Origin of the sequence: Methylobacterium sp. Leaf99 (assembly GCF_001422375.1) — a bacterium.
Lineage (GTDB): Bacteria > Pseudomonadota > Alphaproteobacteria > Rhizobiales > Beijerinckiaceae > Methylobacterium.
Genome location: NZ_LMMU01000007.1, coordinates 283,126 through 340,796 on the forward strand (window position 1 = coordinate 283,126; position 57,671 = coordinate 340,796).

Below are 57,671 nucleotides of genomic sequence, written 5' to 3' on the forward strand. Positions count from 1 at the left end.
GACCTTAAGACGGGACGCCGATAGGCCGCGCTACCGCTCGCCCCGCGCCAGCCGTACCGCGGCAATGATCGAGCGAGCCGCGAGCACGCCGCGAAACGCTTCAACCGACATACCCGAGCGAATCGCTTCGTCTCGATCAGCTTCCGCCCCGGCAGGCGTGAGGGCTGAAATTCCGCGCGCTCGAGTCCGTTCGGCGACGACGGCCGCGGACGGCGGCGGGGCGAGCGGCTTCACGGGAGCCAACCGCACCGGCACACTCGAAGCAATCGGACGCGCGACCGGAGGGGGGCGAGAAATTACTTTGCCCGCCGCGAGCGCGGCGAGGGTTCCTTCGAAGGTGCCGATCGTGTCGGCCATTCCGGCATCGACGGCGGCTCTTCCGATCAGCACGTCGCCTTGACCGAAGGCCGCGAGCACGCGGTCGACGGTCACTCCCCGGTTCTCGGCGACGGTTTCGATGAAGACCTGAGCGAGGGTGTCGACGCGCGCCTGAACGCGGGCGCGGCCGTCGTCGCTCTGAAGGTCCGTGACCTTGTAGGGGGACTGCGACGAGACGAAATCATAACGGCGCACGCCCGACCGCTCGTCGCGGGCGCTCGTGTCGGCGTAGCTCGCGCGCACGCCGATCGAGCCGAGGGCGGCCGAGGTTCCGACGACGATCGAGTCGGCCGCCGAGGCAAGCCAATAGGCCGCCGAGGCGCCAAGGTCGCCGACATAGGCGACGATCGGCTTGCCCTGACCGCGAAGGCTCTTCACGGCCGCCGCAAGCTCGCCGATGCCGGCCGCCTCGCCGCCGGGGGAGTCGATGTTGAGCAGGATCGCCCGCACGCCGCCGTTGTCGACGGCCGCCTGAAGGTCCCGGCGCAGCACGTCATAGCTCGTGGCGCCGAAAAACTCGGTCATGAAGTTCGCGCGCTTAAAGAGCGGGCCTTCGGCCGAGATGATCGCCACGCCGTCGCGCACGCTCGCGCGCTCGGCACGCGCCAGAGCTTGCGAGCGGTACGCTTCGAGGGCGACCGGCGACGGCTCGCGCGAAACGATCTCGAAGAGCTTCGCAAGAGCGTCTTTCTCCATCGCCCACGCCGATGCGAGGCTTACAGTCAGGGCAAGGCTCATATCGGCGCTCGGGCGGGAGGATGCATTTACGAAGCTCGACAAATGTCGAGGGCGGGCGTCAGACCGGCATGCGCGGCGGCGGCACCCAAGGCTCCGACGCCCGGTAGTACGGGGCATCGCCATAGAGCAGGCCGGGGAGGTACTTGATCGCGTCGAGAAGGGAGTCCGCAGACTCGACGCGCCGGGGCTCGACGGTCACGCCATCGCGAGCCGCGACGGGCTTACCCCCAACCCAACGGATCGAGCCGCGCGGCGCATCCTCCGGCGAACCAACGATTTGCCCTCCGCTCTCTCCGGGCCACGTCACACGCCAACGCTGAGGCCCGTCGCGGAACGCGGTGGCGTTCGAGATTTTGACGCTCTCGCCGAGCTTGCGGCCTCGCTCACGAAGGCTGTCTTCGTTAGCACGGTGTTTCGCCATCCGATCGAGGATGGCGGCGAGCCGCTGGGCGGCTTCGGGATACTCGGCCTGAAGCGAGGCCGTCATAGCAACGGCTTCACGCTCGGCGCTCGCCACATCGGCGCGGAATTGCTCCCGCTCTTCGACCTTGATCCGCTCCGCGTGCGCGGCTTCGAGGGCGGCAATCGCATGAGCCGCAAGTTCGGCAGTGAGCCCATCCGCGGCCGCCTCGTCGTCTACGGCCTTCAAGGCAACGGCATCCTGCGCATCGAGCGCGGCGGCCCGCTTCATGACAGCGGAGGCCATACGCGCCTTAGCGGCCGTCAACTCGGCCCCCCGAGCAGAAAGCTCGGCGGCGATGTTGGCGGCGGTACGGGGCCGGCGCCCGAGCAGCTTATCAAGGAGGCTCACGACTGCACCCCCGCAGTCTGAGAGGCCGACGCCTTGGCGATTTCGGCCTGAGCATCCGCGATCCGCTCTCGTACTTCGACGATATCGGCGAACATAAGGAACTGACGACCGCTGAGGGCGCGCTTGACGCTCTCCAACTCAACGGCCGCCCATCCAAGGCGATGCCCAGCATGGGGCCGGTGCCGATGACGCCCCGCGGCGTCGGTCAAGGTGGAATTGGCATTGAGGGACATGGGAAAATTCCGACATCGGCTCAGGGCCGACGACGAGAGGTTCGCCCGTCAGAGGTTCGGTATGGAGGGCCTTTTGGTCGCCATTCAACACGTAGAGACGGACTGCCCGAGGGCGGCCCGCTGAGTTCACTCAGGTAGAGACAGACTGTGGCGCAACTCGCCGGACGGGTCAGGGGCAATCCCGTACCCCTGAAATAAAAAACGGGGCGGGGGTGAAGCCAACTCCCCCGCCCCGTTCTCTTCAGCCTAGCGTCGAGCGCCGCTAGGCCGGAACCGAAAAATTGCGGTGATCCCGATAGGCGATCTCGGCCGCAAGCCGCACGGCCGCGGGCATATCCAGGCCGATGCGCTCAGCGATCGGACGAAGTTCGGCGACGAGTTCGGGAGGTAGAGCGCGCTCGGTCGGAATCGGAACGAACTCAAATCCGAGAAAGCCGAGGACAGCTTCACAAGACGTAAGCGTGGGAACGTTTCTATGACGCCAAGCCTTCAGCGTCGGGCGGTTCACGCCCGAACCGGCTTCCACGGCGTCATAGGTTTTGTTCTGGCGCCTCATCTCAGTGAAAATCAGCTTCACGTGAGGGCCGGCACGCTCGGGGACCGTGACGGTAGAGGGCCGTCGAGGGCGCGGCTGAGGGTGGCGGCGAGAGTGCTTCTGAATAGCGGGCATGGGGCGATCATGAAGATCGCCGTCACGGGAGGGAGAGTGTTTCGGTAGCCCCGAGCCGAGCTTGCTACTACGAGTCTCGTTTCTGAATTGCTTTTAGAGCTCCTGGCGGAAGCGCGCCGAACATGTCTTTAAGCTGGCGTGGCTCGGTGATCATTGATTCTACGATCATATTCACAAGTTTAAATAGCTTATATGCAGTATCATAGTCATCCTTTAAGTCCATCTTACCGGGATGGACGGCATTATTACCAGTAACACGCACAATATCTAATGCCTGCTGAACCGATGTTTTCAGACCTTTTGCAACAAGACTTTGAATATCGTCATTTATATTGCCGCCATTCTCTCCAAGGTGCGGCATCAATTTCTGCACTGCGAGTCTTAAAAGAGCCGCTGCGCCTCGTGGAGATTGCTGTACAATAGCGGCGGCCTCGATAAATTCGCCTCGTACGTCATCAGGCATATCAGCAGCGGGATCGACATCTATACTTGTTGTTGGATATATCACGATATCTCTGCACCAAACGGTAATATCACCGCAGGCGTAGCAGATAGACATATATAGATTTTCAACTTTTACTTCTGCAAAGCTGCCGCCCTGATGGCGCCATCTAAATGGCTTACCCTTTGATGCGAGTTCTGCAAAGCGAGCAAGACGTTTCTGTTCTGCGGTGTCGCGATCAGATGAAGCATCGGAAATAAGCCTCAACATTTCACTGCTTGCTACAGATGGCTTCTTTCCCACCGTATATGCGTCAGCGAATACGCGAAACCAACTCTGATGGGCTAGAGCCCGGCAATGAGGGCAATTGAATGAATCTGCACCTAGCGTTGGGGGGATTTTGCTCATGCGGGTAAAGACACTTTCACGGCGCGATAGTGAATTTGTATCTCTTCTTCCTGTTGCGGGAGTCAAAAATCAACATGATTGGAGCGGTATCTGCGAACCTTTCGGGATCGCGCGTTACCCGTAAGGGGTGTGCCCCCGGAAGGACCCAAGCGCATATCGGAGCTTTTCAGGTCGGCGAACTATGTTTCATTCGCATGTCTGTTTGCGGCCTCCGCGCAGATGGCGAGCAAGCCGGCGAACTGATCGAGGCTCACCGCCACTCCGCGCCCAATGCGCTCGAAGGCACACGGCGCCCATGCTTCGCCCTCGACGAGAGTGATTGAAGCGACAGGGCCAAGCCGTTCGGCGAGCCATCGTTGCACCCCGCGGAGCGTCTGAGGCCCGTTTGGCAGCACGATCGCGGTCGTAGGCGCGAAACGTCCCTCGCGCTTGAGCTCGATCCGCCTGACGTTGGCCCTAACGTCTAATTGAGAGTCCTTATTAGACGTTAGGGCCAACGTCGCGCCCTCCGAGAGGGCTCTTGCGATCTTCCGGCTCGGTGCAAGCTCGGGAAATGCCGCCTCGATATCAGCGGCGCTCGTGAGGACGATGCCTTCAACGGCCATCTCAGCCCAAGCCCCGACGCGCGCGGCCTCCCATCTGTCGACGTGATCCACCTGAAGCGGAAGCGGCACGTCTGAGATTACGTCGAGGAAGAAACCCTCGGCGGCTGTGCGACGAAGCGGGCGAAGTCGACCGATCGCCTGGATCATCTGCCCCTCACACGCCTGCCACCGCAACGCCTCGACAATTGGGTCGGGGTGCCGGCAGTGCTGAACCGGGAACGCCGACCCATCCCTGAGCCGAATGGCGCCCGGCCCACGGGGATACCACCGTCGTTCACCCGGATCGGTCGCTTTGATCTCAATGGGGACACCCGTGAGTGACCCGGCATCGGATTCCATCGCGAGAAGGGGAGGCATGGCCTGACCGATCACGATCATGCCCGCAATTCGCTCCATGTCGTTCCGACCGGACAGGGCGTTGAAGTGCCCGGTCAGAACGTTCGGCGGTAGGCCCATCTCGATAAGGCGCTTTTCCGCCGCGGCCTGAGCGACGACAGCGATCTTCCGGGGATAGGCGAGCGCAGCGCGCAGCACGATCAGCCGCCGAAGGTCGGCGAAGGTACGGACGTTGCCCTTGCCGCTCCCGGTGATCCCGAGCTTCGTCGACGAGACCGGCGCGTCAACAATCTGCCGAATGCGACGGTGCGGGCTCCACTCGGCCGCGATCGAGGCGATCTCGTCGACTTCCAGGCCAATCACCGGCTCGATCACGTTCGGCGGCGGCGCCGTTGCGTCGAGTATAAGGGTCGGCACGCGCCACGAGAGATCGACGGTTGTCAGCACACGAAGCTCGACCATCCGCGCTCCGGTCTTTTCATCGCGGGCGAGCGTCAAGCGACCGCTCGCGGGCGCGTCACCTTCGAGGAAAATCGAGACCTCGCGCCATATAGCGGCAAGGTCACGAGCAAGGCGGTTGCCGGCACCGGTATCGGCGGCCCTCCGTGCGCGTTCACGAGACTCCATGACGGGCGTGATTCCCGGATCGACAATGAGAAACTCTTCGAGCGCACGAGCTTCGTCAGCGTCTGAGGCCGTCAGCCCCACCGCGAGTAACACCGAACGGCTCACCGGGCCGTCTTCCGATGCCCGAAGCGCGCGGATAAGCGCTTCACGCCACGCCTGCAGTTTGTCGGCGCTCTCGGCCCTATCCAGCAGGCCCGCGCTCTCGATCTCGTCGAACGCGCGCGAGGTCGGCTTCTGAGGAAATGCACCCGAGATGAAGGCTTCGTCGATCACGAGGGCGTCGAGCGGCCCAAGCGCCGCCGGTTTGGCCCGGAACAGCATCGCGTGCGTCACGATCCAAACTTCAGGCGCGGCGTCTCGCTGGCGCATGTAGCCGCAAGCCGCAAAGTGCGGGCAGCGCACGAGGCGGCGAGCCTTCAGATCGCGGCTCTCGCACACGGCATCCGTGACGCTCCACGCGCCGGCTGCAAGGGCATCGTCCACGGCGCTGAGGTTGAGGCACATTTTCCCCGCCAAGTTCTCAGGATCGTCTTGAGTGCGACTTCGCCAAACGCGCGCCGCGATCCCCTCGCGAGCAAGCCTCGCCGCGAGTTGGTCGCCGAGATCGACGCGAGGCACGGCGAAGGCGATGCTCAGGCCGGAGCGAATGGAACGGGCGCCCGCGATGCTGGCGGCGTCGGTTTTGCCGATCCCTGTAGCGATCCGAGACAGCTTCCCCCGTGGGGTCGGCATGAGGAGCACGCCTCCCATCTTAAAATTCGCCAAGGCGTTGCGGTGCTCGACCGCATAGCGAGCGAAGAACTGCTCGATACCGGCGCGAGTGGCAGCTTCGGCCTCGGCAAGCGGAAGGTCGGTGCTCGGATAGGTCAGGGCGACCGCCTGAAGCTTCGGCGGCAGGGTGGCGAGACCACGTTTCACCCGATCGAGGGTCGTCCGGGCGTGAAACTCCGCGTCAGTCCGCGTCCATTCACGGCCGTTGACGATGATCCGAGCGGTCGCCTTGAAGAGCGCCCACGCGGCATCTGTGAGCGTCGCCAGAGTCGGCGACACGCCGCTCTCTGCGATCCGGCAGGCCGCTCGCCATACCGTGTTCGCAAGGTGCTGCTCACGCCCGTCGAAGACGAAGCCCTCGTCGTCGCGCACAACGGCTGCCGAACCGCCGCCGCCGGTTCTCTGCCGGCCCGCTCCGGACGCGGAAAGCGGCAGCACGGCATTTACGAGGCTCAGGAAGGCGTCGATCTGAGCGGCCGTGATCTCGGGCGCTTCGCTCGGCGCGGCCGTCAGCGGGCTTTCTGCGCCCACCCATCGATACGGGCGGCCGGTGCCAGAGTGAATGCCGAACGCGACGAACTGCGAGCCGACCGCAAGGATATCTATCCCGTTATCCGTGCCGTTCAGGGCCTTGTGGCCCTTCTTCTGGATCGATTCGGCCGCGCGATAGACAAGCAAGCGTCGCGGCGCGCGTCCCTCGCGTACGAAGGGCGTGGGTCCGAAAACCGAGTAGGCCATGCCCTCGATCTCTTCGACGAGCGCCGGATCGGTCACGTCGAGGTCAATGCCGACAAAAAGGCCGCACGGGATGCCGGTCCCCTGCGCTTGGGAATGAGTGCGCCCCCACGACCCGATGGCGTTCGACAGGCGCTTAACGGCCTCGGATGACAAACCTTCGCGACTCTCAGGCTCAAAGACGGCGAATATCTCCCACGATCTAATCGCGGGCCGCTTGCCGTCGCCCTTGCGCTTGCCGTCGTGGGGGGTAATCGGGAGCGAGGGCCAGCCATTCGACAGCATCCACCGCCGAACGGCGGTGGCGTCGAGACCGGCAACCCCCGCTCGGGGGAGGTCGTCGCCGTACATGCTTCGCTGCTCTCTGCGTCAGGCGGCGCAACGGGAACGACGACTGCTTTCGATCCGGGCGGGGTCGTTCTCCGTCCCGTACACCCGCACGGAATCGGACACGGAGGCATCGCGCAGAGCCGCGATTTCCGTCAGCGACGGCTCTTCTCGCAGCATTCGTTCGGCGATACCGATAGCAGAAACGTACGGAAGACGTTTCGGCTTGCAGCCGTGCAGGGGCACGGAAAGCCAGAAGTGTTCGTGGATACCGTTCCTGAAGGCAATAACGATGCCCCACATGTCGTCAGCGTTAGCTTCCTCTGAGGGGGTCAGCGCGTCACGCGGTTTCCAATCTCGAACGATGTAGCAACAGTCGGGGAACGCCTCGAAGATTTTCGCGTCACCACTGAGCAGCGGACGGATCAGCGACTGGATTCGCTCCTCAGGCGCGACTGCTCCATCCTCGTAAGTTACGAAAATCTCTTGCGATTCAGCGATGTTTAAGCTAGACATATCTCGCTTCCTGATGTTTTCGAAGGCCCGGCGCTGCAACGCTGGGCCTTCAGCTTTTGGGAATTACCCGATCGACCTCGGCTGACCTTCGAGGTAGCGGTTCCAATCGCTTTCCAGCACGATTGTTGAGCCCCCGATCTTGCGGGCGACGAGACGCCCCGCGGCAATGTCGCGAAATAGTTTTGCGCGACTGAAGGGTCCAAGCTTCGCAAGGACGTTGATCCGAAAAGCACCCATGGAAACCTCGTTGATAAGACCGTCTCAGACGGTCGCGGGCGGCCCCACATGAGCGCGGGCTGTCGCTCTCAGGGAGGTCGATTGAGTCGCCACTAAGCGGGTTCGAGGTCCGCGGAGGCGGTCACGGAGAAGATCGTTTCTACAAGCGCTCGAAGCGCCTTCACGACGAGCACAATGTCGGTCGGCCCGAGACAAGCGTCGTCAGTGCCCTCGATCGCGTCGGCTAGAGCAGCGGCGTGTTCAGTTTCAGACATAAGTCCCCCCTGCGGCCGCACGAGGTGCGTCCGGTTGCGCCCGACGGGCGGTATCTAATTTGATCGAAAACGCTATTCAGTCTCGCCGCACCATTGAAAGGGATGGCGCCTAGAAATACTATCTATGTAATATATCGTTGAGCCGACACTCGTTATTTATCTGTGCTGATACGGAAAATTACTACCTTCAGACGTGCTCGCGATCTTGTCAGAGATACGAGACTGCGCCCATGCGTCGAGATCGGCAGTGACGTACACGGGGAAGCGTCCGAGCTTCCGATACAACGGCCCGCCGCCGTGACAGGCAAGCTTTGCCAGTGTCGCTGCCGTTCCGACCCCATACCGCGCCTTCAGGTAAGCGGCTGCATCGGTGCGGCGAAGGAAACTCTCTGCGGTCGGCATATATAGTCATCCCTGGTAAGGCGCCGCGGTGGCGCCGGATGACCGTCTATTTCTCACATGCCGCGCGGCGGGTGTGATTTCGTTGGTCCAAAATAATAGGAGAATTACGTCTCGTCGTCCCAGGCGTCCGCGTGGCCGACTCTCTCAGCCTCTTCGAACTCTGCGATGGCCTTTTCCATCGTACTCCGCATGATCCTTGGCACGGCGTCTTTCTCATCGTCCTTGCCGGCCTCCCATAGAGCCTTCTGCCGATCCATCCCCTCTTCAATCATCACTCGGAAACGGCGCACCGCCTCGAAATGCTGCCCCGGCGCGGCGGGCGGCTTGCCGCGGTGCCGGCGTGCAAGCCCTTTGATTTGGAACTCGCTATCAGACCGTTCGTCGAAGAGGTCGGCGAGCCAGCTTCGAACCTCGGGCGGTAGAGGAGCGTCCCCCCTAAGAAGTCCGACAAGGATGCTGAAGTTTTGCTGGGCGTCCGGTGCGATGCCCTCGATCCCCCATGTCGGCTTTCCGTCGAGCATGGGGGCCGAGAAGGTGCTTTGGCGCCCCTCGATAGAGGCGAAGAAGCTGGCCCAGTTCGGGGGAAGTTCAGCCATCGTTCGACTCGCGGGTTTCGATCCGAACGGAGGCGCCCATCGCCGCGGCGATAGCCTCTGAGATCGCGTCAGAGGCCCGTCTGAGCGGGTCGTCGGCGAAGTGGCTGTATCGGGCTGTCGTGGCCGTCGAACGGTGTCCTAGTAATTTACCGACGATTGTGAGGCCCATCCCTGACGCAGCCCCCTTCGACGCGTACGAATGCCGGAGGTCATGAAGCCTGACCCCGTTCAAATCGGCATGGGCGGTGATGCGCGACCACGGCTTCTTCAGGTCCGACCGGGGCTTGTCAGGATTAGCGCCCGCGATCACGTATCTGCCAGTGCGGGGGATGCTCCCGAGTACGGCGACGGCCGCAGCACCGATCATGATGCGTTTGGCGCCGGTCTTCGAGTCGGGAAGATGAAGAAGGCCGTTTTCGAGATCGACCTCGGTCCATCGGAGCCCGAGAATTTCACCGAGGCGACAGCCGGTCAGCATCAGCAGGCGGATCGCCGCGACCGCGAACGGTGAAATAACTTCGCGCTGATGCTCGGCGCTCACCGGCCGGTGTTTTTCGGCTTTGCCCTCGTTGAACTGCCACGGCAGCCCGACCGTCTCGGCCTCGCGCAGGGTCTCGCCGAGGCGCTTCAGTTCGGGTTCCGATAGGAACCTCTCGCCCTTCTTGTCGTCATAGAGCTTCACGCCCTGCCGAGGGTTAGCGGCGATGTATCTCCGTTTAACCGCATAAGTGAAGATGCCGCCGAGCAGCCGAGCGGTTCGCGTAGCGGTCCCCTTGCCGCCCGTGACCCGAGCCCGACCTTGCTTGCCGGTCTTCACGTCGACCGCGGTCTTCCCGTTCGCCACGTCCTTCACGAACCGTTCGATATCGGCGCTCGTAACTTCACCGAGGCGCTTCCGCCCGAGCAACGGCTTGATGTGGCGCTCGATCCGGCCACGGTCGGTGACGAGCGTGCTCGCCTTCTTCGTCTCGACGCCCTCGATCAAGTACTCGTCGCATAGCTGAGCGACGGTCATCTCGGCCCGCTGACGGGTACGCGCCTCGGCCACGTCTACCCCAAGTTCGGCCTTCGCTAGGATCTCCGTTGCGGCTTTCCGAGCTTCCTCGACGGTGATTTTGCCGAACGCCCCGATCGTGACCTTCCGCACCGCCGCGTTCCGGCCGCCGACTCGATAGAAGGCGATGAAGGACTTCGACCCCGACGGCCGCACGCGGCAACCGAAGCCCGGAAGCTTGGCGCACCAAACGACATAGTCCGTGGGCCTGACCTCAAGCCCTTCGACGACCGACTTCGTGAGCTTCCGATCCGCCAACGCTCAAGCCTCCGGGTAGCACCGGGGTAGCACGGCGGGGGTAATTCGCCGCCCTTTACCGGAACTTCAGGCAAGGGTCATAGGTCTCAAGGCACTGTTTCGTCAACGTAAATATATCTGGGGTAGCACGGGGGAAACCCATTCCCCTGCCCTCCGAAGGCAAAGGTCACACGTTCGAATCGTGTCGGGTGCGCCAACAAGTCTCTTCGGAAAAACAAGGCCTTAGCGCCTTGGCTTGAGCATCAGACAAGCTCCTCAGCATCAGCCGGTCCCAAATTGGTCCCAGCTGTGAGGAAATCCGATGGCCACCGTTCGGAAGCGGAACGACAAATGGCAGGCACAGGTCCGTAGGACGGGGCATCCGTCGCGAGCCCGAAGCTTCAGTACCAAACCCGAGGCTCATCGCTGGATCCGCGGCGTCGAGGCTGAGCTTGATGCGGTTGAAACACAGCCGGTCACGGAAGCACAAGCCGGTTCCAAGCTGCTCGCTAGTACGACAATCGCGGACCTGCTGACGCGCTACAGGGACACAGCGACGCCTCGTAAGCGCGGGCGCATCCCAGAGATCAACCGGCTGAACGCCTTCCTGGGCCAGCCCTGGGCTACCCTACCCCTAACACACGCTACGCCTCAGGTGTTCAGTCGCTACCGCGATGACCGAACCGAGCATGTGAGTCCTGGGACCATCATCCGTGAACTCGGCCTACTCCGCTCCGTATTTGAGACGGCCCGAGACGAGTGGGATGTACCTCTGCCCGCAAACCCTGTCGCCAAGGTACGTAAGCCAACAGCACCGGAGGGACGTACGAGGCGGCTCGCAGAAGGCGAGTTAGACAACCTACTGAAGCCGAGTTCGATCGGTCGCACCATATGGCTTAAAGCTGCAATTCAACTCGCCATCGAGACCGGGATGCGGCGGGGTGAACTCCTCAACGTTAACTGGTCCGACGTTGACCTCCAAAACGGGCTGCTGACGATCCCTCGAACAAAAACCGGTATCTCCCGACGCATTCCGCTCACATTAGAGGCTGTCTCGATCCTCACAGAGAGACAACACGCTGCAGAATCACGGAACGAGGGACGCGTGTTCTCGATTAATCCCGATGCCTTCCAATTGGCCTGGCAGCGATGCAAGCTACGGGCTTCTCAATCCCAACCCGATATTGTCGATCTCCGCTTCCACGATCTTCGCCATGAGGCAGTCAGTCGGTTCTTTGAACTTGGTTTGAGCACCGTAGAGGTTGCACTGATTAGCGGACATAGGGATATGCGGATGCTTTTTCGGTACACCCATTTAAAACCAGAAAGCATTGTTGAGAAATTTCGGAAACAAGCGGGCATTAACTAAATCAACGTTTAGAACATATCAAAACACGGGCTGCTTCATGAAGAGAAGTCAAGCAACTAGAGTCCATGGGGTATTGAATTAATTGGATACCAACGTACTCGGTTTTAATCCGGAATTTAAACTTCCCTTGACTGATCCGGATGCAGGTAATGAAACCTTCTCGAAGACATTTTTAACGAATGTTTATAACAAACGGTACGCTAAATCAGTTTTGTATAATGATTGTTGTACGGACGATTCATCACCCTTGATCAAAGCGACAAGGCATTTTCGAGAGAAATACTGAACGAGTCTCCAATCTAGGCTGTGTGCCCGATAATTAAATTCAAAACAGGCGGACTCTACCGCTTTAAATCCTTTCCACTTCCCATTTGGAATAACGCCGGCTGCCCACTCGCTGACATCCGGACGGCAACTCAGGGAAGCGCAAAGAATGACCTCAGATAATTTCCTTCAGTTTCTTTAGGACCATCTGAAGCAATTCAGAGAAATTCCAATGAAAATCACCAAATACCTATCTTCTGTACAAAAAAGGAGGCACCTATAGTAGACCCGAGATTTTTCGCCGATCGTATGTCCCATCATTGGCAAGAGATGAACAATCATCTTAGTTTTCCCTTGCGTCAGACCTGGGAGGGAATCGCTAGTACGTACAACCGTAGGATCAAAGAGCAGTTCAATGAATCTTGGGATGTGCTTGCACTTCCAACTGGTTCAGGAAAAACTGAGAGTCTCGCCCTGTATTGTTCGATGCTAAACTGCGAACGCCATCCCGGGGTCCTTATCGTAACTCCTCTGAAGGAACAGGCTGATAGCATCTGCATGCGGATTAATGACTTTGCGGCAGCAAAAATAGCGATTTCGCATCATACTGATAATCAGAATAACGTCTCGCAACTGCATCAGGCGCCTGTACTTGCTATCACCCACGCGGGATATCTCAGCGCGCTACAAGGGTTAGCTGAGCGATCCGAGTCCCACCACAAGTTTCTCAATATTACAAGGTGGGCTAGGGGTGAACGTTTGTTGCGTGTGGTGGATGAATCCATCGAAATGCACCAAACTTACAAAGTAACTCTAGAGGAGTTATCGATTTTCATAGGAGCAGTACAGCATCTCATTCAGTTTAAAAACCGTGGGAATCTCAAGTGCATCGAAGAGCTGTGCACCTCTATCTGCACTTTAACTGAACTTGAAGGTTATCGCGAACGCTACCTGTCCGAATTCGAAATGAATGCGCTGCATGGGATCGACACTGAATCTTTGAGGGAGGAGCTTGACGGCATCTCTGAAGGCAACATCCGATTCGGATTTGATAACGGCGTTGCTGGCGGGGATATGAAACGTCAGTGCCTCCGGACTATGCAGACTATTCGTAGTCTATCCCGGGTGGGTGATGCTTGGATTACAAAGCGTGGGAAAATTGTTACAATCTCTGCTGCCGAAAATATGCTTGGACTGGAATCGCGGCCGGGTGTCATCCTAGATGCGACTGCAGGGGTAGATACCAGGTACGAATTGATTGAAAGCAAAGCTCAGATCACTGCTGCAGTTCGCGGGGTGAGGGACTACAGTAATGTAACGCTATGGATGGTACCAGACCAACGTGTCGGTAAGGATTACATGGCCATCGAAGGTGGCTGGAAACGTTGGGCGCCGCTTGCTAATCAAATACAGCAGAAGCTCGGGTTTGATCGACAGGTGCTTGTCTGCTGCCATAAGGATGTAAGGGATCGAGTTGAGAGCGTACAGACCCATTTTGCACAGACAGCGTATGCGCACTGGGGCGCAATTGCTGGAAAAAATGACTGGCAATACTACGATACGGTAGTTATATTTGGATTGAACTACCTGAATCGCTCAGCAAATACAGAATCATTTCTGGGAATGCAGGGGGCAACTAACAATGACTGGCTGCAGTCGCCAGCATGCAGAAAATTCAATAAACATGATGATATCCTCGATGCACTGAAGATGGGTCATCTGGCTGTCAGTGTGATTCAAGCGGTAAACCGTGTCCGGTGCAGAAGAACGAGCGATACCTTCGGAAACTGCGAACGTACCGATATTATTCTGCTTTTACCAAGTGGTACAGAAGGGAACACACTTGTCGGTATGTTGCAGGCTGAGATGCCGGGCTTGCAAACACGCGAATGGCCGATACAGATTCGAACCCGGAAGGAACGAGGGGCGCCGAGCAAAGATCGTGTCTTTAAGTTTCTGCGAGATGCACCAAATGGCATCTACACGAACAAAGATTTACCTGACAAACTAGATGTTTCGAAATCAACCTACGACAGGATCATTTCTGATTTCAAGAGCGATGAATCCACAGAGAGTAAGCAATTACGCCTCTATGGTGTACGTTACATTCATAATCCAGGAAGGGGCAAGCTCTCGGGGTTTATGAAGGAAACTCCGAATTCTGTATGAAACTGGAGAGCAGCCAAACCTTCATAATCAGCCGAGAAGAGGCCGCTGAACGGGACCACTCTCGCTTCCGGACAGGAAGACCATGCAAGGCGGGGCATCTTGCCGAGAGATACGTGAGCAACCGGCAGTGTGTCGCCTGTAATATCCACGAGGCTCGCATGCGTGAGCGCAGGCGTTCTCAGGATGACCCATCCTATCGGATGTATCGCAATGTCCAACGTAGGACTGGTCAGGTGCTTAAGGGGCGGCACAGCCCCAAAGAAGCCCTGAAGTGCAATCTTGCAACCCTCCGTGAGCACATATCATCTCGCTTCAAGGCAGGCATGGTGTGGGCACAATATGGACAGTGGGAGGTAGATCATATCGTACCTCTTTCTGCAGCTAAGTCTGAGGTCGAGCTAATAGAATTATGTCAGTTCACAAATCTGCAACCCTTATGGAAACGAGAAAACCAGAAGAAGGGCGGGGCCTAGTGCCCCGTCCATCCACTCCTGTATCTGTTTTACTGACCTTACTTTTGAGTATTACATGAACTGTATTTTTTCTCCAAATTACCTTATGAGGCCTTATTTGATTGATGAATGTATAAACGGCGCTAACTCGTGACTGCGCGTAACGACCGTATGAATTCCTCCGCTTGGTTGAAGTTAGTCTCGTCCTCTAGCCATGCCTCGAGCAATCCTCTGAGTAATTGATCGAACGAAAGTCCGAGGTTATTGCCGAGGTCATATATCCAATCGTGTGGATCAAGGCCTTGTAGTGAATGATTTCCGATGCTGAACTTTTGTGATGTAATACCGATATGTCGTGCAGTCCTCTCCGGCTCTTGGAACGCCATTCGTTTAAGTGCTTCTTCCATCGGGATCGCTCCGGGGAGGAACACCGCTGGCCAAAGGCTCTCAGCTTCCTCAGTTTGTTTCTTCTGATCACCGTCATAAACACCTACAAGAACAACTCGCTGTGCGTACTTTGGGAACAGCTCTCTAATTGACGTGATTTTCGACTCGCCTCCTATGTCGAGTAGGTCAGATTTCAGAAGCAAGGAAAGATCGAATTTCCCTAAAAGATATTTAGTGAGCTCTCGCCCGAGTCGATCTTCTGCAACAAGTATAGGGGTTGCTTTTGACTCGAGTCCGATCGTACGAAGTAAGTCCGGGTGGTCTGATTTCTCTGCAAGTTGCGATCCGTTTGAAGTTTGGTATAGTATTAATAACTCATTTTCTAGCAAATTGCGCACGAAGTTCGGGGAGTGTGTTGTAAGTACGATCGATAAAACTTTCTCTACGCTCTGCACTACAAGGAAGTTCATCATAGCGGCCTGAGCAACCGGAGAGATGTATGTCTCCGGTTCTTCCACGATTAGCAGGCTATTTCTCGGCGCCTTTTTTAGCGCTAACATTAGTAAGGCACATGAGATTTCTCCGAGACTCATCGTCCGTATGTCATAGACGGTATCCCGCTCGCACACTTTGATGTAATATTTTAGCGGAACAAAGCCCTCGAGTTCGTAAACTTCGGCTGATGTGTAGACTTTTCCAGTAATGTATGACAGCATTGATAGTTCGCCGTCCGATAAGGCTATTGGGTCTGTGCCATTTATCGTATCATCTATGCTTACAATCTCGTGGCGGAAGAACTGCTGTTGCTCTATTGCTTCCAGAGAGGTGTCAACAAAGATCGCTTTAATTGTTTTGCCTGGTACTTGAGTTACGATCCCATCTACGATGGTTAATGTGTGCTGTTCGTTGTGAACAAGTAAGTCGATAGTGATTGCCCCGGTGCCGGTCCGGTCGTGTGATCGTGCTTTCTCCAGCTGCGCTTCAGTACTTACAAATGCGCGTCTCATGATGTTTAGAAGAGTGCTTTTTCCAACTCCGTTCAGACCACAAATGGCAGTTACTGGCGCATCGAAGGACATGGCCGCATCTGCAAGGCCCGCGATCCTTTCATAACGAATGGAAACCATCCTAGAGGCTCGCGTCCCGCGCTTCCGAAGATCTTCATACGCACGGCTTATCTGCGCGCTACGCATTAGAACCTCCCCCATGCTTCGAGGTTAAGGTAAGTCTCGAGTATTTCTTCTGCGCTTTCAAGTGTTTGAGAAGCCAGTTTTAATTTAACTGCTTCGAAAGTCGTCGCCCTTTTATTTGTAAACGGAAGTTCCGCTGGCTTAATGCCGAGCTCAGCGGCTACGAAGAAATTAAGTATGAAATCTCGGTATATTACAGAGCTTACGTCTGACACACGCGATGTAGACCTATCTGTATAGATAGATAGGAGCTCGGACCATGTCGGTATCGGAGCGTAAAATTCCAGTGCTTCGTTATTATTAGCTTGCAACTTTGATCGTTTTGATTCGAACATTTCAAGCAGTGGTATATTTGTGGAAAATAAATTACCTATCTTTTGTTCCGAAATGTAAGTTGCAACAAGTATCATCCAGGACAGCAAAGAGGCCTTGTTGTGCCGTACCGTTTGGGATTTTTTGCGCAGCTCCGTAAAAGCAGTTATTGTTTTAGTCGCGAGGTCAAAAACGTCCGTGCTGAATTCTACATCTGATCTAAATCGATCGGATATCGATCCTGCCGTCAGTTTTTTAGTTAGATCTCTAGTTTCAATAGTGCAAAGTAGTTTTGATAATACGTCATCATAAGCCATTCTTGCATTAGAAAACCCTATAGTTTCCTGACTGCTGCCCAAAGACTCGAATGCATCTCTCAGATTTTTAACTTGGTTCCTTACAGGTCCATAGAAAGCGTTTCTCTGCTCTGCTGCAGTGATGCTTGTCAGTGTATTTAGGCGATAAAATAACTCGCCGGGCTCCTCAGGAGCGTAATCGCTTATACGGATGATTCTTAGAGTGAAATTATCGAATATCCTACGTTTATCATCGGGCAATTGCTCATAGTACATGTCATGCAATTTCGTTATTTCGTTGCTCAATGGCGCGATATAGCCATCGACTGTAAACCTGTTTTTAGCAAAATCCCTGATGGTCGCCAGTCTTTGTTGTCCGTCCAGGACGTCCTGTTTGTTAGTTTCTGGTATTACAATCGTATGTATAGGTGGAATATACCAATTACGTAGAACACTATCAATAAGTTTGCGTTTTTTGTTTATGGACCAAACCTCTCCTCTCTGGAAATCGGGTTGTAAGTTTAGATCTTTTTGCGTAATGCGCTTGATCACTGTGTCAATATCGGGATCAGAGGGCGAGAGCTTCATCGTTTTTACTCATCTATTTCGATACTGCAATTTGCCGCAACCACGGAGGATGGACGCAGTCTCATTTATCTCAAGATCTGATTGAACTTTTCCTAACGAGCCAGCCTTTTAGCGAACTCGAGGGAGAACATGTGTTCGCTCTGAATCTACCTCATTACGGAGGCTCTGGGCGTATGACGGTGCCGCCTACTCACCTGATTGAAGATGGCAGTGGCTGTGTCATGTGAAGATCAGTGTCTGAGGAGGTTGCCGTATAGACTCGATTCGATCTCATTTTTTCGTCTCAGTCGTGGTGCATTTTGGATCGGGACCAGCAGGGCTGCGGAGCGCACGCCATAAAGGTTTGTGATGCCGTCGTGGCGATGGCGCCCACTCTCCTGCCCGCATAGCGTCAGCGGCCGCTGGTGAGCCTCCTAGGCCAGAGAAGCACCAATCCGGGAGCCTGGTCGCTTAGCCTGGGATTGGGTGAAGGCATCCTCAGGCGATACGGGTTCTTCCCATATGCGAACCTCCCACGGGCACGTGGAGTCTAAATCGCATTCCCTGTTGTGTATGAGGCTTGTAGCGCGGCTCGATGATCCTGAAATGCGCGTTCGCTGTCCGGAGCCCTATTGCGGCGAGTGCTCCGTTGCCACGCCTGTGGCCGTAAGTTGTTTCTGCTTCAATAACAGTTTGATATAAATTCAACAAGTTCCTTAGGGCATCCATGAGAAGGTCTCAGCCTATCTAATCGATACGCTGTCCACTAATAATTGCCATATCGGAAATCCATAGATTTTCTCAAAAAGTGATGGCGTTTCACGACTTGTACATAGAAACGATCAAAATATAACAAATTTGTTCGGGGGTATCTAAGTGTTCTGGATCTGTATGTCCCCCGTAGGCCCTTGTGTGCTGAAACTGCGCTACGCTTGTACTTAGCCAGAGCGATTGTCGTAGGTGATCTGAGTGTTGATTGCCCGCAATATGAGCCAGGTCGTTGGTCCCAAATCGGTCACACTGCGACGTGTGGAGGCGGCACAAACCTCTTGACCACTGTGACCATAGGCGCATACGATTTTGCCGTTAAGTAGTTGATGCAAAGGGAACGGTTTGACGCTCCTTCGCGGAGACTTAGTTGCAGCACATCCTGACGCGTTGCCCTCCGAAGGCAAAGGTCACACGTTCGAATCGTGTCGGGTGCGCCAAATTTTTCTCCGCCAAGGCACGACATCGCGGCCTGCCGTCGAGCCGGGCGCTGGAAGACCTCCGACGATCCTGTCCTGTCGATGATCCGTGCGCGCGTCATCCGGAACGGCGTGACCCTGCGCGCCCGCCGGGACGGGCCGGCACTTTCCGCGATCGGAACGCGCGTTCCGCCTCCGCCGCTCGTGCCGTGGCCGTGCCGGACGGACAGCTCTCGATGGCGTGGGACATCGGAGGTGCGGGGCCGCCGGGTCGGGGCCATGGATTTCGAAGTCCTGCGATGCCCGATGGCAACGAAGAGCCGCTCCGGACACGTAACCTCTGCCGGCTCCCGGCGAACTCTTTCGTGGCACCACCCTTGAAATGGCCGCCCACGAAAGGGGCTTCGCTTGAGTCCGGTCCAGTCTGTTGCGTTCGCCCCCCGCCTTCCCCCAGCCCCTCCGGAGCTTGCGGCCCGGTCCACCTCGACGGCCGGGATGGTCAAGAACCGGCGAAGGACCTAGGCTCGGGTCATGGTCACGGTGTGGACAGCCCATCCGGCTCGCCCGTTCTTTCCGTCGGCCTCCACCGCGGCTTCCGGGTGCACCGTGACGATGCCCGTTCGACCGATGGCATCGTCCGGCGAGGCCGCCCTGGCCGCGGCGATGCGGACGGCCCAGGCCGGCGATGCCGCGGCCTATCGCGCGCTCCTGCGCGATTGCGTGCCCGTCATCGCCGCCATGGCGCGGGCCAGGGGGGTGCGCGGGGCGGCCGTGGACGACGTGGTTCAGGACACCCTGCTCACCGTCCACCGGGCGCGGGCCACCTACGATCCGGAGCGGCCCTTCCTGCCGTGGCTGCGCGCCATCGCGCAGCGGCGCGCCATCGACGCCCTGCGCCGGGCCAGCCGTCATCCACGGGAGGTCTACGACCCGCTCGCCTACGCGGCGCAGGCCGACGAAGGCCCCCTGCCGGGGCACGACCTCGCGCTCCATCAGCGTCGCCAAACCCTCGCGGCGGCCGTCGCGCATCTCCCGGAGGGGCAGCGGCAGGCCATCGAGCAGATCGCCCTCCGCGAGCTGTCGCTGGAGGAAGCCTCCGCCGCCACCGGGCGGACCAGGGGGGCGCTGAAAGTCAATTTCCACCGGGCCCTCAAGGCCCTGCGGGCGTCCCTCTCATCCGCCCGGGAGGGCACGGATGTCTGATCCCGTGAACCCCCATCGCGTCGCGGACCTGGTCGACGATCTGGCCCGGTCGCTCACGCCCGTCCGCCGGCTGCCGGGGCCCGGACGCCGCACCCTGGCGTGGTCCGGTGCGGTGCTGGCCCTCGGCGCCCTCCTCCTGCCCCTGTCCGATGGCGCCGGATTGCTGGGGCGCCTCGGCGTGCCGGACCTGCGCTACGCGGCCCTGGGCGCGGTCCTGACGGCCGTCGCGGCCGCGTTCGCCGCCTTCCAGAGCAGCGTGCCGGGACGCAGCCCGGCCTGGGCCCTCCTGCCGCTGCCGCCCCTGGTCCTCTGGCTCGGCGTTGGCGGCCTCGGCTGCCTGCGCGGGTGGATCGCGCCGGGGTCCAGCCTCGCGGCACCGGAGGAGATGCGCGGCTGCTTCGTCTTCCTCATGAGCGTGTCGCTGCCGCTCTCCGTCCTGCTGGTGCTGATGCTGCGCCGGGCCTGTCCGCTCCGCCCCAACCTGACGGCCGCCCTCGGGGGGCTCGCGGCGGCGGCGGCGGCAGGGGCGCTGCTGGTGTGCCGTTCCATCCCCACGATGCCACCGCGACGGATCTGCTGGTCCACCTCGTGGCCGTCCTGCTGGTGGTCGGCCTCAACGGCCTCCTGGGCGGTCGTCTTCTCGAAAGAACCGACCGTTCGGAAGCCCTGCGGCCCTGAGCGGGGCTGGTGGGAGCGATCGTCGGTTCCGTCACGAGAACCCGGGAGCATCTCGGCGGGCCGGCGCGGCACTTGGCGCGCCATCGAACTCCGCCATCCCGAGGCGACCCCCCGGACCTCGCCGGACCCATACGCCCGGGCGAGGACGCCTGGTCAATCACGTGCCGGCCTCCCGCACATCGAAGATCTCGAAGCGGGTTTTCGCGGGTCCGGTGACCAATGGAGCACCGGATCCTGCCCTTCGTCGGCACGGGAGCACCGACATCCTCACGAGCGGAATCGGTTGTTTATACAAAAATACCTTCCCAAATACGCAGTTTGTCAAACCCGCGCGCGCTATCGTACGGAAACGGAATGCCATTTCTTACGTTGACGATGCGTTCGCCGATGATGACCAATTTTTACAGTTGCGAGGGCATGACGGGATGTTGCGTGGGGAGGCCGTCCACTGGACATGCGATGCTTCGGCCGGTGGCGCGCGTCGTCCAGGCGACGTCGGCATGCGAAGATCAGAACCGTGCCTGTCCCAAAAATAAGATCGATCTGATATGAAGTATACTTGATATAGAGCGAATACATAGTCTGAAGAAAGTAAATGTACGAAAATTCGACGGTCTTGGGTGCCATCGATCTGTTGTAAAATCATCTGATCCTGGGTGAGAGAATGTTATCCAATTCGACAAATATGTCCGCCTTGCACGCGGCAGGGATTGTCGGCACCTGGGACACGGACGTTCCGGCGGGGCTGTCCCTGCTGGACGAAGGCGCCGCTACGCTCCTGGCCGGGAACCGGGCCCTCGCCGGCAAGCCGATCCCCCTCGACGTCGCGTTCGGGCGTATCCACCCCGACGACCGGGAGTGGGTGTTCGCGGCGGTGCGCCGCGTTCGTCAGACGGGCGGGCCGATCGCCATCGAGTTTCGCGTCCTGGCGGCGACGGGCGAGATCCGCTGGATTCTCAATCGCGGTTACCTGACCCCCGACACCAGGGGCGCGATGCGGGGCTACGGGGCGTATATCGACACGACGGAGACGCGGCGGGAATCGGCCTTCGTTCCACCCTTCGCGGCATCGACGGAGGCCGACCCGCTCCATCTCGCCGCCGACCATTGCATGCGGGCCCATGCGGCGATCCGGCGGAGTGGCGACACCTATCTGGCCGTCCTGGTGGAGATGCTCCTGTTCCGGATCGGGCGGATCCTGGCCCGCCAGCACAGTCCGTAGGTCTCGGTCCCAAACGAGGCTCGTCCGATCGGACGGCCGCGGGGACGGAGCCACGTCTTCGGCGACGTGTCCCTCACCGGGACCGTCCCGGCCGAGTCCGTCAATCCGATGCCGCGGACCAGATTTCGTGCAGGCCACGGGGGCTGCGGAACCAGTACACGCTTCTCCGGGTGTCGAGGCCGAACTCCCCGTAGGAACTCGCCAGACCATGCACGATCCTGGAGGCTTCGCCCTCGTTCTCGATCTCGCAGGCGAGGATCTCCGGGGCGGAGCGGCGGGACGAATCGATTGCCCTGACGAAAATCGAGTACGGCATTGTCGAACTCCGGATGGGGTACCCTGACTTTGCGGCGCCTAAACCGATGGAGGTGCCTATTCTATAAGTTATCTCGTGTTATTTTGTGCCATAACACGTTCGGTATTGGTTAAAGATAAAGTTGTAACCGTGTTTGTTGCTTCTATTGTTTGAATTTTTCGAGGCCGATATGGTGTTGAAATCTTCATGTGCCATTGGGCGGTTCGGTCCCGTCGGCGAAGCGCGGATTTCGTAACAGGAAAACGTGTCTCTGGCGGTGTGGTGTTGATGCGAACGCTTCGCGTTCGAGAACAACTGGCGTTTGCGAAAATTCGGCTCCGAAGCCCCGGCGGTTCGCCGCCGGGGCTTCGGAGCCGGGGTCGGGGTCAGACCGGGAGACGGCCTTCCTTCATGCCGAAGTCCAGGAAGTGCTGGAGGGGATCGATGTCGGCGGCGGCGATGTCCGGGTTGTGCTCGAGGTAGGCATTGGTGTCGAAGCCCGGGCCCGGGTCCCGGCCCTCGCGCCAACCATACTCCTCGTAGTGGAGGAGCGGGTTGAGTCCGCTCGCGGCCACGTCCGGGTTCGCGGACAGGTAGAAGTCCGGGTCGAACAGGGCGTTGGGCGCGCGCCCTTCGTCGGCACCGTAGGTGACGTAGTGGTGGAACGCGTAGTCCGGCGCCGAGAGCGTGAAGGGCCTCGCCTCGGCCGCCACCGCGGCCACGTCGGGATTCTCCGCGAGATAGAAGGCCGGGTCGAAGGCGCCGATATGGCCCGCGTTTCCCTTTCCGTCCTGAACGTTGCGGCCTTCGCCGAGGCCGTAGTGCAGGTAGTGCTCCAGGGCATTCTCGCCGGAGGCCGCAACGTCGGAGTACTGGGCCAGATAGGCCTCCCCCGAGAAGTCCGGGCTCGGGCTGCGGCCCTCGTGCTCGCCGTACTGGGCGTAGTGCTCCAGGGGGTTGACCCCCGCCGACGCGACGTCCGGGTTCGCCGCGAGGTAGGTCTGCGTCGAGAAGTAGGCGTTCGGATCACGGCCTTCGTGCCAGCCGTAGGTCTCGTAGTGGGTGTCGGCATCGACACCCGCCTTCCAGACGTCGAGGTTGTGCGCGAGGTACCAGACGTCGTCGACCAGAGCGTGGCCGTCGTCCTGCTGGATCGACCCGTCGGCGAAGTGAAGGCTGCCGATCCCGCCGATATCGTGCGGGACCCCGTCCGGACCCGTCAGCACGAGGGTCTCCCCGAGGCGCTCCACCCGGGCCTCGGTGAAGGCGAAGCCGAAGGAGGCCTCCGCCGCCGGTGCCGCCCCGTCGAGGGACACGGCGAGCCCCGCCTGAGCCGAAAGGCCCTTCCCGTCCGAGACCGTGTAGGTGAAGAGCTCGGCGACGTGGGCGTCGGTCGAGAGGTTGCTCGACCCGATGGCCTGGTAGCTGTAGCGGCCATCGGCGGCGAGGTGGAGCGTCCCGTGATCCCCGAGGACCGTGACGGTCCCCTCCCTGGGAACGTCCACGGTGATCCCGCCGGAAAAGCGAACCGCCGTCACGTGCAGGACGTCGCCCGCGTTGGGATCGCTGTCGTTGGCGAGCACGTTGCCGGTTACCGCCGCCGCGTGCGTCGCCGTCGCGATGGCGTCGTGCACGGCGTTCGGTGCGAGGTTGGCGCCGGTGGCGGGGCCGACGGTGTCGAGGGTCACGGTGTTGCCCGCGGCCTGGGCTCCATTGCCGGCGGCGTCGGTGGCGAGGATCGTGCTCGTCACCGGGCCGTTCAGGCCGGTCAGGTCGACGGTGTAGCGACCGTCGCCCGCCACCTGCGTGGTGACCGTGTGGGTGCCGTCGGTGAACGTCACCGTCGCCCTGGACCCGGCGTCGACGCCGGTCACGCGATAGGCCGTGTCGACGGCCTCGGCGGCGTTGATCACGCCGTCGCCGGTCGGCTCGACGGCGAGGGCCACGGGCGTGCCGCCATCGGCCAGGGTATCGACGACGACCCGGAACGGCTGGCCGGCCGGCGTCGCGGTGCCGGCCGCGTCGCGACCCGTCGCCACCACGTCGTAGGCGCCGTCGGGCAGCGTCGGCAGCTTGACCGCCCAGGCGCCATCGGAGCCGACGGGCGCCGTGACGCTCTGGGAGCCGGATGCATTGCCGTAGCTGACGGTCACGCTGCCGCCGGGCGTGCCCGTCCCGGTGAGGGTCGGTGACGGATCGCTGGTAACGCCGTCGCCCGGAATACCGGTGTCGGGCTGGAGGCCGGTGACGACGGGCGCGCCGTCAGGCGCGGCGAGGGGCGGCGCGTCCTGGCCCGGCGCGGGTCCTCCGGTGGGCGGCGGGTCTCCGGGGGAGGTGCCGGTCTGGCCGATGACGACGCCGTTCCCGGTTCCGACGGCACTGTTGCCCGCGGCGTCGGACACGACGAAGGCGGAGGTCACGGGTCCGGTCAGGCCCGACAGATCGGCCTGATAGGTGCCGTCCGCGCCGGCTTCGACCCGGACCGTGCGGGTCCCGTCGCTGAAGGTCACGGCGGCGGCGGAACCGGCGTCGAGGCCCGCGACCACGAAGGTCACGGCCGCCGCCTGGGCCGGGGTCAGGGTCCCGCCGGCCTGTCCGCCGACGGTGAGGGAGACGAGGGGGACGGCATCCGCCACAGTGTCCACGGTGAGGGCCAGGGGGCCGGATGTCCCGGAGGGCGCCCCCCCGGCCGTCACGGCCGAGGCGGTGAAGCTGTAGCTGCCGTCCGGCAGGGCGGGGATTTCGACGGTCCAGGCGCCGGTGGCATCGACCGGAGCGCTGACCGATTTGAGTATGCCGGCCTCCGCATAGGCGACCGTGACGGTTCCACCGGCGGCGGCCGTTCCCGAGAGTTCCGGGGTGCGGTCGGACGTGATCCTGTCGCCCTGGACACCGGTGTCGTCACCAAATCCGGTGATGAGCGTGGGAGCTGGCTGCGGGGCTCCGCCGACATCCACCGCCCGCGGCGTCGCCGACAGGGTCGCGCGGTTGCCGAAGGCATCGGCGATGTCGGCGGTGGCGGCGAGGCCGAGGGCCAGGCTTCCGGTTCCGGCGACATCGGTCACCGTCACCAGGTAGCCGGTGCCGGCGGCGGTGACGGAGTCGACCCGTCCCGATGCGCCGCCGGTGCCGGTCAGGACGAAATCGTCCGCCGTCACGTTGACGACCGTCTCCGAGAAGGCCACCGCGTAGGTGAAGGTGGTGGCGCCGCTGCCGCCCTGCGGGGACGGTGTCGCGGTGCCCGTGGGGGCGACGGTATCGACGGTCACGAGGGTGCCGGCGCGGGTGGCGGTGTTGCCGGCCGCGTCCTGAATGGTGAGGACCGAGGTCACCGGTCCGGAAAAGCCCGACAGGTCGGCGCTGTAGGTGCCGTTGCCGACATCCATGACCGTCATGCCGTGGGACGCATCCGTGAACGTCACCCGGCCGACGGCACCCGGGTCGAGGCCCGCGACGGTGTAGGCCACGGTGCCGGCCTCCGTGGCGTTGATCCTCTGGTCGCCGGTGGGATCGACGGTGAGGGTCGCGGCCGTGCCGCCATCGGCCGTAGTGTCGATGGTGAGCGCGAGGGGCTGGGACGTAACTAGGTTGCCGTTCGCCGTAAGGCTGGCGGTGAAGCTGTAGGCGCCGTCGGACAGCGTCGGGATCTCGACGCTCCAGGTGCCGTCGCCGGCGACGGTGGCGGTGGCGCTCTGGGCCCCCGCGGCGGTCGCGTACGCCACCGTGATGGTGGCGCCGGCGAGCCCGATCCCCGACAGGGTCGGCGTCGGGTCCGAGGTGATGCCGTCGCCCGGTACGCCGCTATCGACCGAGTAGGCGGTGATCACGGGCAGGACCGGGGCCACACCGACGACGTCGCGGGTGGCCGGTGTCAGGGTCGCGAGGTTGCCGGCGAGGTCGGCGATGTCGGAGCCCGGTGCCAGGCCGAGGCTGAGAATGCCGCTGCCCTGGACGCCCGCGACGGTGACGACGTAGCTGCCGCCCGAACCCGTCACAGAGGTGATCTGGCCGGTCGCCCCGTTCGTGCCCGTCAGAACGAAGTCGTTCGCGGTGACGTTGGCGACCGCCTCGGGGAAGGTGACCGCGTAGGTGAAGCTCGCGACGGTGGTGCCGCCGGCGACATCGGCCACCGCCGAGCCCAGGGGCGCCACGGTATCGACCACGAGGGCGAGCCCCGTCTGCACCGTGCCGAAGTTGCCGGCCGCGTCGTTCAGGGCGAGGGTCGCCGTGACCGCGCCGTTGAGGCTCGACAGATCGGCCAGGATCGGGCCGTTGCCGGTGACTGGCACGCTGACCGTCGTGAAACCGTCAAAGAACAGGGCCGTACCGGTGGTGCCGGGATCGAGACCGGCCACGGTGAGGCCGACGCCCCGGGCCTCGGTCGCATCGAAGGGGCCCGTATTGGCGGCCGCCGTGAGCGTTGCGGCGGGGGCCGCGTCCAGCACCGTGTCGATGGTCACGGTCACGGGCGCGGATGCGAGGCTCTCGATCCCGCCCGGGCCCGTCGCCGTGGCCGTGAGGGTGTAGGCGCCGTCGGTTAAGGTGGGCAACTGCGCCGTCCACCGGCCATCGAGGCCCACCGGCACGTCGAGGACCTGTGGACCGGTCGCGCCGGTGTAGGTCACGTGCACGAGGCTGCCGAGTTCGGCCGTCCCGGTGACGGTCGGGGTCTGATCGCTGGTGATCCCGTCGCCCCGTATCCCGGTATCGTCGCTGATCCCGCCGATCGTCGGAGCGCCTGGCCGGGCGGTGAAGACCGGGACGGGGTTGCCGACGATGGCGGCCGTGTTGCCGGCGGCGTCCGACAGGGCGAGGGTCGAGGTGACCGTGCCGTTCAAGGCCGAGAGATCGACCACGTAGGCGCCGTCCGCCGTCACCGGAACGTCGAGGGCGCCGGCGCCATCGGTGAAGGTGACGATGCCCGAGGTTCCGGCATCGAGGCCCGCGACGGTGAAGGTCACCGCCACCGCCTCGGACGCTCGGATGATCCCGTCCGCCGTGGCGGCGACCGTGAGGGTCGCGGCCGTGCCGCCATCGGCCGTGGTGTCGATGGTGAGCGCGAGGGGCTGGGACGTGCCGATCGGGTTGCCGTTGGCGGTCAGGCTGGCGGTGAAGCTGTAGGCGCCGTCGGTCAGGGTCGGGATCTCGACGCTCCAGGTGCCGTCGCCGGCGACGGTGGTGGTGGCGGTCTGTGACCCTGCGGTGGTCGCGTACGCCACCGTGACGGTGGCGCCGGCGAGCCCGATTCCCGACAGGGTCGGCGTCGGGTCCGAGGTGATGCCGTCACCCTGCACGCCGCTATCGACGGAGTAGGCGGTGATCACGGGCAGGACCGGGGCGACGCCGGTGACGGCGCGGGCGGCCGGCACCAGGGTCGCGAGGTTGCCGGCGAGGTCGGCGATGTCGGAGCCCGGCGCGAGCCCGAGGCTGAGGCTGCCGCTGCCCCGGATGCCCGCGACGGTGACGACGTAGCTGCCGCCCGATCCCGTCACTGATGTGACCTCGCCGGTGACCCCGTTCGTGCCCGTCAGGACGAAGTCGTCCGCCGTGACGTTGGCGACCGCCTCGGGGAAGGTGACCGCGTAGGTAAAGCTCGCGACGGTGGTTCCGCCGGCGACATCGGCCACCGCCGAGCCGCGGGGCGCGAGGGTATCGACCGTGAGACCGGCCGGCAGGGAGAGGTCCGCCGTGACGGTGTTGCCGGCGACGTCGGTGAGGATCGCCTCGGCGGTGATGGACCCGGACAGGCCTGAGAGGTTCGCCGTGTAGGTCCCGTTGGTGCCGACGGGGACGGACACGATGGCCTGGCCGTCGGTGAAGGCGATGGCCCCCGAGGAGCCGGTATCGAGCCCCGTGAGGGTGAAGCCGACGGCGCCGGCCTCGCCAGCCCCCAGGCGGGTATCGGCGGAGGCGAGCTGCACGGCGACGAGCGGGGCCGTGTCCGCGCTCGTATCGATGGTGAGCGCGAACGGGTTGGAAGCCGGGCTCGGCAAGCCGCTGGAACCGGTGGCGGAGGCGGTGACCGTATAGGCGCCCTCGGCGAGGGTCGGAACGGACACGGTCCAGGCCCCGAGGAGATCGGACGTGGCCTGGACCGTCTGCGGACCGGCCGGGCCGTTCACGGTGACGACGACCGCGGACCCGGCCTCCGCCCTGCCGGACAGAATCGGGCTGGTGTCGTTGGTGATCCCGTCGCCGTCCACGCCGGAGTCGTTCACGACGGCGCCGACGCTGGGCTGGGCGGTAACGGCGGTCGCGACCTGGATGGAATTGCCCGGGATGGTCGCGGCGTTGCCGGCGAGATCGCTGACGATCAGGCTGGTCGTAACGACGCCGTTGAAGCCCGACAGATCCACCGTGAAGCTGCCGTCGGCCGCGACGGGCACATCCTTGACGAGACCCCCGGCGACGAAGTGGGCTGTTGCCGTGCTGCCGGCGTCGAGTCCGGCCACGGTGTAGGACACCGCCCTCGCCTCCGCGGCATTGACCAGGTTGTCGGCCGTTCCGGAGACCGTGAGGACGATGGGCGCGCCCGCGTCGGCGGCGGTGTCGATCACCAGGGCGCGACTGGGGGAGACGCCGAGCACGGTGTTGGCGCCGTCGGTCAGCGTCGCCGACAGGGTGTAGGGCCCGTCCCCGAGGACGGGCAGCGTCACCGACCATTGTCCGGCGCCGTCCACCGTGGTGGTCTGGCTCACCGGAATGCCCGTCGGGCCGGTGTAGGTCAGCGTGAGCGTGGCGCCGGCCAGGGCGGTGCCGCTCACCACCGGGCTGGCATCGTAGGTGACGAAGTCGCCGGCGACGCCGGTGTCCTCGGTGATGCCCGTGATGACCGGGAGGCTCTCCGGCGGGACCACGACGGGGATGTTGACGAGGTGCAGGCCGGCCTGGGCCACGATGGCGGGATTGCCGGCGAGATCGGCGATGTTCGATCCGGCCGCGAGGCCGAGGGCGAGGGAGCCCGTCCCGGTGATGCCCGTGACGGTCACCGTGTAGACGCCGCCGACCTCGGTGACGGTCGAGAGGGTGCCGGCCGCCGTGCCCGTGCGCGTCAAGGCGAAATCATCGATGGTCAGGTTCGCCACCGCCTCCGGGAAGGTGACCGTGTAGGTGGTGCTGGTGGCCGCGGCGGCAGCCGGAGCGGCCACGATGGTCGCGGCCGGTGCCGTGGCGTCGACGGTGAAGACACCGACGGGCAGGGTCGCGCGGTTGCCGGCGAAGTCGACCACGGAGACGCTCGCCGTCACCGCTCCGCTGAGGCCGGAGAGATTGGCGGGCGCGAGCTGACCGTTGACGAGGGGGACGGTCACGGTCCCGCCCGATCCCGTGAAGGTGAGGGTCGCGGTGGCGTCGGTATCGATGCCCGAGACCGTGCCCGTGAGGGCGGCCGCCTCGACGGCGCTGAGGAGACGGTCCGGCGGCAGGTCGAGGCCGACGACGATGGCGTCATCGGCATCGACCTGAAGGTCGATGGTCACCGGCACCCCCGGCCGGACGGTGCTGCTGTTTCCGGCGGCGTCCTGGGCCAAGGCGGTGAGGGTCACGGTTCCGTCGGTGAGGGGCGTGGTCACCGGAATGCGCCAGGTGCCGCCGGTATCGACCACGGCCGACAGGGACTGGCCGCCCACCGCCACCGTTACAGTAGAGCCGGCTTCGCCGGTGCCGATGAGGATCGGGGTCGTGTCGTTCGTGACCGTGACCGGGAGGTTGCCGGCGCTGGCAAAGCCCAGGATGGTCGGTGCGAGGGGCGCAACGGTGTCGAAGGTCGCGCCCGGCCCCCCGAGGCTCACCGCCTGCCCGACGGGCGGAACGTAGGTCAGGGCGGAGGTGACCGGACCGTCGAGGCCCGACAGGTTGAGGGTTCCGCCCTGGTCGGTGAGACTCGCGGAGGCCGTCGTCCCGTCGGCATCCGTGAACACCACCGACAGGCTCGCGCCGACCGGCAATCCCCCGAGGGTGTAGGTGACGGCCGCTGCCTCCGCTCCGTTGACGAGTCCGTCGCCGAAATCGACCGCGAGGGTGAACGGGATGCCCGTCGCCGTCTCGACGGTGACGATTTTGGTGGACGCCGGCAGGCTGACATTGCCCGAGGCATCCGCGGCCGTCGCCGTGAAGGCGTAGGAACCGTCCGCCAGGGCTCCCGGTACCGTCGCGGTCCAGGCGCCTGACACGCCGGCCACCGCCGTGAGGGTGCCGGTCGCGCCGGCGGCCCCCTGGTAGCTCACCGTCACGGTGCTGCCCGCTTCGGCCGTCCCGGCGAGGGTGGGCGTGGTGTCCGCCGTCAGGAAACCGCCCGGAACGCCGCCATCGCTGACGAGCCCGGTGATGATGGGCCTCGGCGGCGGGACGAGATCGAGCGAAACGGGCGTGATGGGACCGAGGGTCGCGACATTGCCGGCGGCGTCGATGATGTCGGACGTCGCCGACAGGGCCAAGCCTAGGGTGCCGGCCCCCGAGAGGTTGCCGACGACCACGGTGTAGCCGCCCTGGTTCGCCACCACCTGCGTGACGTTGCCGAGGACCGTGCCGGTTCCGACCACCTGGAAATCGCCGGCGTCGAGGCCGGTCACGGCCTCCGGGAAGGTGACGTCGAACCGCACCGTTCCGGGCGCCTGCCCCGAGGCGAGCAGGCCGTTGCCGAGGGGCGCGACGGTGTCGATGAGGGCGGCCGGACCCGGCAGGGTCGCGGTGTTGCCGACGGTGTCGGTGATCTGGATCGACGAGGTCACCGCGCCGTTCAGGGTGCTGAGATCGACGGACGCGTTGCCGTTGACCGCGATGGTCTTGGTGACGACGTGGTTGCCCGCATCCGTGAAGGTGACGATGGCCGTGGCACCGGCGTCGAGGCCGGTCACCGCCAGGGGAACGGCCGCGACGCCCGCGAGGCCGATGGGCCGACCGTTGCCGAGGGCGATGGCGACGGGTGCCCCGGCATCGGCCGTGAGATCCACGGTGAGGTTGGTCACAGCCGGTGCGGCGACGTTGCCGGCGGCGTCCATGGCGGCGACGGAGACGACGTAGGACCCGTCGGTGAGAAGGGTCCCGATGTTCCCGGTCAGGGGCAGGGAGAAGTTGCCGCCGGCGACCGTCGCCGTCGTGGTCAGGACCGGCGTGCCGGCCGCATTGGTCACCGTCACCATCACGCTGGCGCCGACCTCGAGGCCGGTCGCCGTGCCGGCGAGCACCACGCCGCCGGCGATCTCCGCCTGGGAGACGATGCCGTCGCCGGCGATCGGCTGGAGGGTGAGGACGGGGGCGGTGCGATCCAGGGTCAGGACGGGGCCGACGGGCGCCGGGATTCCGGCGCCGGGCACGAGGTTTCCGGCGGCGTCCCGGACACCGGCGGGATTGAAGGTGAGGCCGAGGGTGCCTTCGGCCGTCGCGGCCGGCACCGTGACCAGGTAGGTGCGCCCGCCATCCGTGGTGGCGACGGAGGGGACGAGGCCGGCGGCCGCCGTGCCGGTGAGGCCGAGATTGGCGGCCGTCAGCCCGCTGACGGGCTCCGAGAAGGTCAGGGTGAAGTCGATCACCGTATCCTTGGTGACCGCGCCGTCCGGTGAGGTGACGCTGACCAGGGTGGGCGCCGCGAGGTCGACGGTGACCGCCTGGGTCAGAGCGACGGAGGCGGCGCCGTCCGTGCGCTGGACGAGGACCGCGACATCGCCCGAGGCCTGGAGGGTGGGAATCGTGCCCGCGTAGGTGGTGACGCCGTTGGTGGTGACGACGACGGCGGCGGCGAGCGGCGTGACGATCCCGCCGATCCGGACGGCGAGGGACTCGCCGGTGCCGAGGGGCCCGGAGAGGGTGCCGGTGACGGGAACGGTCCCGGCGGCAGCCTCGGCGATGTTGACGATGTTGTCGCCCGCCACCCGCACGGCCGTGACCGTCTGGACGGGCGCCGGGGCGACGAGATCATAGGCCGTGCCGAGCACCCCGGCGAGGGGAATGCCGGTGCCGACCTGAAGGGTGCCGGTGGTGCCGCTCGCGAGGGCGAGGTCCTGGCGCCCGTCGCCGTTGATGTCGAGCAGCGCGAGGGCGCCGAGGCCGGCCTGGGTCTCGAGGATGACGGGGGCAGAGAAGTTGCCGGCGCCGTCGCCGTAGACGACCCGCACGTTGCCGTCCGTGCCGGCGTAGAGAATGTCCTGCTTGCCGTCGCCGTTGGTGTCGCCGATGCGGATGTCGGTGGCGGCGGCCCCGGCCTGCAGGGTCGTTTGGATGGTTGCGCCGGCGGCGGTGGAGCCGCGGATCTCGAGGGTGCCCGCCGTCCCGGCCGAGACGATCTCGGAGCGTCCATCGCCGTTGAGGTCGCCGGCCGCGAGGCCGCCCGCGCCGGCACCGACCGCGAGGGTGGAGCGCACGAACGTGCCGTTGGCCGCCTGCGTCAGGACGGAAAGGCTCGTACCGCCATTGGCCAGGGCCGCGAGATCGATGCGGCCGTCGCCATTGAAATCGCCGGACACGAGGGCGTCGGGCCGGACGTTCAGGGACGCGGTGGTCCCGGTCGTGAAGGTGCCGGTACCGTTGTTCACGAGCACCGTGGCCGAGGTTCCGGAGAGGCTCTTGACCACGATGTCGGCGTAGCCGTCGCCGTTCACGTCCGCGATCAGGGCGCCGTCCGTGCCCGGGGTGGTGCGGTTGGTCAAGGTGAAGCTGCCGCCGGTCCCCTGCGTCAGGATCTGCACCCGGCCGTTGCCGGCGGTCACGATATCGACGAGGCCGTCACCGGTGACGTCGCCCGTCGCGATGGTGGTCTGTCCGGCCGCGACGGCGATGGTCTGGGCGGCGCCGAGCGATCCGGTGCCGGTGCCGCGGGTCACCACCACGGTGTCGTTGACGAGGAAGGCCGCGTCGCCGAGCCCGTCGCCGTTGAAGTCGGCCGTCGCGGTCTCGCGGGCCGGGCCGATGCTGACGGGAGCCAGCAGGGCGAAGTCGGCGCCGCGCAGGCCGTTGCCGGCGAGATCGGTGACGCCGGACAGGTTCGAGGGGTTGAGCGCGAGACCGAGGGTGCCGGCGCGCTGGTCGAGGCTGACGCCGTCGAGACCGAGGCCGACGCTGACGATGTAGGTGTTGGGCTTGGTCAGCGACGGCAGCAGGGTGACGAGGTGGATGCCCGGAAGCGTTCCCGTGGCCTGGAACAGGTCGGCGGAGAGGCCGAGGACCGGCTCGGAGAAGGTGACCTCGTAGCGGAGCACCCCGAGGAGGTCGAGGAGGCCGAGGGGATCGGGCGTGTCGAGCTGGCTCACCGCCAGGATGGTCGGCCCGGTGTTGTCGATGCGGACCTGGAGCGGCAGGGACGTGGCCGTCCCGAGAATGCTCGACTGGGTCGCACGAAGGTTGTGGGTCCCCTCCGCCAGGTTGACGCGCACGGCGCCGAGCGAGGAGCCGAGGAGACCGGCCGGAATCGTCGTCAGGATTTCGCCGGACCCCACGAGCCCGTTGCCATCGCGGTCGTCGAAGATCGTGATCGGACCACCGAGGAGATTCAGCCCGACGATGCTGATGTCGACGCTGTTGCGCCGGGTGAGGCCGTCGAGGGGAACGCCCGTGTCGCTGAACGGCGAGAGGCCGAGGACGAGGGGAGCGAGGGTGCCGGCCATCTGCGTGTCCCGTCTTTTCGGCGAGCGCGCGCGGACGGTGCGAAGGTAGCTCCGCGCGCCGGCGTCCCGCCCGATGAATTTGATGTCTGTGTCGAAGGGCCGACGAGCTCCGTCGGCTGGGTTGTATAAATCAACCTATAGAAGAACTGCCGCGTCTCAAGGGGTGTTCCGGGATCGGGCCGTTATTTTGCAGCTTCCGCAGCATGACCCCCGTTACTAGCTAATTTTATTGTAAACAGTCGGTAAATTTATGAGATCGAGCGCAAAATCGAACATTTTTATTCGTCTATCATTCATGCTCGTTAAGGTTTGTGTAACGCATTCCCGACCGGCATAATCCGGTGAGGCTTCCCTTTGGCGAAACGTCTCTACCATTAGCTGTGCCTTAACAGACTTAGAGGCGAGTACTATCGCCTGGGGCCATATTCATCCCTGAAGAGAGGCGAGCTCCGATGCGGGCGGATCACAGGAAGTCCGAGCTGAAGCAGGCTCTGCTGCGATGCCGGCGGGCGTTCTTCGGCGTCGCCGTCATGAGCGGCGTCGTCAACGTTCTCTACCTGACCGGCTCGTTCTTCATGCTCGAGGTCTATGACCGGGTGATCCCGGCCCGTTCCATCCCCACCCTCGTCGGCCTCGGCGCCCTCGCCCTGGCCCTGTTCCTGTTCCAGGGGGTGATCGAGGTCATCCGGGCGCGCGTTCTCGCCCGCATCGGATGCTCCCTCGACGAGGCGGTGTCCCAGCGCGTCTTCGATGCGGTGGTGCGCTACCCGCTGAAGTCACCCTCCGGGGGGGATGGACTCCTCCCCCTGCGGGACCTCGATCAGATCCGGAGCTTCCTCTCCGGCCTCGGACCGACGGCGTTCTTCGACCTGCCCTGGCTGCCGATCTACCTGGCGATCTGCTTCCTGTTTCATCCGCTCATCGGCTTGGCGGCCCTGGTGGGCGCCGTGATCCTGGCCCTGCTGACCCTCCTGACCGATCGCCTGACGCGCCGGCCCCAGCGGGAGGCGACCCGGCACGGCGCGCGCCGCAACGAGATTTCCGATGCCGGCCGCCACAACGCCGAGGTGCTGCACGCCATGGGCATGCAGCGGAACCTCGCCCGGATCTGGGCCACGGAGAGCCGCTCCTACCTCGATCGTCAGCGCCGGGTCGCGGACATCGCCGGAAGCCTCGGGACCGCCTCGAAGGTCTTCCGCATGATCCTGCAATCCGGCGTCCTGGCGCTCGGCGCGTATCTGGTGATCCAGGGGCAGGCCACGGGTGGCATCATCATCGCCTCGTCCATCCTCGTCTCCCGGGCCCTGGCTCCGGCGGAGATCGCCATCGCCCACTGGAAGGGGTTCGTCGCGGCCCAGCAGGGATGGGCGCGGCTCAACGACATCCTCGACCGCTTCGGTCCCGAGGCCGAAGCCCTCGAACTCCCCGCGCCCTCGGTGTCCCTCACCGTCGAGCAGGCGTCCCTCGTGCCACCCGGAACCCAGCGCGTGGTCGTCTCCGACATGAACTTCGGCCTCAAGGCCGGCCAGGGCGTCGGAATCATCGGACCGAGCGCGTCCGGAAAATCGACCCTCGCCCGCGCCCTCGTGGGGGTCTGGACCCCGGCGCGCGGATCGGTGCGCCTCGACAGCGCCACCCTCGACCAATGGTCGGCGGACAGTCTCGGCCGCCACATCGGCTACCTCCCTCAGGAGGCCGAACTCTTCGCCGGCACCATCGCGTCGAACATCGCCCGGCTCGCCCCCTCCCCCGACGCGGAGGCGGTGATCGCCGCCGCGCGGACGGCCGACGTGCACGACCTCATCCTGCGGATGCCCGAGGGCTACGAGACCCAGATCGGTCCGGGCGGGGCGAACCTCTCGGCCGGTCAGCGCCAGCGAATCGGGCTGGCGCGCGCCCTCTACGGCGATCCGTTCCTCGTCGTCCTCGACGAGCCCAATGCCAACCTCGACGAGCCGGGCGAACTCGCCCTCACCCGCGCCATGCTGAGCGTCCGCCAGCGCGGGGGCATCGTCGTCGTGGTCGCCCATCGCCCGAGCGCCCTCGCGGCCGTCGATCTCCTCCTGGTCATGGAAGAGGGTCGGGCCCGGGCGTTCGGCCCCAAGGACGAGATCATGAAGCAGATCATGCGCCCGACGGCCGTGCCCAGCGTCCGGGCCCCCAGGCGAACGCCCGCGGCCCAGACGGAGCCGGCTCCCAAGGTGAACCTGAAGGCACACGCATGACCTCCGCCCTCAACCCCCCCGTCCCTCGCTCCCCTGCCCTCACTCCCCCCGCCCCCCCTGCCGCGCGACCGTTCCAGGCGGACCGCTCCATCGGTCTGCACCTCCTCGGCGTGTCGGGCGTCATCTCCGTCCTCGTCTTCGGCATGGGCGGCTGGGCGACCGTCACCCAGATCAACGGGGCCGTGATGGCGTCCGGCCAGCTCGTCGTCGAGAGCGACGTGAAGAAGGTCCAGCACCCCACCGGCGGCGTCGTCGGCACCATCCGGGTCCGCGACGGATCGCGCGTCTCGGCCGGGGACGTTCTCATCACCCTCGACGAGACCCAGATCCGGGCGAACCTCGATATCGTCCTCAAGGCCATGGACGAGTTGAGCGCCCGGCGCGCCCGGAACGAGGCCGAACGCGACGGAACCGCGTCCATCGCCTTTCCCGCCGATCTCGGGGGACGCCGGGCCTCGGACGCCGTCGTCGCGCAACTCCTCGACGGCGAGATGCGGCTGTTCGAGACGCGCCGGTCCGGACGGGACGGCCAGAAGGCCCAGCTTCAGCAGCGCGTCCTGCAGATCCGCCAGGAGATCGCCGGGCTGACCGAGCAGGCCGAAGCCAAGGCGCAGGAGATCGCGCTCATCGCCGACGAACTCGTCGGCGTGCGCGAGCTCCGGTTGAAGAATCTCATCGCCCTCTCGCGGGTCACGGCCCTGGAGCGCGACGCTGCCCGTCTCCACGGCGAGCGCGGGCAGCTGGTGGCCGCCCAGGCCCAGGCGCGCGGCAAGATCACCGAGACGGAGCTGCAGATCCTTCAGATCGACCAGGACATGCGCGGCGAAGTCGGCAAGGAACTTGCCGACATCCGTGGGCGCTGGTCCGAGCTGGCGGAGAAGCGGGTCGCCGCCCTCGACCAGCTCAAGCGCACGGATCTGCGGGCGCCGCAGGACGGAGTGGTACACCAGATGACCGTCCATACGGTCGGCGGTCTCGTGGTGCCGAGCGAGCCGGCGATGCTCATCGTGCCCGACTCCGACAGCCTCGCCGTCGAGGTGCGAATCCAGCCGCAGGAGATCGACAACGTCCATCTCGATCAGGAGGCCGTCCTGCGGTTTCCCGCGTTCAACCAGCGCGTCACGCCCGAGATCGACGGGCTCGTCACCCGGATCTCCGCCGATGTGAGCCAGGACATCAAGACGGGCCTCAGCTACTACACCGCCCGCATCCGCGTGCCGGAGGACCAGCGCGACCGCCTCGGGAAGGTGCGACTCGTGCCGGGCATGCCGGTGGAGGCCTACATCCAGACCGGCGAGCGGTCGGTTCTCTCGTACCTTCTGAAGCCCCTCGCCGATCAGATCGCGAAGGCGTGGCGGGAGCGGTAAACCCGCGACCCGGCACGTCCCAGGGCGTGCAGCCCACCGCTTCGCGACGCCCGAGAACGGCCGTGGCTCGGGTGCCGCCCGGGTCTGCCGATCCCGTCTCCGCCCCGATCGGGGACGGCCGGGTCCGGGAGGCTACTTGCCGGCTTCGATCTCGCAGATGACCCGCGCAAGTTCCGACAGAAGATAGCGCGCGCGGGGGTCCTTGATCCGGTCGAAGGCCTCCTTGAAGATACTGTCTTCCGTCCGCCCGGCCGCCGACACCGCGGGCGCACCTTTCTCGGGCACGCTTCCCTCGGTCTTGGTGTCGTAGAAGTAGCTGATGTCGACGCCCATCGTCTGGGCGATCTGGTGGAGCTTGTCCGCCGCGATCCGGCTGCGGCCGCTCTCGTATTTCTGAACCTGCTGGAACGTGACGCCGAGGGCGCTGCCGAGATTGGCTTGGCTCAGGCCGGCCGAACGGCGCAGGGACTTGATGCGGGGACCGATCTCCCGCGTTGCATTGTCTCTGCTTGGCTCGGCCATCAGGTCTTGCTCGATCTTCTTCATGATCATTGATCTTATGAACCGCATCGGGGTGAGCCGAACCGTTTCATCCCGCTCATCCGCGCCCCCGCATATCCCCGACGAGGCGAATCGATCGCCTGTTTATGCGAAATACGATCGGCCGCCAATCCACCGCCTCCGTCACGTTAAATTGTTCGCCTGCGGGTGATGGACCATAACCCAAGTCGACGGATCGACAAACGTAGGCCTGAACCGATCTTTAGTGATTTGGCGCTCAGCGCTCGCCCATCATTCGGCCAAGGTCAATCCAAAGGTGTCGACCAAACAGTATTGAGGGGCGAAATTCACTTGTCGTAATCCAGGATGATCACAGTGCAGGCGAGATTTTGGGACAAATATGGAGCGGCATCAATGGTAGTTGTCGGAAATATTTAGGCTTGATTATCGCGGAGACAGACGGTAATTTATTTTTGAGGCACCCGATTATTCTTTTATTTTATGTATCCATCAGATGAATTATGTATGTAACCGGTAGTTGGCTCGTGCTCGGTATCTTTCTGAGATTTTTTTCTGATATTATATTTTAGAGTTCAAATTAATAGAAGTATTACCTGTAGGTTTTCCGTAAGATCCTGGTGATTGTCATTTTATCGACAGTGTCGCGACGTCGCGAACTCGGCCGCGAAAATTGAATGAGTCTGTGGTCCCGGACTCGGGACTTTGCGACGGGACGTCGTCCGCGACGACCCCGGGCGTGTGAGTCGCGGCACCGGACCCGGCGGTCCACGCCTCGACCTGACCCCGCCGAGGAACGCCGCCCTTGAGCATGGGGGGTCCGACGATCGACCCGGAGGCGCCGCGTTAGCGCATTCGAAACCACCTTCAAAAATCAACTGAGAGGCGAGTTTTTCTTATAGAACTTCTCCCTATCATCCTCGCACAACGTTCCGGGACGACAGTTCGCATCCAGGCTGTGGTCCGATCGCGATCCGCGTAAGGCAGGAGATCGATTCCATGCCCCACCCCACCCTCGAGCAGGAGCGACTGGATGCCCTGCGCGCCCTGCGTATCCTCGGTTCGACGCCCGAACCGCACCTCGACGCGGTCTGCCGCATCGCCGCCGAACTGTTCGCCGTCCCGATTGTCCTCGTGCTGCTGGTCGACGAGACGCGGATCTGGTTCAAGGCCCGATGGGGCGTCGAGGGCGAGGGGATCGACCGCGAGGGGGCGTTCTGCGATCTCACGATCCAGGGGCAGGCGGGGATTCCCCTCGTCATTCCCGATCTGCTGGGCGATCCGCGCTCGGCCGACAGTCCGCTCGTGGTCGGGCAGCCCCGCGCGCGCTTCTATGCCGGGGTCCCCCTGGCCCTCCGTTCGGGCCTCAACCTCGGCACCTTCTGCATCATGGACCGGACACCGCGCCCCGATTTCGGCGCGCGGGAGACGCGGCTGCTCGGGGAGCTCGCCGTCATCGTCGAAGCCCACTTGCGCCTGCACGAGGCACGGGTGACCGGTGAGACCGATGCCGCCCGGCGACTCATGGCGGAAGGCGCCCTGCGGCAGAGCGAACAACGCTTCCGCCTCCTCGCCGAGACCAGCACCGACGTGATCATCTGGTCGGATCTCGACACCACCCGCCGCTACGTCTCGCCCGCCATCCGGACGGTCCTCGGCTACGAACCCGACGAACTCGTCGGGACCAAGCCCCTCGATTTCGTCCATCCCGAGGATGCCGAAGCCTACGGACTGGTTCTCGACGACCTGACCCGTGCCCGCATCGATCAGGCGTCCACCTGCCAGCGCTACCGCCGCAAGGATGGCGCGTGGGTGACCATGGAGGTCTCGCAGAGCCTCGCGCGCGATCCGGTCACCAACAGCCCGACCGGCTACGTGACCTCCTTGAGGGACATCACCGAACGCAAGGCGGTGGAGGATGCCCTGCGCCTGAGCGAGGAACGCCTCGCCCTCGCCCTCAACAGCGGCAGCGACGGCCTCTGGGACTGGGATGTCGTGACGGGCGAGGTCAAGCTGTCCGATCACTGGGCCTCGATGCTGGCCTACGACCGCAGCGAGATCGTGCCCGACATCAGCTCCTGGTACACCCTCATCCATCCGGACGACGTCGAGCATTCGCGCCGGACGCTCGCCGATCATTTCGACGGGCGGACCGCCGCGTTCGAATGCGAGTATCGCCTGCGCGCCAAGGGCGGGCACTACATCTGGATCCTCGCCCGCGGCAAGGTGGTCGGCCGGACCGCCGACGGCGTTCCCCTGCGCGTCGTCGGCACGCATATCGACATCACCCGGCGCAAGACCGACGAGCAGCGCATCGCCCACCTCGCCCTGCACGATCCCCTGACCGACCTGCCCAACCGGACGCTGTTCTGGGAGCGTCTGACGGACGAGATCCGTCACGCGACGGCGCACGCCACCCGCTTTGCGGTCCTGACCTGCGACCTCGACGGCTTCAAGGGCATCAACGACGGCTTCGGCCATCCCGCCGGCGACCTCCTGCTGCAGACCGTGGCGGCGCGGCTTCTCGCGGTCGTTCGCAACGTCGATACGGTGGCGCGCCTCGGCGGCGACGAGTTCGCCATCATCCTCAGCCGAATCCGGCACGCCCACGATGCCGGCACCATGGCGACGCGCATCATCGAGGCGGTCAACCGGCCCATGGCGTTCAACGGCCACACCATGAGCGTCGGCGCCAGTGTCGGCATCGCCTTCGGCACCGGGGACACGCACGATGCCGTCGCTCTCTTCCGGCAGTCCGATGCGGCCCTGTACCAGGCCAAGGCCGCCGGAAAGAATACCTACCGCTTTCACAATCCTTCGGCCGAGACGGCGCGGGCGGTGCCCGGATCGCTGAAGTCCGAGATGAGGGAGGCGATGAAGCGCGGGGACTTCCAGCTTCTCTACCAACCCATCGTCGAGCTGGAGACCGGCACCATCGCGGGCTTCGAGGCCCTGATGCGCTGGGAGCATCCGCTCCGGGGCGAGATCGCGCCCAGCGAGTTCATTCCCCTCGCGGAAGAATCCGGCCTGATCATTCCCCTGGGGGCCTGGGTCCTGAAGGAAGCCTGCCGCCAGGCGGCCTCCTGGCCGGCCCCCCTCAAGATCGCCGTCAATGTCTCGGCGATCCAGTTCCAGCAGATCAGCATGGAGGAAACCGTCCTGCGCGCGCTGGCCGGCTCGGGACTTCCGCCGCACCGGCTCGAGCTCGAAATCACCGAGACGATCCTGATGCAGAAGACCGAGGCGGTCACCCGGACGATCCGGCGTCTGCGGGACATCGGCGTCCGCATCGCCCTCGACGATTTCGGGACGGGCTATTCCAGCCTGAGCTATCTCCACCAGTTCGATATCGACACCGTCAAGATCGACCGCTCCTTCGTCGTCGCGATGACGAGCCCCAGGACCGTGACCATCATGCGCGCCATCGTGGCACTGGCGAAGAACCTCGGAGCCCGCGTGACCGTCGAGGGTGTCGAGACACGGGACCAGCTGGATCTGGTCCGGGCGGAGGGGTGCACCGAGGTCCAGGGCTACTTCTTCAGCCCGCCCCTGCCGGCCGAGGGCCTCGTGCGGCTGATCGCGACCGGTCCGTCGCGGCGGGCCGCCTGAGACCGCCCCTCGAGCGAGGCGGCGGTCTCGGGCCCGGCGCCGACGGACCGGGATGTTCGGCCGGTGGCTCAGCCTTCCTTGAACCCGTATTCCGGGACGCCGTCCTCGTTGTCGTAGTACTTGTATGGCAGGAACTTGCCCGAGAGGTTCATCTTCACCCGGTCGCCCTTGTTGTTGGGTTCGCGCTCCATGGTCATGTTGAAATCGATGGCCGACATGATGCCGTCGCCGAAATCCTCCTGGATCAGCTCCTTCCACGTCGTCCCGTAGACCATCACCAGTTCGTAGAAGCGGTAGATCAGCGGATCGGTCGGGGGCATCTGCGGGATGGAGCCGCGATACGGGGCCTCGTTGAGCATCCGTTCCTCGGCCTGGGTGAGGCCGAACAGGGCGGCCGCCTTGGCGGCCTGGGCCTTCGGCAGCTTCATCTGGCCCATGCAGGCGGCGGTGATGAGGATCGGGGAGATCCCGCCGATCTCGGCCTGGATGTGCTTCCAGGTCCAGCCCTTCTCGCGCTTGATGTCGAGGAGCTTCTCGGTGAGGTCTTCGCGCTTCATACTCGTCTCCTGGGTGCACGGGCGCCGCGCCGAGAGCTGTCCATGGTGGGCGGTTCATGGCGGCGGCGTCCGGAGGTCCGCCGCTCTTCAAATGCCGTGCCACGGCGCGTCACACGGAAGGCACATGCCCGGTTAACGGGCTGCCCGTGGGGTCGGCCATCGCGCGCTCGGATGCGGCCGGCGGGCTCCGGTGTCAGCGAACCTCCGTCACCCGCTTCAGCTTCTGCTCGCGCTCGTACGCCGTGACCGCCGAGGCGCAGGGGGGAGACAGGTGCCTCGTGTTCTTGCGAAAGCAGATCTCGTCCTCGGGGCCGCCGGGTGCGTGGTCACTGCCAACTTCGCGGTGGCCGCCCGTGCAGGACCGCTTCAGCACCTCGCGGATCGTGATCGGGTCGGCGTGGGCGACGGAGGGCGCGAACAGGGTCCCCACACGAGGAGCGTCGTCGAAATCCGTGAGATACCGATGCGTGACATGCCGGATTCGATTGGTACCGGCGCCCCCCGCGACACCGTCGGTGGCATGAAGCTCTCGTTCTGTATCCGATGCGCCGTGCGACGCCACGCGGTGCAAATCGCCGACGTCCAGGTCTTCGACGTCCAGATCTCCGGCGTCCGAGCCGCTCCTGCCGAAGTTGTCCACATCACAGGCATCGGTATCCGGCGCGGCGAGGCGATGCATAAACGCATCGCCCGGCGGGAAAACCGCATTCCGATTTTCGCCTCCCATGCGTCGTCACGTTGTCGGACGCACGCCGTCTCGCCCGTGGGATGCAGGTAAGTCGGACATGGCTCCCCTGCAGCCAGCCGGGCCTTCGCCTGTGGCCCGTCATCGGAATCGGTGTTCCGGCAGCAATCCGGGCGGCGCCCATTCGGCGATGCGCCTCGAAAATCGGCCAGGGTTCGGATTAACCGGCGACGCCATTCGTGGGCGCTCGGCGAATTATGGATTTAGAATAAATCCAGAACATAATTCTTGCGCGCCTCCGCAGCCCTTTGCCAATGAGTTGAGTGCGCCGGATAAGAAAGTAGAACTTTTCTAATCTGGAGCGATGAATGTTGAATTCCAGTGTGAGTCACCAATCCCGTGCATAACGCTCCCGCGAAGTCTTGCGCGTTTCCGTCCCGCCACAGCGACCAGCGCATGGTCGTCTTGGCGTTGCTGTCGAGTGTGGCGATCTGTGGCCTCGGTGCCGGATCGGCCGTGGCCCAGGACGCCGCCCAGACCGTCACCCTCGACACCCTGTCCGTCGAGGGCGCAGGGCGTGGTCCGAGCGTCGCCGGAACCGACCGGGGCGGCCCCCTCGGCGCCGTGCCAGGGTATGTCGCATCGCGCAGCACCGTCGCGACGAAGACTGACACGCCGATCCTCGAGACGGCCCAGTCGATCTCGGTGATCGGACGCAAGCAGATTGAGGACGGCAACGCACTCACCATCAATCAGGCCCTGCGCTATACCCCAGGCGTCACCACCGAGCAGCGCGGCGGCGCCGGATCGACCCGCCTGGAGCAGTTCCTCATCCGCGGCTTCAGCGCCCCTGTCTTCCTTGACGGAATGGCGCTCCTCGGAGGACGCGACGCCAACGCGTCCGTCGACCCCTACCGCCTGGAACGCATCGACGTGATCAAGGGGCCGGCCTCGGTGCTCTACGGCCAGTCGGGTCCGGGCGGCATCGTCAATCTGGTTTCGAAGGTGCCGCGCTTCGTGGAGCACGGCGAGATCTTCGTGCAAGGCGGCGGCTTCAACGAGGTGCGCGGCGGCGTCGACGTCGGCGGCCCGATCCACTCGGACGTCCCGGGACTCGCCGACCAGTTCGCCTACCGGATCGTCGGCTTCGGCTGGAACGGCGACGGCCCTGTGGACACGACGCGGGTCGAGCGCGTCCTGATCAACCCGAGCGTGACGTGGCGCCCCTCCAGCGACACCTCGCTGACCATCATCGGCAACTATCAGCGCGACCCGTTCTCGGGGTTCTACGGCGGCTTCCCGGCCGTGGGCACGGTATTCCCGCGCAACTTCGGCAGTGGCGTCATCGGCCGTCTGCCGGTCAATTTCTATGACGGCGACCGCAACATCGAGCGCTCCGACCGGACCCAGGCGTCCATCGAGTATCTGTTCGATCACCGCGTCAACGAGAACCTCCGGTTCCACTCCGCGGGCCGGTATCTCCGGACGCAGGGCGATTATCGCAGCGTCTACAGCGCGTTCAGCCCGCTCAACGGCCCCACGGCCTCCGGTCCCCTGCTGCCGCGCGCGGTCATCGGCACCAACGTCGATGCCGAAGCCTTCACAATGGACAGCAACGCGGTGGCGACCTTCGACACCGGCTTCATCGCCCATACGGCGCTGCTCGGCGTGGACCACCGTACCTTCAGCACGCGCACCCTCGGAACCCCCTTTCCGACGGCTCCGAGCCTCAACGCCCTGGCGCCGGACTACGCGATGAACATCGCGTTCCCGGCCTTCAACACGGCGTCCCGCGTCGATGCGCAGCAGACCGGGGTGTACTTTCAGGATCAGGCGAAGTTTGATCGCCTCGTCCTGACCGTCGGCGGACGCTACGACGTCGCCAGTCAGACCGGTCCGACCCGGACCTTCAACCTCGCGGCCAACACCAGCACCCTGACGCTCCAGGACGCGCCGGCCGACGCCCTCACCGGCCGGGCGAGCCTGCTCTACCTGTTCGATTCCGGCGTGGCGCCGTACGTGTCCTACAGTCAGGCGTTCGAGCCCATCGTCGCCGGCCGGGTCTTCGACACCGCCTTCGGCACCGTCGGCCGCATCCCCGATCCGCAATTGAGCGACCAGTACGAGGCCGGCATCAAGTACCAGCCGCCCGGCACCGACATCCTTCTCACCGCAGCGGCGTTCGACATCCGCCAGTCGAACCGGACGACGGCCGATACGACCGCGGGCCGTGCTCCCGGGTTCGTTCTGCAGACCGGCCAGGTCGGCGTGCAGGGTGTCGAGTTCGAGGCGCGGGCGAATCTTGCGGAGGGGCTGACCCTCGTCGGCGGCTTCTCTCTTCTCGACGCCCGCAACGTCCGCGACGACGGCCGGACCTTGAACGACCTGACGCAGCAGAACGTGGCCCTGGAGGGTCGCCGCCCGGTGCTGGTGCCGGACAAGACCGCCTCACTGCTCGCGACCTACCGCTTTCTCGACGGGCCGATGCTCGGCCTCGAGATCGGCGGCGGCGTGCGCTACCTCGGGCCGTCCTGGGGTGATGCCGCCAACACCTTCAAGGTGCCCGAAAGCGTACTCGTCGATGCGACGGCCTCCTACGACCTGAAGTACCTCGATCCGAAGCTCCAGGGCTTCTCCATGCAGGTGAACGCCAACAACCTCCTCGACGAGCGCTACGTCAGCGGCTGCAACGGCTACACCAGCTGCTATTACGGCCTGCCGCGCACGGTCTACGCGACCTTGCGCTACCGCTGGTAAGAGGTCAGGAGCCGGACATGAAGAACGGCTTTCGCCAATCCATGGCCTGGCTCCACACCTGGGCCGGCCTCGTGGTCGGGTGGGTGCTGCTGGCGGTCTTCGTGACCGGCACGGCGAGCTACTACCGGGCCGACATCTCGCGCTGGATGCGGCCGGAGCTGCATCAGGCCGCCGCCTCCACCGATCCGGCGTCCTTGGCCCGGGCCGCCGAGATCGGGGTCGCCCACATGGCCGAGCATGCGCCGAACGCGCGGACCTGGTTCATCGGCCTGCCCCGGGCCGAGAGCCCGGTCCTCGACCTGTTCTGGCGCACGAAGCCCGGCACCCCGCCGGGCCACGCCGTCCTCGATCCGCAGACCGGCGCCCCGGCGACGGTGCGCGACACCAAGGGCGGCGACTTCCTCTACCGCTTCCACTTCGAGCTCCACATGGCGCCCCTCTGGGGCCGCTGGATCGTCGGCATCTGCGCCATGATCATGCTGGTGGCCATCGTCTCCGGAATCATCACCCACCGGCGGATCTTCTCGGATTTCTTCACCCTGCGGCGGGACAAGGCGGCCCAGCGCGGCTGGCTCGACGCCCACAACGTCACTGGCGTGCTGGCCCTGCCGTTCCACCTCATGATCACCTACACGGGCGTCGTCACCCTCGCGGTGATGTACATGCCGTGGGGCATCACCACGGCCTATCGCGGCGACAACCAGGCCTTCTATGCCGAGAGCGGCCAGATCACCGCCCAGCGCCCCGCCCTCGGCCGGCCGGGACAGCTCGCGCCCATCGGGCCGATGGTGGCCCGGGCCGTGGCGATGGTGCCAGAGCCCCTGGAGCGCCTGTCCGTCGTCAACCCGAAGGACGCCAACGCCACGGTGGTGGCGGTGTTCGAGGAGCCGCACGGCCTGTCGCACGCCCACCCGCAGATCGCCTTCGACGGCACCACGGGGGCCGTCGTGGAGGTCCTGCAGGGCGGCCTGAAGCCGGCCGCCAAGACCTTCACCACCATGGTCGGCCTGCACGAGGCGCACTTCGCCGGCACGGCCCTGCGGGGTCTGTTCTTCGTGTGCGGCCTCATGGGCTGCGCCATGGTGGCGTCGGGCCTGATCCTGTGGTCGGTGGCGCGCCTGCCCAAACCCGGCACGCGGCCGTTCCTCGGCCTGCGGATCGTCCAGGCCCTCAACATCGGCACCGTGGCGGGCCTGCCGGCGGGCATCGCGGCCTATTTCCTCGCCAACCGCCTCCTGCCCGTCGGCCTCGCGGACCGCGCCGACTGGGAGGTCCGCGCGTTCTTCGCGGTCTGGGTCCTCGCCACCCTTCTGCCCCTGGCGCGACCGCAGCGCCGGGCCTGGGTCGAGGCGATGACGGCTCTGGCCGCCCTCACCCTCGCGGTCCCGGTCATCGACGTCCTGACGATTCCCGGCCATCCCCTTCGCTTCGGAGCGGGCGAGCCGGCTTTGTTCCTGTGGTTCGACGGCGTCCTCGTCGCCCTCGCGGCCCTGTTCGCCGTCTGCGCCCGCAAGATCGGCCGCTACGAAGGACCGCGCCCGAAGCGGCGGACCGCGCCCGCGGAGGCCGCGCGCGTCCGTGCGGGACAGGCAGAGCGGCAACACGCGATGACGTGACCGACCCTGATGCCGGGGCCCGGCATCAGGTGGTGGGCATCCGGGGCGCCCGGCGGGCCTCGGTCTCGCATAGGGCGCGGTCGGCGTAGGTGCCGCGCAGGGCCGCCCGCCCGCCATGCGCGAACAGGTCGAGCATGAGCCCGCTGTGGATGAAGGCGAGGTGGCTGAACGCCTGCGGGAAGTTGCCGAGGAACGTCCCGTCCTCCGCCGCCTCCTCGGCGTAGAGACCGACATCGTTCTGGAGGGCGCGCAGGGCCTCGAAGCGCGTCCGCGCCTCGCCGTCGCGGCCGAGCCACAGCAGGGCGTCGACGAGCCAGAATGCGCAGATGAGGAACGTGCCCTCGTGGCCCGGCAGGCCGTCGTCGTTCCGGTAGCGGTAGACGAGGTGATCGTGCCCGAGGCGCGCGATGATCGCGTCCACCGTGCGGGCGAACACCGCCTCGTCCACGGGGAAACCGACCATCGGGGCAATGAGAAGGGCCGCATCGACGTCGTCGCTGCCGATGTATTGCGGATAGTATCCGTCGGCGTGGACGGCCTCGCCGTTGACGCAGGCGACGATCCGGTCGCGCTCCCGGCACCAGTCGGAGCGCTCGCCGAACAGGCGGATGGCCCGGTCGAGGGCGACCCAGTTCATGATCGCGGCGTGGAGGTAGCGCTCCTCGGGCTTGCGCGGCTCCCACAGGCCGGCATCGGGCTCGTGCCAGTGGGCCGCGGAGAAGTCGGCGAGTTGCGCGCCGTGCGCGCGCATCGCTTCGCTCAGGGTGCCGCCGAGGCGCTCATAGAGATAGATGAGGTCGAGGACCTGCCCGTAGGCGTCGCTCTGGTGCTGCTCGGCCGCCTCGTTGCCGTGGCGCACGGGCGCGCTGCCGCGCCATCCCTCGAAATGCGCGATGGTGTGTTCGGTCAGATCCACCTCGCCGGCGATGCTGTAGAGCGGCGCCAGCGCGCCGGTGGTCCGGTCGGCGAGATCCGCGACGAAGCCGAAGAACGCCTCCGCCTCCCTGACCATGCCGAACTTCTTGAGGACGTAGAACGACAGGCACGCGTCGCGAATCCAGCAGAACCGGTAGTCCCAGTTGCGGATGCCGCCGATCTCCTCGGGCAGGGACGTCGTGGCCGCTGCCACGATGGCGCCCGTGGGCTCGTAGGTCAGGGCCTTCAGGACCAGGGCCGAGCGCACGAGTTCGTCTGCGATGGGACCGCGATAGGTCGCGTCCCGCGTCCAGAGCGCCCAGGCCCGGCGTGCCTCTTCCAGCAGGGCTCGCAGGTCCGGCACGGTCTCCGGGGGCGCGCCGAGGGTGAGGGCGAAGCTGCGGTCCTGCGCGGCCTCCAGGGTGAATCGGGCCACCGCCGCGCCGTCCTCGGATGCGAACTCGACATCGGAGATCAGGCCCGGATGGTCCGGCGCGGTGACCCGGCCGCCCCGGATCTCGAGGGGCGCGAAGGTCTCGGCGAAGCCGTCGAGGGGCCGGTACAGCGCCACCATCGGCACCGAACCGGAGATGCCGGTGACGAGGCGCACGAGGCGGGGCCGGTCGGCGCCGGCCGCTTTCGGCACCATGAAGTCGTGCAGGGTGACGAGGCCGGTGGGCGTGCTGAACGTCGTCTCGAGGATGTTGGTCCGGCTCACGTATTGCCGCGCCGTCTCGAACCGCCCGGCCGGCTGGATGGTGAACCAGCCGCCGCGCCGCCGGTCGAGGAGGCGCGAGAAGACCGGGTCCGCATCGAACCGCTCCAGGCAGGCCCAGTCGATGGCGCCGTCGCGGGCCACCAGGGCACAGCCTTCGCAATTGCCGATGAGCGCATAGGCCTCGATGGGCTGATAGGGCCGGTCGCCGGACACTGTCATGGAGAGTTTTCCTGGGGCGCCGGAACGCGGCCACCCCCATGATTGAGGAACGGTTGTTGCTGCGACGGACGAATCAGGCGGTCAGGCGGAACGCGGGTTCGAGCAGGCCGCGCGCGCCGATGCCAACGAGGAGGGTGCACCCGTGCGCGGGATCGGCGGCGCGCTCGGCCTCGTCCATGCCCTCGTAGGCGGAGGTGACCAGGAGGTGGTCGAGGCTGCGCCCCGCGAAGGTGGGGCAGGTCGGCTGGTGCGGCGGCACCGGGACGGTGCGGACCCGGTCGCCCGCCGGACTGTAGGCGTCGAGGCAGGCGGCGCCGAACCGCGCCGTCCAGATCAGCCCCGCTTCGTCCACGGCCGCTCCGTCGATACCGCCGGCTCCGTCGCCGTGGTGGTAATGCGTCTCCGGCTCGCCCGCCGGCAGGCCCGTGGCGGGATCGAGGGCGACGCGCTGGAGCACGCCCGCCTTCGTGTCCACGAAGTACCCGGTCGCGCCGTCGGGCGAGAACGCGATGCCGTTGGGGATCGTGATGCCGGCGAACAGCTGGGTCACCCGCGTGCCGGCGACGTGATAGATCGCCCCCCGGCCCCGCTCCGCGTCGCGCCCCATGGTGCCGATCCACAGGGCGCCGCTCGGGTGGACCCGGCCATCGTTGGCGCGCGTGCCGGCATCGTCCGCCTCGAGGGCGCAGTGGCGCGTCAGGCGCCCGTCCGCGAGGGTGCGGATGTAGAGACCGTCCTCGGCGGCGAGGAGTTGGCGCGTGCCGTCGATGGCGGCGATGTCGCTCGCCATGAACGGGAGTTCGTGAACCCGGGCGGGACCGGCGCCCTCGGCGAGGGGCAGCTCGTACAGGCGGCACTCCAGGATATCGACCCACCATGCCGTGTCCGTCGCCGGATCGTAGCTCGGGCCCTCCCCGAGATGGCACCGGGGGGCGTCGAGGACGCGGATCGTCGGTTCGGCCGTCACCTGCATCGTTCACTCCGATCTGCGGTCGATGACGTCCGCGCAGGGGCGAAAGTTCCTGTGCGATCAACAGGAAAGGCCGAACGGTTGTATCGCCGCGAACACGTTCGAAGGGGGTGCGGCAGTCCCGTCGGCGCGAGCGGCGTGGCGTCCCACCCCATGCCCGGACCCTGACAAAAACCGTTTTTTGTGAAGTCTTGCCGGCCGCCGTCGCGATTTGGCTAACACTCCGTCAAGACTTGGTCATTATTCGAAATCATACGCTCAGGTGGCCGCCGCGATGATCCCCAGGATCGGACAGGCCGTCATCGACCGACCTCCCCCGATCGCCCCCATCGTCCGCATCCGGCCCAGCGTCGGCTTGGCGGCAACCACAGGATCTGAACCGTGAGCTTCACCGTCCACGCGCGGGTATCGCTGCGCGCGCTCTCCTATCAGCACGGTTCGATCCTGGGCGCCCTGGAGCAGGGATTGTCCCTCCTCACCGCCGGCATGTCCGATGTCCGCATCGTCGATTCCGGTGGCCGCAGCCACAGCCCGACGGCCCTGTACGCGCAGCTGTTCGGGCCCCGCGCCGCCGTGGCCGCGCCGGCCGCCGAGACGGACCTGCCCCTGGCCGCGTGAGGGCCGGCCCGTCCCGGGTGGACGATCCTGCTTCCGGTGTGAAAGGATGCCGCGCGGTCCGGGCCGTTTCGCGTCCGACACCGATCGCGGGGAACGTCCCACCTCGGAGCGCTCGTGACGGCTGCCGCCGATTCGCCCGACGCGTATGACCTCGCCATCATCGGCGGCGGGGTGAACGGCTGCGGCATCGCCCGCGATGCGGCCGGGCGCGGCGCGCGGGTGGTCCTGTTCGAGCAGGGCGATCTCGCGGGGGCCACGTCGTCGGCTTCGACCAAGCTCATCCATGGCGGCCTGCGCTACCTCGAACACGGTTCATTCCGCCTCGTGCGCGAAGCCCTGGTCGAGCGCGAGATCCTGTGGGGGATGGCCCCGCACATCGTCCGGCCCCTGCGCTTCGTCCTGCCGCACACGCCGGGGCGGCGCCCGGTCTGGCTCCTGCGCCTCGGCCTCTTCCTCTACGACCACCTCGGCGGCCGCCGTCACCTGCCCCCGACCCGCAGCCTCGATCTCGCGCGCGATCCGGCCGGGGCGCCCCTGCGGGACGGCCCGTCGCGCGCCTTCGCGTATTCCGATTGCTGGGTGGACGATGCCCGCCTCGTCGTCCTGAACGCCGTCGACGCCGCCGAGCGCGGTGCCGCGATCCGCACCCGCACGAAGGTGGTGCAGGCCCGGCGAAGCGAAGACCTCTGGACCCTCGCGACCCGCGCGGCGGATGGCGCGACTGGCCACGTGCGGGCCCGCGCCCTCGTCAACGCCGCCGGTCCCTGGGTCGCCGACGTGTCGTCGCGGATCACCGGGCGCAACGCCGCCGCCGGCATCCGCCTCGTCCAGGGCAGTCACATCGTGGTGCCGGCCCTGTTCACGCACGATCAGGCCTATCTCTTCCAGAACCGCGACGGGCGCATCGTCTTCGCGATCCCCTACGAGGGCGCCTTCACCCTCATCGGCACCACCGACCGGGACTATGTCGGCGATCCGGCCGAGGTCCGGGCCGGCCCGGAGGAGGTCGCCTATCTCTGCGCGGCCGCGAGCGAGCACTTTCGCGCGCCCGTGCGGGCGCAGGATGTGGTCTGGAGCTTTTCCGGCGTGCGCCCGCTCCACGACGACGGGGCCGGCGCGGCGCAAGCGGCGACCCGCGACTACGTCCTCGACCTCGACGCACCGGACGGCCTGGCGCCGCTCCTGTCGATCTTCGGCGGCAAGATCACCACCTATCGCCGCCTCGCCGAGCACGCCCTGGCGCGCCTCGCCCCCCACCTCCCCTGCCTGAACCGGCCCCCTTGGACCGCCAGGAGCCCGCTGCCCGGCGGCGACTTCCCCCGCGACGGGTACGGCGCCGTGGTGGACCGCCTCCGCGACGCCTATCCGTGGCTCGCGCCGGACCACGCCGCGCGGCTCGTGCGCGCCTACGGCACCCGCGCCGCCGCGATCCTCGGGGAGGCGGAAAGTCTCGCCGATCTCGGCGGCGTCTTCGGGGCCGACCTGACCCGGGCGGAGGTCGATCACCTCGTGGCCCGCGAATGGGCACGCACCGCCGATGACGTCCTGTGGCGCCGCTCGAAGCTCGGCCTGCGCTTCCGGCCCGCCGAGATCGCCGCCCTCGAAGCCCACCTCGCCCGCGCGACCTGCGCGGCCTGACCCCGGAACGGAGCTTCGCCCCATGACGACGTTCGTTCTCGCCATCGACCAGGGCACCACCTCGACGCGCGCCATGCTGTTCCGGCCCGATCTGTCGGTGGCGGGGGTGGCGCAGGCCGAGATCGCGCAGGCCTATCCGGCCTCCGGCTGGGTCGAGCACGATCCGGAGGGCATCTGGGCCAGCGTGCTCACCACCGTGCGGGCGGTGCTGGCGCGGGCCGGAGCGACGGCGGCGTCGGTGGCGGCGCTGGGGATCACCAACCAGCGCGAGACCACCCTGATCTGGGATCGGGCCACGGGCGCGCCGATCCATCCGGCCCTGGTCTGGCAGGACCGGCGCACGGCTGGGCACTGCGCGCGCCTGAAGGCGGAGGGCCACGAGCCCCGCGTCACCGCCCGCACCGGCCTCATCCTCGACCCGTACTTCTCGGCCACCAAGATCGCGTGGGTCCTCGACGCCGTGCCGCGCGCCCGTGCCCGCGCCGAGCGCGGCGACCTCGCCTTCGGTACGGTGGATTCGTGGCTGCTGTGGCGCCTCACCGGCGGCCTCCACGCCACGGATGCCACCAACGCCGCCCGGACCGCCCTGTTCGATATCCATCGCGGGGCCTGGGACGACGATCTGCTCGCCCTGTTCGGGATCCCCCGCGCCATGCTGCCGGAGGTCCGCGACTGCGCCGGGGATTTCGGCGCGACCCGGCCCGACCTGTTCGGCGCCGCGATCCCGATCCGCGGCGTGGCGGGCGACCAGCAGGCGGCCACCATCGGGCAGGCGTGCTTCTCGCCCGGTATGGTCAAGGCCACCTACGGCACCGGGTGCTTCGCCCTCCTCAACACCGGCCCGGACGCGCGCACCTCCCGCAACCGGCTCCTGACCACCATCGCCTACCAGTTCGCCGGGCAGCGCACCTACGCCCTCGAAGGCTCGATCTTCGTGGCGGGCGCGGCCGTCCAGTGGCTGCGCGACGGCCTCGGCCTCATCCGCGACGCCGCCGAGAGCGGGCCGCTGGCGGCCCAGGCCGATCCGTCCTCGGAGGTCTATCTCGTGCCCGCCTTCGTCGGCCTCGGCGCGCCCTACTGGGAGCCCGACGTGCGCGGCGCCTTGTTCGGGCTCGCCCGCGATACCGGCCCGAAAGACCTCGCCCGCGCGGCCCTGGAGAGCGTCTGCTACCAGACCCATGATCTCCTGGAGGCCATGCGGGCCGACTGGCCGAGCCCCGAGACCGGGACCGTCCTGCGGGCCGATGGCGGAATGGCCGCCTCGGACTGGACCCTGCAGCGTCTCGCCGATCTCCTCGGCTTACCGGTGGACCGGCCGATGGTGCGGGAAACGACGGCCCTCGGGGCCGCTTACCTGGCGGGCTGGAATGCCGGCCTCTATCCCGAGCCGGCGGAATTCGCGCGAACCTGGAGCCTGGAGCGCCGTTTCACGCCGTCGATGCCCGAGCCGGAGCGTGTGCGCCGTCTCGCGGGATGGCACGGTGCCGTCCGGGCGCTGCGCGCCATGGGACGGAGCTCGACCGACGCGTGAGGCGCTTCGGTCAGGCGGCGGCGCCGTAGACCCGGTCGGCCCGCGCCTCGAAGGCGTCGGTGAACTTGCGGAACGCCCGGTCAAACATCGTCCCCATGAGGAGGCCCAGGGTCCGGCTCTTGAACTCGTAGGTGATGAAGAAATCGACGTTGCAGCCGGCCCCGTCCGCTTCCTTGAACAGCCAGCGGTTCTCGAGGTGGCGGAACGGGCCGTCGATGTATTCGGCCACGATCTTGAGGTTCGCCGGATCGAGGGTCACCCGCGTGGTGAAGCGCTCGCGGATGGCCTTGTAGCCGACGCCCATCTCGGCGACGAGAATCTCGGTGCCATTCTCCCCCGGCTGCCGGCGCAGGATGCGCAGGGACTCGCAGAGTGGCAGGAACTCGGGGTAGCGCTCCACGTCGGCGACGAGGTCGTACATCGCGCGCGGGCTGTGCCGCACGAGGCGGTCGATACGGAAGGACGGCATGCGGGGCTTCTACAGCATCGCTCCCGAGGGTGGGAACCGGTTTTCCGGCCGATGCGTCAAGCCGGCACCGCCTCCGGCGCCAGACGGGCGAGCCGCGCCGCTTTCAGTCGCGAAAAATCCTCGCCGGCATGGTGGGACGAGCGGGTCAGGGGGGTGGCCGAGACGAGCAGAAAACCCTTGGCATAGGCCGTGGTCTCCAGGCCCTTGAACTCGTCGGGCGGCACGAAGCGCACCACCTCGTGGTGCTTCTTCGTCGGTTGGAGGTACTGCCCGATGGTGAGGAAATCGACGTCGGCCGAGCGCAGGTCGTCCATGAGCTGGACCACTTCGTTCCGCTCCTCGCCCAGCCCCACCATGATGCCGGACTTGGTGAAGATCGTCGGGTCGAGCTCCTTCACCCGCTGCAGCAGGCGCACGGAGTGGAAGTAGCGGGCGCCGGGGCGGACGGTGAGGTAGTTGCCCGGCACCGTCTCCATGTTGTGGTTGAACACGTCGGGCCTGGCCGCGACCACCACTTCGAGGGCACCGTCCTTGCGCAGGAAGTCGGGCGTCAGGATCTCGATGGTGGTGGCGGGGCTCATGCGCCGGATCGCCCGGATGGTCCGGGCGAAATGCTCGGCGCCGCCGTCGGCGAGGTCGTCCCGGTCGACGGAGGTGACGACGACGTGGTGCAGGCCGAGCTTCGCCACGGAATCCGCGAGTTTTTCCGGCTCGTCCGCGTCCAAGCCCTTCGGCAGACCCGTGCGGACGTTGCAGAACGAGCAGGCCCGCGTGCAGGTGTCGCCCATGATCATGAAGGTGGCGTGCCGCTTCTCCCAGCATTCGCCGATGTTCGGGCAGCCGGCTTCCTCGCACACGGTGACGAGGCCGTGCTCGTGCACGATCCGGCTGGTCTCGGCCCAGCCGGGGGAGCCGGGTGCCTTGACGCGGATCCAGTCCGGCTTGCGCTGGATCGGCTTGTCGGGCCGGTGCGCCTTCTCCGGATGCCGGGGACGCTGATCGTTGCGCAGAAGATCGAGGACGACGGCCATGTCACACCGTTTGTGTGCGCCCACGACGGCAGGTGCCACCGTGATAATCGCCACCGTGATGATCTAAGACCTCGGTGCCCCCATCGCAAACTGCGGTCGCTGCCTCGGGCTACGACCCGGAAGATCTGTCAGCCCGGTTGGACGCCCGGCATGCATTGCCTCATTCGCAGGCAATTTGCCGCGATTGGGGGGAACTCACCCTGGAATCTGCCGTTACAGACGGCGTTTCCGCTCCGATCATCGGCGCGGGCTGCCCATCCAAGGAAATCCCATGGCCCTGAAGTCCGTTCTCGCCGTCGCGCTCGTCGCGGCGCTGCCCACGCTCGCCTTCGCCCAGGAGACCGTCAAGCCGGCGCCCGCGACGACCGCCCCGACGACGACCGCCCCCGCGGCGGCCGGCACCGGCGCCGGGACGGGCATGCTGATGGCCGACAAGGCCGTCGCAAAGGTGGTCTTCGTCGCCACGCAGCCCGCGGACGTCCTGTCGTCCAAGCTCATCGGTCTCAATGTCTACAACAACAACAACGAGACCGTCGGCGAGATCGAAGATCTCGTGATCGTTGACGGCAAGACGGTCAGCGCCGTGGTGCTGGGCGTCGGGGGCTTCCTGGGTCTCGGCGAGCGCTACGTCTCGGTCAGCCCGTCGAGCATCACCCTGTCGCGTAAGGACAACACCCTGCGGGCCCTCGTCGACACCGACAAGGACACCCTGAAGTCCGCCCCGGCCTTCGAGTACAGCAAGAAGAAGTAAGCACCGGTCGGTCCGGTCCGCCCCGGGCGGACCGGACCCCGTTCAGAACGGGCCGTCCGGCGTCGAGCGCGGGCGGCCCTTTTTCGTCCGATCAGGCGTGGATCACACGACCATAGGCGTCCAGCACGCTCTCGTGCATCATCTCGCTCAAGGTCGGGTGCGGGAAGACCGTGTGCATGAGGTCTTCTTCCGTGGTCTCGAGGTTCATGGCGACGACGTAGCCCTGGATCAGTTCGGTGACTTCCGCGCCGACCATGTGGGCGCCGAGCAGTTGGCCGGTCTTGGCGTCGAAGATCGTCTTCACCAGGCCGTCCGGCTCGCCGAGTGCAATGGCCTTGCCGTTGCCCGCGAAGGGGAAGCGGCCGACCTTGACGGAAAAGCCCTGTTCCTTGGCCTTCGCTTCCGTGAGACCCACGGAGGCGATCTGCGGCTGACAGTAGGTGCAACCTGGGATCTTGGCCTTGTCCATGGCGTGGGTCGGCAGGCCCTTGATGGTCTCGACGCAGAGCACGCCCTCGTGCTCGGCCTTGTGGGCCAGCATCGGCGGGCCGGCGACGTCGCCGATGGCGTAGACGCCGGGCACGTTGGTCCGCCCCAAGCCGTCGGTGACGACGATGCCGCGGTCGATGGCGACGCCGAGGCCCTCGAGCCCGAGCCCCTCGATGTTGCCGACGACGCCCACCGCCGAGATCAGTTTCTCCGCCGTCAGGGTCTGTGTCTTGCCGTCGCCCGTTTCGATGGTCGCCGTGACGGAGTCCGCCGCCTTCTCCACCTTCGTGACCTTGGCGCCGGTGAGGATCTTGATGCCCTGCTTTTCGAACCGCTTGCGGGCGAGGCCCGCGATCTCGGCGTCTTCCACGGGGAGGATCTGCGGCAGCAGCTCGATCACCGTCACCTCGGCGCCCATGGTGCGGTAGAACGAGGCGAACTCGATGCCGATGGCGCCCGAGCCCATGACGAGGAGCGACTTCGGCATCGCCTCCGGCACCATGGCCTCGTAGTAGGTCCAGATCTGCTTCTTGTCGGGCTCGATGCCCGGGATCGCGCGGGGCCGTGCCCCGGTGGCGACGATGATGTGCTTGGCCGCATACGCGCCGGCCGCCAGGGCGCCCTTCGGGGCGGGCGCGCGGCTCGTTTCCTTCACCGTGACCCGGCCGGGTTCGTTGCCCGTCGCGGCGGACTCGATGGTGGCCTCGCCCCAGATCACATCGACCTTGTTCTTCTTCAGCAGCATGCCGACGCCGCCGTTGAGGCGTGATGAGACCCCGCGCGAGCGCTTGACGATGGCGGCGGTGTCGAACCCGACATTGTCCGCCGACAGGCCGTAATCGGCGGCGTGCTGCATGTAGTGGTAGATCTCGGCCGACCGCAGCAGGGCTTTCGTCGGGATGCAGCCCCAGTTCAGGCAGATGCCGCCGAGATGCTCGCGATCCACCACCGCGGTCCTGAACCCGAGCTGCGCCGCTCGGATCGCCGCGACGTAGCCGCCGGGGCCCGCGCCGATGACGAGGATGTCGTAGGTGTCGGCCATGATACGCTCCTACGCCCCTCCCCCCTGGGGGAACGGGCCGGGGTTGGTTCAGATGGGGCGGCCTCGGCTCAGACCAGCATGCCCATGGGGCTCTCGATCAGCGCCTTGAACGCCGAGATCAACTCCGCTCCCAAAGCCCCATCGAGCACCCGGTGGTCGCAGGACAGCGTGGCCGTCATCACCTGCGCGACGGCCGGGGCGCCGTCCCTGACGACGACCCGCTTCTCGCCGGCACCCACGGCGAGGATCGAGGATTGCGGCGGGTTGATCACCGCCGTGAAGTGCTTGATGCCGAACATGCCGAGATTCGACACCGAGGTGACGCCGCCCTGATATTCTTCCGGCTTCAGCTTCTTGGCGCGCGCCCGGGCCGCGAAGTC

35 protein-coding genes, 1 tRNA gene and 1 pseudogene (1 of these 37 running past the window's edge) are annotated in these 57,671 nt (G+C 65.3%); 15 read left to right on the forward strand and 22 right to left on the reverse strand.

Annotated features, from left to right (window positions below; genetic code table 11):
- Positions 1–30: 30 nt before the first annotated feature.
- The 9 genes from ASF28_RS12365 to ASF28_RS12385 form a co-directional block, all read right to left on the reverse strand.
- On the reverse strand, positions 31–1,116 hold the full coding sequence (locus ASF28_RS12365) for a S49 family peptidase (RefSeq protein ID WP_162239998.1): 1,086 nt from the start codon (positions 1,114–1,116) through the stop codon (positions 31–33).
- 58 nt (positions 1,117–1,174) lie between these two features.
- The gene (locus ASF28_RS12370) at positions 1,175–1,927 is read right to left on the reverse strand and encodes a hypothetical protein (protein WP_056092737.1); all 753 of its coding nucleotides are present in this window, start codon (positions 1,925–1,927) and stop codon (positions 1,175–1,177) included.
- Positions 1,924–2,160 (reverse strand): hypothetical protein, encoded by a 237-nt coding sequence (locus ASF28_RS22535; RefSeq protein ID WP_157085571.1) that lies wholly within the window; start codon positions 2,158–2,160, stop codon positions 1,924–1,926. The genes ASF28_RS12370 and ASF28_RS22535 overlap by 4 nt, the downstream gene beginning before the upstream one ends.
- Before the next feature lie 262 nt (positions 2,161–2,422).
- On the reverse strand, positions 2,423–2,737 hold the full coding sequence (locus tag ASF28_RS21815; RefSeq protein WP_157085572.1) for a hypothetical protein: 315 nt from the start codon (positions 2,735–2,737) through the stop codon (positions 2,423–2,425).
- A 160-nt stretch (positions 2,738–2,897) separates the two neighbouring features.
- Entirely contained in the window at positions 2,898–3,575 is a 678-nt protein-coding gene (locus ASF28_RS21820; protein WP_162239999.1) for a DUF4145 domain-containing protein, read from the reverse strand.
- Positions 3,576–3,859: 284 nt separating this feature from the next.
- The gene (locus ASF28_RS12375) at positions 3,860–7,105 is read right to left on the reverse strand and encodes a bifunctional DNA primase/polymerase (protein ID WP_056092741.1); all 3,246 of its coding nucleotides are present in this window, start codon (positions 7,103–7,105) and stop codon (positions 3,860–3,862) included.
- 18 nt (positions 7,106–7,123) lie between these two features.
- Positions 7,124–7,597 (reverse strand): hypothetical protein, encoded by a 474-nt coding sequence (locus ASF28_RS22540; RefSeq protein ID WP_157085573.1) that lies wholly within the window; start codon positions 7,595–7,597, stop codon positions 7,124–7,126.
- A gap of 997 nt (positions 7,598–8,594) precedes the next feature.
- Positions 8,595–9,086: a hypothetical protein gene (locus tag ASF28_RS12380; protein ID WP_056092744.1), complete on the reverse strand. Its 492-nt coding sequence runs from the start codon at positions 9,084–9,086 to the stop codon at positions 8,595–8,597.
- A complete protein-coding gene (locus tag ASF28_RS12385; protein WP_056092747.1) occupies positions 9,079–10,398 on the reverse strand; it encodes a tyrosine-type recombinase/integrase in 1,320 nt (439 codons plus the stop codon). The genes ASF28_RS12380 and ASF28_RS12385 overlap by 8 nt, the downstream gene beginning before the upstream one ends.
- A 125-nt stretch (positions 10,399–10,523) precedes the next feature.
- Between ASF28_RS12385 and ASF28_RS22545 the strand changes: the two genes are divergently transcribed.
- The 3 genes from ASF28_RS22545 to ASF28_RS22550 all read left to right on the forward strand — a co-directional run bounded on the left by ASF28_RS22545 (position 10,524) and on the right by ASF28_RS22550 (position 14,179).
- A tRNA-Arg gene (locus tag ASF28_RS22545) sits at positions 10,524–10,594 on the forward strand.
- Between the two features lie 105 nt (positions 10,595–10,699).
- The gene (locus ASF28_RS12390; RefSeq protein WP_056092751.1) at positions 10,700–11,746 is read left to right on the forward strand and encodes a tyrosine-type recombinase/integrase; all 1,047 of its coding nucleotides are present in this window, start codon (positions 10,700–10,702) and stop codon (positions 11,744–11,746) included.
- Between the two features lie 594 nt (positions 11,747–12,340).
- Positions 12,341–14,179 carry a DEAD/DEAH box helicase gene (locus tag ASF28_RS22550; protein ID WP_157085574.1) on the forward strand — a complete coding sequence of 613 codons (1,839 nt, stop codon included), beginning with the start codon at positions 12,341–12,343 and terminating at the stop codon, positions 14,177–14,179.
- A gap of 595 nt (positions 14,180–14,774) precedes the next feature.
- Here ASF28_RS22550 and ASF28_RS21830 read toward each other — a convergent pair.
- A complete protein-coding gene (locus tag ASF28_RS21830) occupies positions 14,775–16,145 on the reverse strand; it encodes an AAA family ATPase (RefSeq protein ID WP_162240000.1) in 1,371 nt (456 codons plus the stop codon).
- 65 nt (positions 16,146–16,210) lie between these two features.
- On the reverse strand, positions 16,211–17,404 hold the full coding sequence (locus ASF28_RS21835) for a DUF262 domain-containing protein (protein ID WP_082476579.1): 1,194 nt from the start codon (positions 17,402–17,404) through the stop codon (positions 16,211–16,213).
- A gap of 1,793 nt (positions 17,405–19,197) precedes the next feature.
- Here ASF28_RS21835 and ASF28_RS12400 point away from each other — a divergent pair.
- The 3 genes and pseudogenes from ASF28_RS12400 to ASF28_RS12410 all read left to right on the forward strand — a co-directional run bounded on the left by ASF28_RS12400 (position 19,198) and on the right by ASF28_RS12410 (position 21,673).
- Positions 19,198–19,773, forward strand: coding sequence for a sigma-70 family RNA polymerase sigma factor (locus ASF28_RS12400; RefSeq protein ID WP_056092757.1), 576 nt, complete (start codon positions 19,198–19,200; stop codon positions 19,771–19,773).
- A pseudogene (locus tag ASF28_RS21840) lies at positions 19,766–20,451 on the forward strand (NrsF family protein). The gene ASF28_RS12400 and the pseudogene ASF28_RS21840 overlap by 8 nt, the downstream one beginning before the upstream one ends.
- A gap of 685 nt (positions 20,452–21,136) precedes the next feature.
- Positions 21,137–21,673 (forward strand): PAS domain-containing protein, encoded by a 537-nt coding sequence (locus ASF28_RS12410; protein WP_244474996.1) that lies wholly within the window; start codon positions 21,137–21,139, stop codon positions 21,671–21,673.
- Positions 21,674–21,773: 100 nt separating this feature from the next.
- On the opposite strand, the gene ASF28_RS12415 is transcribed toward ASF28_RS12410, so the two are convergent.
- Together ASF28_RS12415 and ASF28_RS12420 are read right to left on the reverse strand one after the other, a co-directional pair.
- On the reverse strand, positions 21,774–21,989 hold the full coding sequence (locus ASF28_RS12415; RefSeq protein WP_056092765.1) for a hypothetical protein: 216 nt from the start codon (positions 21,987–21,989) through the stop codon (positions 21,774–21,776).
- A gap of 365 nt (positions 21,990–22,354) precedes the next feature.
- The gene (locus ASF28_RS12420) at positions 22,355–33,565 is read right to left on the reverse strand and encodes an Ig-like domain-containing protein (RefSeq protein ID WP_056092768.1); all 11,211 of its coding nucleotides are present in this window, start codon (positions 33,563–33,565) and stop codon (positions 22,355–22,357) included.
- 452 nt (positions 33,566–34,017) lie between these two features.
- On the opposite strand from ASF28_RS12420, the gene ASF28_RS12425 reads away from it, so the two are divergent.
- A complete protein-coding gene (locus ASF28_RS12425) occupies positions 34,018–35,790 on the forward strand; it encodes a type I secretion system permease/ATPase (RefSeq protein ID WP_082476534.1) in 1,773 nt (590 codons plus the stop codon).
- The gene (locus ASF28_RS12430; protein ID WP_056092770.1) at positions 35,787–37,157 is read left to right on the forward strand and encodes an HlyD family type I secretion periplasmic adaptor subunit; all 1,371 of its coding nucleotides are present in this window, start codon (positions 35,787–35,789) and stop codon (positions 37,155–37,157) included. Before ASF28_RS12425 ends, ASF28_RS12430 begins: the two co-directional genes overlap by 4 nt.
- Before the next feature lie 132 nt (positions 37,158–37,289).
- Here ASF28_RS12430 and ASF28_RS12435 read toward each other — a convergent pair whose 3' ends face one another.
- Entirely contained in the window at positions 37,290–37,703 is a 414-nt protein-coding gene (locus tag ASF28_RS12435) for a helix-turn-helix domain-containing protein (RefSeq protein WP_162240001.1), read from the reverse strand.
- A 972-nt stretch (positions 37,704–38,675) separates the two neighbouring features.
- Between ASF28_RS12435 and ASF28_RS12440 the strand changes: the two genes are divergently transcribed.
- Positions 38,676–41,285: a sensor domain-containing phosphodiesterase gene (locus ASF28_RS12440; RefSeq protein ID WP_056092776.1), complete on the forward strand. Its 2,610-nt coding sequence runs from the start codon at positions 38,676–38,678 to the stop codon at positions 41,283–41,285.
- A 68-nt stretch (positions 41,286–41,353) separates the two neighbouring features.
- On the opposite strand, the gene cynS is transcribed toward ASF28_RS12440, so the two are convergent.
- Complete coding sequence (cynS, locus tag ASF28_RS12445) at positions 41,354–41,842, reverse strand: cyanase (protein ID WP_056092778.1); 489 nt, start codon at positions 41,840–41,842, stop codon at positions 41,354–41,356.
- Between the two features lie 193 nt (positions 41,843–42,035).
- Entirely contained in the window at positions 42,036–42,569 is a 534-nt protein-coding gene (locus ASF28_RS23360; protein WP_244474997.1) for a hypothetical protein, read from the reverse strand.
- A 414-nt stretch (positions 42,570–42,983) separates the two neighbouring features.
- Here ASF28_RS23360 and ASF28_RS12455 point away from each other — a divergent pair, with 414 nt between their 5' ends.
- Positions 42,984–45,284, forward strand: a complete 2,301-nt coding sequence (locus ASF28_RS12455; protein ID WP_056092781.1) for a TonB-dependent siderophore receptor — start codon at positions 42,984–42,986, stop codon at positions 45,282–45,284.
- Positions 45,285–45,301: 17 nt separating this feature from the next.
- A complete protein-coding gene (locus ASF28_RS12460) occupies positions 45,302–46,900 on the forward strand; it encodes a PepSY-associated TM helix domain-containing protein (RefSeq protein WP_056092783.1) in 1,599 nt (532 codons plus the stop codon).
- A 25-nt stretch (positions 46,901–46,925) separates the two neighbouring features.
- On the opposite strand, the gene ASF28_RS12465 is transcribed toward ASF28_RS12460, so the two are convergent.
- A complete protein-coding gene (locus ASF28_RS12465; RefSeq protein WP_056092785.1) occupies positions 46,926–48,752 on the reverse strand; it encodes a glycoside hydrolase family 15 protein in 1,827 nt (608 codons plus the stop codon).
- Positions 48,753–48,825: 73 nt separating this feature from the next.
- Positions 48,826–49,725, reverse strand: a complete 900-nt coding sequence (locus ASF28_RS12470; RefSeq protein WP_056092787.1) for an SMP-30/gluconolactonase/LRE family protein — start codon at positions 49,723–49,725, stop codon at positions 48,826–48,828.
- Positions 49,726–50,103: 378 nt separating this feature from the next.
- On the opposite strand from ASF28_RS12470, the gene ASF28_RS12475 reads away from it, so the two are divergent.
- The 3 genes from ASF28_RS12475 (at position 50,104) to glpK (ending at position 53,509) form a co-directional block, all read left to right on the forward strand.
- Positions 50,104–50,340, forward strand: a complete 237-nt coding sequence (locus ASF28_RS12475) for a hypothetical protein (RefSeq protein ID WP_056092790.1) — start codon at positions 50,104–50,106, stop codon at positions 50,338–50,340.
- A gap of 114 nt (positions 50,341–50,454) precedes the next feature.
- Positions 50,455–51,978, forward strand: coding sequence for a glycerol-3-phosphate dehydrogenase (locus ASF28_RS12480; RefSeq protein ID WP_056092791.1), 1,524 nt, complete (start codon positions 50,455–50,457; stop codon positions 51,976–51,978).
- 22 nt (positions 51,979–52,000) lie between these two features.
- Positions 52,001–53,509, forward strand: coding sequence for a glycerol kinase GlpK (gene glpK, locus ASF28_RS12485; protein WP_056092794.1), 1,509 nt, complete (start codon positions 52,001–52,003; stop codon positions 53,507–53,509).
- 10 nt (positions 53,510–53,519) lie between these two features.
- Here glpK and ASF28_RS12490 read toward each other — a convergent pair whose 3' ends face one another.
- Complete coding sequence (locus tag ASF28_RS12490; RefSeq protein WP_056092797.1) at positions 53,520–53,978, reverse strand: type II toxin-antitoxin system RatA family toxin; 459 nt, start codon at positions 53,976–53,978, stop codon at positions 53,520–53,522.
- A 56-nt stretch (positions 53,979–54,034) separates the two neighbouring features.
- Positions 54,035–55,009, reverse strand: coding sequence for a lipoyl synthase (gene lipA, locus ASF28_RS12495; RefSeq protein WP_056092799.1), 975 nt, complete (start codon positions 55,007–55,009; stop codon positions 54,035–54,037).
- Positions 55,010–55,280: 271 nt separating this feature from the next.
- On the opposite strand from lipA, the gene ASF28_RS12500 reads away from it, so the two are divergent.
- Complete coding sequence (locus ASF28_RS12500) at positions 55,281–55,760, forward strand: PRC-barrel domain-containing protein (RefSeq protein ID WP_056092801.1); 480 nt, start codon at positions 55,281–55,283, stop codon at positions 55,758–55,760.
- 91 nt (positions 55,761–55,851) lie between these two features.
- Here ASF28_RS12500 and lpdA read toward each other — a convergent pair whose 3' ends face one another.
- Both lpdA and ASF28_RS12510 read right to left on the reverse strand, forming a co-directional pair.
- A complete protein-coding gene (gene lpdA / locus ASF28_RS12505; RefSeq protein ID WP_056092803.1) occupies positions 55,852–57,291 on the reverse strand; it encodes a dihydrolipoyl dehydrogenase in 1,440 nt (479 codons plus the stop codon).
- A gap of 68 nt (positions 57,292–57,359) precedes the next feature.
- Positions 57,360–57,671, reverse strand: partial view of a pyruvate dehydrogenase complex dihydrolipoamide acetyltransferase gene (locus ASF28_RS12510; RefSeq protein ID WP_056092806.1) — the end only. 1,107 nt of this gene lie beyond the right edge of the window; only the last 312 of its 1,419 coding nucleotides appear in the window; its start codon lies off the right edge, out of view; the stop codon is at positions 57,360–57,362.

What these genes read in the sequence shown, in the direction of transcription:
- ASF28_RS12365 (WP_162239998.1), bottom strand. Translation starts at nt 1,116, where the DNA reads ATGAGCCTTGCCCTGACTGTAAGCCTCGCATCGGCGTGGGCGATGGAG.
- ASF28_RS22535 (WP_157085571.1), bottom strand. Translation starts at nt 2,160, where the DNA reads ATGTCCCTCAATGCCAATTCCACCTTGACCGACGCCGCGGGGCGTCAT.
- ASF28_RS12375 (WP_056092741.1), bottom strand. Translation starts at nt 7,105, where the DNA reads ATGTACGGCGACGACCTCCCCCGAGCGGGGGTTGCCGGTCTCGACGCC.
- ASF28_RS22540 (WP_157085573.1), bottom strand. Translation starts at nt 7,597, where the DNA reads ATGTCTAGCTTAAACATCGCTGAATCGCAAGAGATTTTCGTAACTTAC.
- ASF28_RS12380 (WP_056092744.1), bottom strand. Translation starts at nt 9,086, where the DNA reads ATGGCTGAACTTCCCCCGAACTGGGCCAGCTTCTTCGCCTCTATCGAG.
- ASF28_RS12390 (WP_056092751.1), top strand. Translation starts at nt 10,700, where the DNA reads ATGGCCACCGTTCGGAAGCGGAACGACAAATGGCAGGCACAGGTCCGT.
- ASF28_RS22550 (WP_157085574.1), top strand. Translation starts at nt 12,341, where the DNA reads ATGAACAATCATCTTAGTTTTCCCTTGCGTCAGACCTGGGAGGGAATC.
- ASF28_RS21830 (WP_162240000.1), bottom strand. Translation starts at nt 16,145, where the DNA reads ATGGTTTCCATTCGTTATGAAAGGATCGCGGGCCTTGCAGATGCGGCC.
- ASF28_RS21835 (WP_082476579.1), bottom strand. Translation starts at nt 17,404, where the DNA reads ATGAAGCTCTCGCCCTCTGATCCCGATATTGACACAGTGATCAAGCGC.
- ASF28_RS12400 (WP_056092757.1), top strand. Translation starts at nt 19,198, where the DNA reads ATGGCATCGTCCGGCGAGGCCGCCCTGGCCGCGGCGATGCGGACGGCC.
- ASF28_RS12410 (WP_244474996.1), top strand. Translation starts at nt 21,137, where the DNA reads ATGTCCGCCTTGCACGCGGCAGGGATTGTCGGCACCTGGGACACGGAC.
- ASF28_RS12415 (WP_056092765.1), bottom strand. Translation starts at nt 21,989, where the DNA reads ATGCCGTACTCGATTTTCGTCAGGGCAATCGATTCGTCCCGCCGCTCC.
- ASF28_RS12420 (WP_056092768.1), bottom strand. Translation starts at nt 33,565, where the DNA reads ATGGCCGGCACCCTCGCTCCCCTCGTCCTCGGCCTCTCGCCGTTCAGC.
- ASF28_RS12425 (WP_082476534.1), top strand. Translation starts at nt 34,018, where the DNA reads ATGCGGGCGGATCACAGGAAGTCCGAGCTGAAGCAGGCTCTGCTGCGA.
- ASF28_RS12430 (WP_056092770.1), top strand. Translation starts at nt 35,787, where the DNA reads ATGACCTCCGCCCTCAACCCCCCCGTCCCTCGCTCCCCTGCCCTCACT.
- ASF28_RS12435 (WP_162240001.1), bottom strand. Translation starts at nt 37,703, where the DNA reads ATGAAGAAGATCGAGCAAGACCTGATGGCCGAGCCAAGCAGAGACAAT.
- ASF28_RS12440 (WP_056092776.1), top strand. Translation starts at nt 38,676, where the DNA reads ATGCCCCACCCCACCCTCGAGCAGGAGCGACTGGATGCCCTGCGCGCC.
- cynS (WP_056092778.1), bottom strand. Translation starts at nt 41,842, where the DNA reads ATGAAGCGCGAAGACCTCACCGAGAAGCTCCTCGACATCAAGCGCGAG.
- ASF28_RS23360 (WP_244474997.1), bottom strand. Translation starts at nt 42,569, where the DNA reads ATGGGAGGCGAAAATCGGAATGCGGTTTTCCCGCCGGGCGATGCGTTT.
- ASF28_RS12455 (WP_056092781.1), top strand. Translation starts at nt 42,984, where the DNA reads ATGGTCGTCTTGGCGTTGCTGTCGAGTGTGGCGATCTGTGGCCTCGGT.
- ASF28_RS12460 (WP_056092783.1), top strand. Translation starts at nt 45,302, where the DNA reads ATGAAGAACGGCTTTCGCCAATCCATGGCCTGGCTCCACACCTGGGCC.
- ASF28_RS12465 (WP_056092785.1), bottom strand. Translation starts at nt 48,752, where the DNA reads ATGACAGTGTCCGGCGACCGGCCCTATCAGCCCATCGAGGCCTATGCG.
- ASF28_RS12470 (WP_056092787.1), bottom strand. Translation starts at nt 49,725, where the DNA reads ATGCAGGTGACGGCCGAACCGACGATCCGCGTCCTCGACGCCCCCCGG.
- glpK (WP_056092794.1), top strand. Translation starts at nt 52,001, where the DNA reads ATGACGACGTTCGTTCTCGCCATCGACCAGGGCACCACCTCGACGCGC.
- ASF28_RS12490 (WP_056092797.1), bottom strand. Translation starts at nt 53,978, where the DNA reads ATGCCGTCCTTCCGTATCGACCGCCTCGTGCGGCACAGCCCGCGCGCG.
- lipA (WP_056092799.1), bottom strand. Translation starts at nt 55,009, where the DNA reads ATGGCCGTCGTCCTCGATCTTCTGCGCAACGATCAGCGTCCCCGGCAT.
- ASF28_RS12500 (WP_056092801.1), top strand. Translation starts at nt 55,281, where the DNA reads ATGGCCCTGAAGTCCGTTCTCGCCGTCGCGCTCGTCGCGGCGCTGCCC.
- lpdA (WP_056092803.1), bottom strand. Translation starts at nt 57,291, where the DNA reads ATGGCCGACACCTACGACATCCTCGTCATCGGCGCGGGCCCCGGCGGC.